At 70.1% G+C, this 57,671-nt stretch carries 46 protein-coding genes and 1 tRNA gene (1 of these 47 running past the window's edge); 19 read left to right on the plus strand and 28 right to left on the minus strand.

What is annotated here, in order from left to right; all coding sequences use genetic code 11:
* Positions 1–173: 173 nt before the first annotated feature.
* From ACZ5U5_RS06045 to ACZ5U5_RS06060, 4 genes are read left to right on the plus strand one after another with little or no spacing between them, the layout of a single operon-like run.
* Entirely contained in the window at positions 174–1,103 is a 930-nt protein-coding gene (locus ACZ5U5_RS06045) for a branched-chain amino acid ABC transporter permease (RefSeq protein WP_469017027.1), read from the plus strand.
* 5 nt (positions 1,104–1,108) lie between these two features.
* Positions 1,109–2,953 (plus strand): branched-chain amino acid ABC transporter permease, encoded by a 1,845-nt coding sequence (locus tag ACZ5U5_RS06050; RefSeq protein WP_469017029.1) that lies wholly within the window; start codon positions 1,109–1,111, stop codon positions 2,951–2,953.
* 3 nt (positions 2,954–2,956) lie between these two features.
* Positions 2,957–3,823 (plus strand): ABC transporter ATP-binding protein, encoded by an 867-nt coding sequence (locus tag ACZ5U5_RS06055; RefSeq protein ID WP_469017031.1) that lies wholly within the window; start codon positions 2,957–2,959, stop codon positions 3,821–3,823.
* Positions 3,823–4,539, plus strand: coding sequence for an ABC transporter ATP-binding protein (locus ACZ5U5_RS06060; RefSeq protein ID WP_469017033.1), 717 nt, complete (start codon positions 3,823–3,825; stop codon positions 4,537–4,539). Before ACZ5U5_RS06055 ends, ACZ5U5_RS06060 begins: the two co-directional genes overlap by 1 nt.
* A gap of 80 nt (positions 4,540–4,619) precedes the next feature.
* Here the strand turns inward: ACZ5U5_RS06060 and ACZ5U5_RS06065 are convergent, their stop codons facing one another.
* Entirely contained in the window at positions 4,620–5,276 is a 657-nt protein-coding gene (locus tag ACZ5U5_RS06065; protein WP_361826660.1) for an ANTAR domain-containing response regulator, read from the minus strand.
* Positions 5,277–5,373: 97 nt separating this feature from the next.
* Between ACZ5U5_RS06065 and ACZ5U5_RS06070 the strand changes: the two genes are divergently transcribed.
* A tRNA-Leu gene (locus ACZ5U5_RS06070) sits at positions 5,374–5,456 on the plus strand.
* A 235-nt stretch (positions 5,457–5,691) separates the two neighbouring features.
* On the plus strand, positions 5,692–7,599 hold the full coding sequence (locus ACZ5U5_RS06075; protein WP_469017036.1) for an alkyl/aryl-sulfatase: 1,908 nt from the start codon (positions 5,692–5,694) through the stop codon (positions 7,597–7,599).
* A 65-nt stretch (positions 7,600–7,664) separates the two neighbouring features.
* Here ACZ5U5_RS06075 and pyk read toward each other — a convergent pair whose 3' ends face one another.
* Together pyk and ACZ5U5_RS06085 are read right to left on the minus strand one after the other, a co-directional pair.
* On the minus strand, positions 7,665–9,101 hold the full coding sequence (pyk, locus tag ACZ5U5_RS06080; protein ID WP_469017038.1) for a pyruvate kinase: 1,437 nt from the start codon (positions 9,099–9,101) through the stop codon (positions 7,665–7,667).
* 177 nt (positions 9,102–9,278) lie between these two features.
* A complete protein-coding gene (locus ACZ5U5_RS06085; RefSeq protein WP_469017040.1) occupies positions 9,279–10,004 on the minus strand; it encodes an SIMPL domain-containing protein in 726 nt (241 codons plus the stop codon).
* Between the two features lie 172 nt (positions 10,005–10,176).
* Between ACZ5U5_RS06085 and ACZ5U5_RS06090 the strand changes: the two genes are divergently transcribed.
* Positions 10,177–11,982 (plus strand): bifunctional metallophosphatase/5'-nucleotidase, encoded by a 1,806-nt coding sequence (locus ACZ5U5_RS06090; protein ID WP_469017042.1) that lies wholly within the window; start codon positions 10,177–10,179, stop codon positions 11,980–11,982.
* A 6-nt stretch (positions 11,983–11,988) separates the two neighbouring features.
* Here ACZ5U5_RS06090 and ACZ5U5_RS06095 read toward each other — a convergent pair whose 3' ends face one another.
* The 5 genes from ACZ5U5_RS06095 to ACZ5U5_RS06115 form a co-directional block, all read right to left on the minus strand.
* Positions 11,989–13,431: a lysine N(6)-hydroxylase/L-ornithine N(5)-oxygenase family protein gene (locus tag ACZ5U5_RS06095; protein ID WP_469017045.1), complete on the minus strand. Its 1,443-nt coding sequence runs from the start codon at positions 13,429–13,431 to the stop codon at positions 11,989–11,991.
* On the minus strand, positions 13,428–14,819 hold the full coding sequence (locus ACZ5U5_RS06100; RefSeq protein WP_469017048.1) for a pyridoxal phosphate-dependent decarboxylase family protein: 1,392 nt from the start codon (positions 14,817–14,819) through the stop codon (positions 13,428–13,430). Before ACZ5U5_RS06100 ends, ACZ5U5_RS06095 begins: the two co-directional genes overlap by 4 nt.
* Before the next feature lie 350 nt (positions 14,820–15,169).
* Entirely contained in the window at positions 15,170–17,677 is a 2,508-nt protein-coding gene (gene pepN, locus ACZ5U5_RS06105) for an aminopeptidase N (protein WP_469017051.1), read from the minus strand.
* Between the two features lie 48 nt (positions 17,678–17,725).
* Complete coding sequence (locus ACZ5U5_RS06110; RefSeq protein ID WP_469017054.1) at positions 17,726–18,070, minus strand: chorismate mutase; 345 nt, start codon at positions 18,068–18,070, stop codon at positions 17,726–17,728.
* Positions 18,071–18,081: 11 nt separating this feature from the next.
* Positions 18,082–18,990, minus strand: coding sequence for a helix-turn-helix domain-containing protein (locus ACZ5U5_RS06115; protein WP_469017056.1), 909 nt, complete (start codon positions 18,988–18,990; stop codon positions 18,082–18,084).
* 167 nt (positions 18,991–19,157) lie between these two features.
* On the opposite strand from ACZ5U5_RS06115, the gene ACZ5U5_RS06120 reads away from it, so the two are divergent.
* Entirely contained in the window at positions 19,158–20,948 is a 1,791-nt protein-coding gene (locus tag ACZ5U5_RS06120) for a glycoside hydrolase family 35 protein (protein ID WP_469017059.1), read from the plus strand.
* A gap of 57 nt (positions 20,949–21,005) precedes the next feature.
* Here ACZ5U5_RS06120 and ACZ5U5_RS06125 read toward each other — a convergent pair whose 3' ends face one another.
* Positions 21,006–24,086 (minus strand): endo-alpha-N-acetylgalactosaminidase family protein, encoded by a 3,081-nt coding sequence (locus ACZ5U5_RS06125; RefSeq protein WP_469017061.1) that lies wholly within the window; start codon positions 24,084–24,086, stop codon positions 21,006–21,008.
* Between the two features lie 404 nt (positions 24,087–24,490).
* Entirely contained in the window at positions 24,491–25,288 is a 798-nt protein-coding gene (locus ACZ5U5_RS06130; protein ID WP_469017063.1) for a S1 family peptidase, read from the minus strand.
* Between the two features lie 210 nt (positions 25,289–25,498).
* On the opposite strand from ACZ5U5_RS06130, the gene ACZ5U5_RS06135 reads away from it, so the two are divergent.
* Positions 25,499–26,407, plus strand: coding sequence for a hypothetical protein (locus ACZ5U5_RS06135; protein WP_469017066.1), 909 nt, complete (start codon positions 25,499–25,501; stop codon positions 26,405–26,407).
* Between the two features lie 27 nt (positions 26,408–26,434).
* Here ACZ5U5_RS06135 and ACZ5U5_RS06140 read toward each other — a convergent pair whose 3' ends face one another.
* The 3 genes from ACZ5U5_RS06140 to ACZ5U5_RS06150 form a co-directional block, all read right to left on the minus strand.
* Positions 26,435–27,283, minus strand: coding sequence for a pentapeptide repeat-containing protein (locus ACZ5U5_RS06140; RefSeq protein WP_469017068.1), 849 nt, complete (start codon positions 27,281–27,283; stop codon positions 26,435–26,437).
* Positions 27,284–27,396: 113 nt separating this feature from the next.
* On the minus strand, positions 27,397–28,995 hold the full coding sequence (locus ACZ5U5_RS06145) for a DEAD/DEAH box helicase (protein ID WP_469017070.1): 1,599 nt from the start codon (positions 28,993–28,995) through the stop codon (positions 27,397–27,399).
* A gap of 94 nt (positions 28,996–29,089) precedes the next feature.
* Positions 29,090–29,293: a cold-shock protein gene (locus tag ACZ5U5_RS06150; RefSeq protein WP_037661310.1), complete on the minus strand. Its 204-nt coding sequence runs from the start codon at positions 29,291–29,293 to the stop codon at positions 29,090–29,092.
* A 281-nt stretch (positions 29,294–29,574) separates the two neighbouring features.
* On the opposite strand from ACZ5U5_RS06150, the gene ACZ5U5_RS06155 reads away from it, so the two are divergent.
* On the plus strand, positions 29,575–30,573 hold the full coding sequence (locus ACZ5U5_RS06155) for a tyrosine-protein phosphatase (protein ID WP_469017073.1): 999 nt from the start codon (positions 29,575–29,577) through the stop codon (positions 30,571–30,573).
* Positions 30,574–30,601: 28 nt separating this feature from the next.
* On the opposite strand, the gene ACZ5U5_RS06160 is transcribed toward ACZ5U5_RS06155, so the two are convergent.
* Positions 30,602–31,327 carry a vWA domain-containing protein gene (locus tag ACZ5U5_RS06160; RefSeq protein ID WP_469017075.1) on the minus strand — a complete coding sequence of 242 codons (726 nt, stop codon included), beginning with the start codon at positions 31,325–31,327 and terminating at the stop codon, positions 30,602–30,604.
* Positions 31,328–31,374: 47 nt separating this feature from the next.
* On the opposite strand from ACZ5U5_RS06160, the gene ACZ5U5_RS06165 reads away from it, so the two are divergent.
* Together ACZ5U5_RS06165 and ACZ5U5_RS06170 are read left to right on the plus strand one after the other, a co-directional pair.
* Positions 31,375–32,106 (plus strand): SDR family NAD(P)-dependent oxidoreductase, encoded by a 732-nt coding sequence (locus ACZ5U5_RS06165; protein ID WP_469019289.1) that lies wholly within the window; start codon positions 31,375–31,377, stop codon positions 32,104–32,106.
* A 54-nt stretch (positions 32,107–32,160) separates the two neighbouring features.
* Complete coding sequence (locus ACZ5U5_RS06170) at positions 32,161–33,057, plus strand: chitosanase (RefSeq protein ID WP_469017078.1); 897 nt, start codon at positions 32,161–32,163, stop codon at positions 33,055–33,057.
* Between the two features lie 30 nt (positions 33,058–33,087).
* Here ACZ5U5_RS06170 and ACZ5U5_RS06175 read toward each other — a convergent pair whose 3' ends face one another.
* The 6 genes from ACZ5U5_RS06175 to ACZ5U5_RS06200 form a co-directional block, all read right to left on the minus strand.
* The gene (locus ACZ5U5_RS06175; protein ID WP_469017081.1) at positions 33,088–33,921 is read right to left on the minus strand and encodes a carbohydrate ABC transporter permease; all 834 of its coding nucleotides are present in this window, start codon (positions 33,919–33,921) and stop codon (positions 33,088–33,090) included.
* Positions 33,918–34,874 (minus strand): carbohydrate ABC transporter permease, encoded by a 957-nt coding sequence (locus tag ACZ5U5_RS06180; RefSeq protein WP_469019292.1) that lies wholly within the window; start codon positions 34,872–34,874, stop codon positions 33,918–33,920. The genes ACZ5U5_RS06175 and ACZ5U5_RS06180 overlap by 4 nt, the downstream gene beginning before the upstream one ends.
* A 58-nt stretch (positions 34,875–34,932) precedes the next feature.
* Positions 34,933–36,234, minus strand: a complete 1,302-nt coding sequence (locus ACZ5U5_RS06185) for a sugar ABC transporter substrate-binding protein (RefSeq protein WP_469017084.1) — start codon at positions 36,232–36,234, stop codon at positions 34,933–34,935.
* A 284-nt stretch (positions 36,235–36,518) separates the two neighbouring features.
* Positions 36,519–37,979 (minus strand): glutamate synthase subunit beta, encoded by a 1,461-nt coding sequence (locus ACZ5U5_RS06190; RefSeq protein ID WP_469017086.1) that lies wholly within the window; start codon positions 37,977–37,979, stop codon positions 36,519–36,521.
* Positions 37,972–42,567, minus strand: coding sequence for a glutamate synthase large subunit (gene gltB, locus ACZ5U5_RS06195; protein ID WP_469017089.1), 4,596 nt, complete (start codon positions 42,565–42,567; stop codon positions 37,972–37,974). The genes ACZ5U5_RS06190 and gltB overlap by 8 nt, the downstream gene beginning before the upstream one ends.
* 305 nt (positions 42,568–42,872) lie before the next feature.
* Positions 42,873–43,604, minus strand: a complete 732-nt coding sequence (locus tag ACZ5U5_RS06200) for a VIT1/CCC1 transporter family protein (RefSeq protein ID WP_469017092.1) — start codon at positions 43,602–43,604, stop codon at positions 42,873–42,875.
* 235 nt (positions 43,605–43,839) lie between these two features.
* Here ACZ5U5_RS06200 and ACZ5U5_RS06205 point away from each other — a divergent pair, with 235 nt between their 5' ends.
* The 7 genes from ACZ5U5_RS06205 to ACZ5U5_RS06235 all read left to right on the plus strand — a co-directional run bounded on the left by ACZ5U5_RS06205 (position 43,840) and on the right by ACZ5U5_RS06235 (position 51,623).
* Entirely contained in the window at positions 43,840–44,829 is a 990-nt protein-coding gene (locus tag ACZ5U5_RS06205; protein WP_469017094.1) for an ADP-ribosylglycohydrolase family protein, read from the plus strand.
* A 77-nt stretch (positions 44,830–44,906) separates the two neighbouring features.
* Positions 44,907–46,118, plus strand: coding sequence for an ADP-ribosylglycohydrolase family protein (locus tag ACZ5U5_RS06210; RefSeq protein ID WP_469019294.1), 1,212 nt, complete (start codon positions 44,907–44,909; stop codon positions 46,116–46,118).
* Positions 46,078–47,241, plus strand: a complete 1,164-nt coding sequence (locus tag ACZ5U5_RS06215; RefSeq protein WP_469017097.1) for an ADP-ribosylglycohydrolase family protein — start codon at positions 46,078–46,080, stop codon at positions 47,239–47,241. Before ACZ5U5_RS06210 ends, ACZ5U5_RS06215 begins: the two co-directional genes overlap by 41 nt.
* A complete protein-coding gene (locus tag ACZ5U5_RS06220) occupies positions 47,238–48,677 on the plus strand; it encodes an ADP-ribosylglycohydrolase family protein (protein ID WP_469017099.1) in 1,440 nt (479 codons plus the stop codon). The genes ACZ5U5_RS06215 and ACZ5U5_RS06220 overlap by 4 nt, the downstream gene beginning before the upstream one ends.
* Entirely contained in the window at positions 48,674–49,597 is a 924-nt protein-coding gene (gene rbsK / locus ACZ5U5_RS06225; protein WP_469017101.1) for a ribokinase, read from the plus strand. The genes ACZ5U5_RS06220 and rbsK overlap by 4 nt, the downstream gene beginning before the upstream one ends.
* On the plus strand, positions 49,594–50,781 hold the full coding sequence (locus ACZ5U5_RS06230; protein WP_469017103.1) for a CaiB/BaiF CoA transferase family protein: 1,188 nt from the start codon (positions 49,594–49,596) through the stop codon (positions 50,779–50,781). Before rbsK ends, ACZ5U5_RS06230 begins: the two co-directional genes overlap by 4 nt.
* Complete coding sequence (locus tag ACZ5U5_RS06235) at positions 50,778–51,623, plus strand: HpcH/HpaI aldolase/citrate lyase family protein (RefSeq protein ID WP_469017106.1); 846 nt, start codon at positions 50,778–50,780, stop codon at positions 51,621–51,623. The genes ACZ5U5_RS06230 and ACZ5U5_RS06235 overlap by 4 nt, the downstream gene beginning before the upstream one ends.
* 66 nt (positions 51,624–51,689) lie before the next feature.
* On the opposite strand, the gene lgt is transcribed toward ACZ5U5_RS06235, so the two are convergent.
* The 8 genes from lgt to ACZ5U5_RS06275 form a co-directional block, all read right to left on the minus strand.
* Positions 51,690–52,652 (minus strand): prolipoprotein diacylglyceryl transferase, encoded by a 963-nt coding sequence (gene lgt, locus ACZ5U5_RS06240; protein WP_469017108.1) that lies wholly within the window; start codon positions 52,650–52,652, stop codon positions 51,690–51,692.
* Positions 52,653–52,763: 111 nt separating this feature from the next.
* The gene (locus tag ACZ5U5_RS06245; RefSeq protein ID WP_469017111.1) at positions 52,764–53,540 is read right to left on the minus strand and encodes a DsbA family protein; all 777 of its coding nucleotides are present in this window, start codon (positions 53,538–53,540) and stop codon (positions 52,764–52,766) included.
* Between the two features lie 62 nt (positions 53,541–53,602).
* On the minus strand, positions 53,603–54,418 hold the full coding sequence (gene trpA / locus ACZ5U5_RS06250; protein WP_469017113.1) for a tryptophan synthase subunit alpha: 816 nt from the start codon (positions 54,416–54,418) through the stop codon (positions 53,603–53,605).
* Positions 54,415–55,701, minus strand: coding sequence for a tryptophan synthase subunit beta (gene trpB, locus ACZ5U5_RS06255; protein WP_469017116.1), 1,287 nt, complete (start codon positions 55,699–55,701; stop codon positions 54,415–54,417). Before trpB ends, trpA begins: the two co-directional genes overlap by 4 nt.
* Before the next feature lie 100 nt (positions 55,702–55,801).
* Entirely contained in the window at positions 55,802–56,023 is a 222-nt protein-coding gene (gene trpM / locus ACZ5U5_RS06260) for a tryptophan biosynthesis modulator TrpM (protein ID WP_469017118.1), read from the minus strand.
* 9 nt (positions 56,024–56,032) lie between these two features.
* Positions 56,033–56,842 (minus strand): indole-3-glycerol phosphate synthase TrpC, encoded by an 810-nt coding sequence (gene trpC / locus ACZ5U5_RS06265; protein ID WP_367040889.1) that lies wholly within the window; start codon positions 56,840–56,842, stop codon positions 56,033–56,035.
* A 184-nt stretch (positions 56,843–57,026) separates the two neighbouring features.
* On the minus strand, positions 57,027–57,470 hold the full coding sequence (locus ACZ5U5_RS06270) for a DUF2752 domain-containing protein (RefSeq protein ID WP_469017121.1): 444 nt from the start codon (positions 57,468–57,470) through the stop codon (positions 57,027–57,029).
* A 95-nt stretch (positions 57,471–57,565) separates the two neighbouring features.
* Positions 57,566–57,671 carry the final stretch of an HGxxPAAW family protein gene (locus tag ACZ5U5_RS06275; RefSeq protein WP_469017124.1) on the minus strand. Its footprint extends 131 nt past the window's final position, so only the last 106 of its 237 coding nucleotides appear in the window; its start codon lies off the right edge, out of view; its stop codon occupies positions 57,566–57,568.

Here is a 57,671-nt window from a genome sequence, read left to right on the forward strand (position 1 = left end):
GGTCCAGTCCCTTCCCCAGACGCCCCCCCCCTACGACGAACCCCCCTACGGGGGGCTCCCCCCCCCCCCCCCCCCCCCCCGGCGTCGCATCCGTCACCTAAGCCGTCCGGCCGGCGAGGCCCACCGCCACCGCCCGCCAGCCGAACGACACCGAAAGACTCGGAGGACCTGCGGTGCACGAACTGCCGCAACAGCTGGTCAACGGCCTGCTACTTGGATCCATGTACGGCCTGATCGCCATCGGCTACACAATGGTCTACGGCATCGTCCAGCTCATCAACTTCGCCCACGGCGAGATCTTCATGGTCGGCGGGTTCGGCGCCCTCACCGTCTGGCTGTGGCTGCCCGGCGGCACCAGCATGTGGCTCGCTTTGCCGCTCATGCTCATAGGCGCCGTCATCGTCTCCACCCTCATAGCGGTCGGAGCCGAACGCTTCGCCTACCGCCCGTTGCGCGGCGCACCCCGCCTCGCACCACTCATCACCGCCATCGGCCTCTCGCTCGCGCTGCAGCAGGCCGTCTGGGCCTGGTACCCGAACGCGAAGTCGTCCCGCACCTTCCCCGAGATGCCCGGTGACTCCATCCACCTGGGCTCCGTCACCATCCAGCCAGGCGACGTCTTCCTGCTGATCACCGCCCCGATCTGCATGTTCGCCCTCGGCTACTTCGTGATGAAGACCCGCGTCGGCCGCGGCATGCAGGCCACCGCGCAGGACCCCGACACCGCCAAGCTCATGGGTGTCAACACCGACCGCGTCATCGTCGTGGCCTTCGCGATCGGCGCCGCCTTCGCCGGCATCGCCGCCGTCGCCTACGGCTTCCGCTACGGAGAAGTCCAGTTCCGCATGGGCTTCCTCTGGGGCCTCAAGGCCTTCACCGCCGCCGTGCTCGGCGGCATCGGCAACATCTACGGCGCGATGATCGGCGGCCTCGTCCTCGGCATCGCCGAAGCCATGGCCACCGCCTACATGAACGACATCCCCGGCATGAGCCAACTCGGCGGGCAGTCCTGGGCCGACGTCTGGGCCTTCGTACTCCTCATCGTCGTACTCCTCGTCAGGCCACAAGGTCTCCTTGGCGAGCGCGTCGCGGACAGGGCGTGAGAACCATGACCACACAGACCACTGCGGCCGACGCGCCAAGCCCCAAGCAGGACCACACCACCACCGGCCTCATCGCCATCCCCGAGGGCCCCGCCCGCGCACTGGCCACCGGCGGCGGCATCCTCACCGTCATCTCCACGTTCATGGCATGGACCTGGACCGCGGCGTTCCCCGGCGACCTCACCGTCTACGGCTACCCCGGCGGCCTCCAGGTGCTCGTCCTGATCGCCGGAATCCTGACCACGCTCTTCGGCCTCGCCTCCTACGGCGTCAAGGGCGTACGCGCCCTGGCCCCCGGCGGCGCCGACGCCGCGCTGAAGTACGCGGCTCTCGCGGCCTTCGCCACCACCTGGTACACGATCATCTCGATCAGCTACCAGCTCGGCGGCCTCGCCAACCTGGACCCCGGCGGCTGGGTCGCCGCCATCGCCACCCTGGCCGCCTTCACCGGCGCCCTCGCCCTGCCCTTCGTACGGCCGCACACCTACGCGATCGACCCGGAGGACAGCGCCGGCGAGCAGTTCAAGCACCGCCTGCGCAACGGGATGACCATCTTCAAGGGCGCCTTCGCCGCCCAGGCCCCACCCACGCCGCGCAAGCTCCCCAGCTACGTCGAGATCCTGATCATCGTCGCCGCGCTCTCCGTGGGCCTCCTGGTCTTCACCTACGGCATCGGCACCGAGTACGACGAGCTCTTCATCGGCTTCCTGATCACCGTGGCGTTCAGCTTCGCCGCGCTGTCCAAGGCGGGGCTCGTCGCCCACGTCTCCACCTACACCGCCCGGCACCGCAACATCACGCTGATCGGTGCCTTCATCGCCGCGGCGGCCTTCCCCTTCACCCAGAGCGACGACCAGTACGCCACCATCGGCGTCTACATCCTCATCTTCGCCACCGTCGCGCTCGGCCTGAACATCGTCGTCGGCCTCGCGGGCCTCCTCGACCTCGGATACGTCGCCTTCCTCGGCGTCGGCGCCTACGCGGCATCCATGGTCTCCGGCTCGCCCTCGTCACCCTTCGACGTCCATCTGCCGTTCTGGGGCGCGATCCTGGTCGGCGCGGGCGCATCACTCGTCTTCGGCGTGATCATCGGCGCCCCGACCCTGCGGCTGCGCGGCGACTACCTCGCCATCGTCACCCTCGGCTTCGGTGAGATCTTCCGGCTCGTCGCGATGAACTCCGACGGCACCTCGGGCCCGGACATCACCAACGGCTCGAACGGCATCTCCTCCATCCCGAACCTGAAGATCCTCGGCTTCGACCTGGGCATCGAGCACTCCATCCTCGGTGTCACCATCGGCCGCTTCGCGAACTACTTCTTCCTGATGCTGCTCATCACCCTCGTCGTCGTGCTGGTCTTCCGGCGCAGCGGCGACTCCCGCATCGGGCGCGCCTGGGTCGCCATCCGCGAGGACGAGACCGCGGCGCTCGCCATGGGCATCAACGGCTTCCGCGTGAAGCTCATCGCCTTCGCGCTCGGCGCCACGCTCGCCGGACTCGCGGGCACGGTGCAGGCACACGTCACCTACACCGTGACGCCCGAGCAGTACCAGTTCGCCAACACGGTCCCGCCCAACTCGGCGTTCCTGCTCGCCGCGGTCGTCCTCGGCGGCATGGGCACCATCAGCGGACCCCTCGTCGGCGCGGCGCTGCTCTACCTCATCCCGAGCAAGCTCTCGTTCCTGGGCGACTACCAGCTCTTCGCCTTCGGCCTCGCGCTCGTGCTGCTCATGCGCTTCCGCCCCGAGGGCCTCATCCCCAACCGCCGCCGCCAGCTCGAGTTCCACGAGGCCGAACTGGCTCCCGGCGACACGCCGCCACCCACAGTCCTCAGCAAGACAGGGGCCTGAGCCATGACCACCGACACCACCACCAGCAAGGACAGCCCCGCCGCGACGCCGGCCGGGCAGACCGTCCTGGACGCCCGAGGCGTCACGATGCGGTTCGGCGGCCTCACAGCCGTGCGCTCCGTCGACCTCACCGTCAACAGCGGCGAGATCGTCGGCCTCATCGGACCCAACGGCGCCGGCAAGACCACCTTCTTCAACTGCCTCACCGGCCTCTACATCCCCACCGAGGGCGAAGTCCGGTACAAGGACAAGGTCCTGCCCAGCAAATCCTTCAAGGTCACCGCGGCCGGCGTGGCCCGCACCTTCCAGAACATCCGTCTGTTCGCAAACATGACCGTCCTGGAGAACGTCCTCGTCGGCCGCCACACACGGACCAAGGAAGGCCTCTGGTCGGCCCTCCTGCGCGGCCCCGGCTTCCACAAGGCGGAAGCCAAGTCCAGGGAGCGCGCCCTGGAACTCCTGGAGTTCGTCGGCCTCGCCGACAAGGCGGAACACCTGTCCCGCAACCTGCCCTACGGCGAGCAGCGCAAGCTGGAGATCGCCCGCGCGCTGGCGAGCGAACCGGGCCTGCTCCTCCTGGACGAGCCGACCGCGGGCATGAACCCGCAGGAGACCCGCGCCACCGAGGAACTCGTCCTCGCCATCCGCGACATGGGCATCGCCGTCCTCGTCATCGAGCACGACATGCGCTTCATCTTCAACCTGTGCGACCGCGTGGCCGTACTCGTCCAGGGCGAGAAACTCGTCGAGGGCGACAGTGAGACCGTCCAGCAGGACGACCGCGTCATCGCCGCCTACCTGGGCGAGCCCTTCGAAGGAGCCCCCGGCAGCACGGAAGCCGACGCCACGGGCAACGAGGAGACCAGCTGATGACCGCACTGCTCGAAGTCGAGGACCTCAAGGTCGCCTACGGCAAGATCGAGGCCGTCAAGGGCATCTCCTTCAAGGTCGAGGCCGGCGAGGTCGTCACGCTGATCGGCACGAACGGCGCAGGCAAGACCACCACGCTGCGCACGCTGTCCGGACTGCTCAAGCCGGTCGGCGGCTCCATCAAATTCAACGGGAAAGCACTCCGGAAATACCGCGCCGACCAGATCGTCTCGCTCGGCCTCGCCCACTCTCCCGAGGGCCGGCACATCTTCCCGCGCATGACGATCGAGAACAATCTGCGGCTCGGTGCATATCTGCGCAGCGACAAGAGCGCCATCGAAAAGGACATCGCGCGCGCCTACGACCTCTTCCCCATTCTCGGGGAACGCAGAAAGCAGGCGGCGGGCACGCTCTCCGGCGGCGAACAGCAAATGCTCGCCATGGGACGCGCCCTGATGTCCCAGCCGAAACTGCTCATGCTCGACGAACCCTCCATGGGACTTTCGCCGATCATGATGCAGAAGATCATGGCGACCATCTCCGAGCTCAAGTCCCAGGGCACGACCATTCTCCTCGTCGAGCAGAATGCCCAGGCGGCGCTCTCGCTCGCCGACCACGGTCACGTCATGGAGGTCGGCAAGATCGTCCTCTCCGGATCGGGGAACGACCTGCTGCACGACGAGTCCGTGCGGAAGGCGTACCTGGGCGAGGACTGAGCGTCTTCGGCTACGTACGAGAAGGCCCGCACCCCGAATCCGGGGTGCGGGCCTTCTCGTACGCGTCGTACGGGCCGGGGCTACTGCCCCTTGGCGGCCTTCTTCTCGTCGGCGTCCTCGATGACGGCCTCCGCGACCTGCTGCATCGAAAGACGGCGATCCATCGACGTCTTCTGGATCCACCGGAAGGCGGCGGGCTCGGTCAAGCCATACTCGGTCTGCAGAATCGACTTCGCCCGGTCCACCAGCTTCCGCGTCTCAAGACGCAGGGTGAGGTCGGCGACCTCGCTCTCCAGCGTCTTCAGCTCCGCGAAGCGCGAGACGGCCATCTCGATGGCCGGCACCACGTCGGTCTTGCTGAAGGGCTTCACGAGGTACGCCATCGCGCCGGCGTCCCTGGCCCGCTCGACCAGGTCACGCTGCGAGAACGCGGTCAGCATGAGCACCGGGGCAATGCTTTCCTCGGCGATCTTCTCGGCCGCCGAGATGCCGTCCATGACGGGCATCTTCACGTCAAGGATCACCAGGTCCGGCTTGTGCTCGCGGGCCAGCTCGACGGCTTTCTCCCCGTCACCGGCCTCGCCGACGACGGTGTAGCCCTCCTCCTCGAGCATCTCCTTGAGGTCGAGCCGGATGAGAGCCTCGTCCTCGGCGATGACGACACGGGTCGTCAGCGGAGGCACGTGCGACTTGTCGTCGTCATCGGCTACGGGCTGGGGCGACTCGGGGGAAGTCACGGGGGCTCCTTGTTGCGGGCCGGGCAGGTACTGCTGCCTCGCCAGCCTACCTAGCTGCAGCGTCCGGCGGTGACCCGGTATAGTTCCGGCAGTGCCTGCCGGGTTGGTGGAACGGTATACACGGAGGTCTCAAACACCTCTGCCTGAAAGGGCTTGCGGGTTCGAATCCCGCACCCGGCACATCGCAGGAAAAAGCGGGTGCCCACGATTGCGTGGGCACCCGCTTTTTTGCCGCGCGCCCCCGGGGCTTCATCACGGACAGTAGCCGTACGGGCGCGCGACCGACCCTCGCACCCACCCCGCGCCGCCCGCGCAATAGGACGCGTCACTCCCCTCCGCCGCCCTCCCTGGGAGCTGACCCAAATCCCCCGGAAACCCTTGCCCCGTCCCGGGAACCGCTGCGATCTTCGGCCGCATGACTCCTCCCCTGAACCGGCGTACCTTCGTCGTCGCCGCCGCGGGTGCCGCTGCGGCGGCCGTGGCCATGAATCCGCAGACCGCCTCCGCCGTCGATCGCGAGGGCAGCAGCAAGGGCGGGGACGACTTCGCCGATGCCGACAAGGGGTTCATCGCCGCCCTCACCCCGGGGGTCGTGAAGAATGCCAAGGGGCAGGTCGTCTGGGATGGCGACGCGTATGGCTTCCTTGAGAAGGACGCGCCCAAGACCGCGCACAAGAGTCTGTGGCGGCAGTCGCAGCTCGTGTCGAAGCAGGGGCTCTACAAGGTCACGGACCGTGTCTATCAGGTGCGTGGGCTTGATCTGTCGAACATGACGATCATCGAGGGTGACGCCGGAATCGTCGTCATCGATCCGCTGATCTCGGCGGAGACCGCCGCCGCCGCGCTCAAGCTGTATCGCGCGCACCGCGGTGAGAAGAAGGTCACCGGGCTGATTTACACCCATCCGCACGTCGATCATTTCGGCGGTTGTCGTGGTGTGCTGCCGGACGGGGGCGGTGATGTGCCGATCCTCGCTCCCGACGGTTTCATGGAGCATGCCGTCTCGGAGAACGTCTACGCCGGGACCGCCATGCAGCGGCGCTCCGGGTACATGTACGGCGCGCTGCTTCCCAAGTCGCCTGCGGGGCAGATCGGTTGTGGGCTCGGGCAGACCGTGTCCCTGGGGTCGATCGGGTTGATTCCGCCTACCAAGGACATCACCGAGACCGGTCAGGTGGAGACCGTGGACGGGGTGCGGTTCGAGTTTCAGATGACGCCCGGGACCGAGGCCCCTGCCGAGATGAACTTCGTGCTGCCCGACCTGCGTGCCGTCTGCATGGCGGAGAACGCGACGCACACGATGCACAACATCATCACGTTGCGCGGCGCGCAGGTGCGGGACGCCCGGCAGTGGGCGCACTATCTGAATGAGTCTGTCGTGCTCTTCGAGGGGCGGGTGGATGTCGCCTTCGCCTCGCATCACTGGCCCACGTGGGGTGGCGACACGATCGTGGAGCTGCTTGAGCAGCAGCGGGATCTGTACGCGTACATGCATGATCAGACGCTGCGGATGATCAATGCGGGGATGACGGGGCGGGAGATCGCCGAGGAGATCGAGCTGCCGCCCGCGCTCGCCGGCGTGTGGGCGAACCGGGGGTACTACGGGTCGCTCAGCCATAACGTGAAGGGCATCTATCAGCGCTACATGGGGTGGTTCGACGGCAACCCGGCGCACCTGTGGGAGCATCCGCCCGTCGAGGAGGCCAAGCGGTACGTGAAGGCCATGGGGGGCCGTACGGCGACCGTCGCGAAGGCCAGGTCGTTCGCGAAGAGCGGTGATCTGCGGTTCGCTGTGACGCTGCTCAATCATGTCGTGTTCGCGGACCCCCACCACAAGACCGCCAAGTCCGAACTCGCCAAGCTTTACGTCAAGTTGGGGCAGGCCTCGGAGAACGCCGTGTGGCGGAACTTCTATCTGACGGGTGCGCAGGAGCTGCGTGAGGGCGTACGGGACTCCCCCACGACTGTGGCCAGCGCGGACATGCTGATGGCGCTCTCCGTGGATCAGTTGATTGATTCGGTGGCGATCCGGGTGAACGGCCCGAAGGCGTGGGATCTGAAGCTGCGGATGGACTGGAGTCTTCCGGCGCTGGGCAAGGTGTGGCATCTGACCTTGCGGCACGGGGTGTTGACCTATCGAAGCGACACGAAGAAGGACCCGGAGGCGGGCGTCACGCTGACGATGACCAAGCCTCAGTTGCTCGCGATGCTGGGCGGCAAGGGGCTCGGTGACATCAAGGTCGAGGGCGACGCGTCGCTTCTCACCGACCTGCTCGGCGTGGTGGAGAAGCCGGACCCGAAGTTCGCCGTCGTGACCCCATAGGCGCGCGGCACGAGCGAGGGGCCGATCCCCCCGGATCGGCCCCTCGTCCCACGTACGCGGTCCGCCTACTTGGGGCTGTCGTCCTCGCCGATGTGGTGGATGCGTACGAGGTTGGTGGAGCCGGCGACTCCGGGCGGGGAGCCCGCGGTGATGACGACGACGTCGCCCTTCTCGCAGCGCCCGTACTTCAGGAGCAGTTCGTCGACCTGGTTGACCATGGCGTCGGTGGACTCGACGTGCGGGCCGAGGAAGGTCTCGACGCCCCAGGTGAGGTTCAGTTGCGAGCGCGTGGCCCGGTCCGGGGTGAAGGCGAGCAGCGGGATGGGCGAGCGGTAGCGCGAGAGGCGGCGGACCGTGTCCCCGGACTGCGTGAAGGCGACGAGGAACTTGGCGCCGAGGAAGTCGCCCATCTCGGCGGCGGCGCGGGCCACGGCGCCGCCCTGGGTGCGGGGCTTGTTCCGCTCGGTCAGCGGCGGGAGGCCCTTGGCGAGGATGTCCTCCTCGGCGGCCTCGACGATGCGGCTCATCGTGCGGACCGTCTCGATGGGGTACTTGCCGACGCTGGTCTCGCCGGAGAGCATCACCGCGTCCGTGCCGTCGATGACGGCGTTGGCGACGTCCGAGGCTTCCGCGCGCGTGGGGCGGGAGTTGTCGATCATCGAGTCGAGCATCTGGGTGGCGACGATGACCGGCTTGGCGTTCCGCTTGGCGAGCTTGATGGCGCGCTTCTGGACGATCGGGACCTGTTCGAGGGGCATCTCGACGCCGAGGTCTCCGCGGGCGACCATGATCGCGTCGAAGGCGGCGACGATGTCGTCGATGTTCTCGACGGCCTGCGGCTTCTCCACCTTGGCGATGACGGGGAGGCGGCGGCCTTCCTCGTCCATGATGCGGTGCACGTCCTCGATGTCGCGGCCGCTGCGGACGAAGGACAGGGCGATGACGTCGAACCCGGAACGCAGGGCCCAGCGCAGGTCGGCCTCGTCCTTGTCGGAGAGGGCGGGGACGGAGACGGCGACGCCGGGGAGGTTGAGGCCCTTGTGGTCGGAGACCATGCCGCCCTCGACGACGGTGGTGGTGACGCGGGGCCCGTCGACCGCGGTGACCTCCAGGGTCACTTTGCCGTCGTCGACGAGGATGCGCTCACCGGGGGTGACGTCCTCGGCGAGGCCGTCGTAGGTCGTGCCGCAGGTCTGGCGGTCGCCCTCGACGCCCTCCTCGACGGTGATGGTGAACTCGTCGCCCCGTTCAAGGAGTACAGGTCCTTCGCTGAAGCGGCCGAGGCGGATCTTCGGGCCTTGAAGGTCGGCGAGGACGCCGACGCTGCGGCCCGTCTCGTCGGATGCCTTCCGTACGCGCTGATAGCGCTCCTCGTGCTCGGCGTACGTGCCGTGGCTGAGGTTGAAGCGGGCCACGTCCATTCCGGCTTCGACCAGTGCCTTGATCTGGTCGTACGAGTCGGTGGCGGGGCCCAGGGTGCAGACGATTTTCGCTCGGCGCATGCTTCGAGCCTAGGGCTTACCGGCCGGTAGAGAATTGGCTGGGCATGACTACTCAACAACCTTTGCGTGAAAGGTTATTGACAAGTGTTGAATTGTGCGGGGCGCTGCTCTGATGAGCGATTTACCAGGCGCCCCGCGACGTAAAGCCACTCCGTGGCTACACGTGGCTATACGTGACTACAGCCGCGGAGGTGTCATCGTGAAGCGCGCGTTGACCTGTGCGTAGACGTGTTGCCGCTGGGGTTCGAGGTCGAGAGGGGCCGCTTCCTGGACCATGTCGGCGGCGCCTCCGTAGGCGACGGTGCGCATGGCGGGCGTCGGGCCGCCGTAGCCGAACGGCTGGGCGTTCTCGGCGCCGATGTCGGCGAGCTCGACGAGGGCGGCGAGCGAGGTGCCCAGCGCGTCCGCGTACTCCCTGCCGCGCTGCACCGCTTCCCTGACCGCGTGCTGGCGGGCGTCGCGATGGGTGGGCGAGTCCGGGCGCAGGGCCCAGTACGGACCGTCGACGTGGGTCAGTTCGAGGTCGGCGAGGCGGGTGGTGAGCTCGCCGAGCGCGGTGAAGTCGCTGAGTTCCGCGGTGATGTGCACCCGGCCGTGGTAGGCGCGGACGCGCTCGCCGCGGCCGTGCTTGGTCAGTTCGGGGCTGATGGAGAAGGCGCCGGTCTCCAGGGTCTCGACGGAGTCGCCGTAGGTCTTCACGAGGTCGATGACGCCTGCGTTGCGGCGCGTCAGGTCGTTCAGGGCCTCGCGCCGGTCGGTGCCGCGCGCGCTGACGGTGATGCCGATGCGGGCGATCTCGGGGTCGACTTCGAGGTGTGCCTCGCCCTTCACGGCCAGGCGCGGGGCGCCGGGGGTGCCGTAGGGGGCCGGAGTGGGGGTGGTCCCGGGGGTGGTCTCGTCCATGCGGCCACTCTCGCACTGGGGGGCGGCAGCGGACAGGGAAAGGACACGGCACCGGACAGTCATCGGATCGAAACCTGCGGGGTCTGTTGCCGGTGGTGTGGTCGGGGTCAGAATCTACGCGCGTTATCTACGCGCGTTACACCGATGGCCATGGGTCCAAGGAGAGTACGAAATGCCGCTGAACCGCCGGAAGTTCCTGGGCAGGTCCGCCGCCGCCACTGGGGTGGCGCTCGCGGGCGGGATGGCCGCCGCCCCCTCCGCGTCGGCGCAGGCGCCCGGGAAGCCCGTCAAGCGGAAGAAGCGCTATTCGTTCACCGTGATGGGCACGACGGACCTGCACGGCAATGTCTTCAACTGGGACTACTTCACGGACAAGGAATTCGACGACAAGGACCACAATGACGTGGGCCTGGCGAAGATCTCCACCCTCGTGAACGAGATCCGGGAGGAGAGAGGGCGCCGCAACACGCTCCTCATCGACGCGGGCGACACCATTCAGGGCACGCAGCTCTCGTACTACTACGCCAAGATCGACCCGATCACGGCCAAGCACGGCCCTGTCCACCCGATGGCGCAGGCGATGAACAGCATCGGCTACGACGCCGCGGCGCTCGGAAACCACGAGTTCAATTACGGCATTCCCGTGCTGCGGAAGTTCGAGGAGCAGTGCGACTTCCCGCTGCTCGGCGCCAACGCCCTCGACGCGAAGACGCAGAAGCCCGCTTTCCCGCCGTACTTCATGAGGAGCCTGCGCACCCCGCACGGTCGTGACGTGAAGGTGGCGGTCCTCGGCCTGACCAACCCCGGCATCGCGATCTGGGACAAGGCGAACGTGCAGGGCAAGATGACGTTCCCGGGTCTGGAGGAGCAGGCGGCGAAGTGGGTGCCGAAGCTGCGTTCCATGGGCGCCGATGTCGTGATCGTCTCGGCGCACTCCGGCTCCAGCGGCACCTCCTCCTACGGGGACCAGCTCCCGCACATCGAGAACGCGGCCGGTCTGGTGGCCGAGCAGGTGCCCGGCATCGACGCGATCCTGGTCGGGCACGCGCACACGGAGATCGCCGAGTACTTCGTCGAGAACAAGGAGACCGGCAAGAAGGTCGTCCTGTCCGAGCCGTTGAAGTGGGGCCAGCGCCTCACCCTCTTCGACTTCGACCTGGTGTGGGCCAAGGGCCGCTGGACGGTGGAGAAGGTCGGCGCGCAGGTCCTCAACTCCAATACGGCGGCGGAGGACAGGAAGATTACCCGGTTGCTCGCCGACGAGCACAAGAAGGTCGTCGCGTACGTCAACCAGGTCATCGGTACGTCGACGCAGGCGATGAGCACGGCCGAAGGCCCGTACAAGGATGTCGCGATCATCGACCTGATCAGCCATGTCCAGGCGGAGACGGTCAAGGAGGCCCTCAAGGGCGGTCAGTACGCGGCGCTTCCCGTGCTCTCGCAGGCCTCGTGCTTCTCGCGTACGGCGGGCATCCCGGCGGGCGAGGTGACGATCAAGGACGCGGCGGGGCTCTACCCGTTCGAGAACACCCTGGAGGCGCGGCTCATCACGGGTGCCCAGCTCAAGGAGTACCTGGAGTACTCGGCGCGCTACTACGTCCAGACCGCGGCCGGCGCCCCGGTGGACCCGGCGAAGCTGACGAACGCGGACAACACCCCGGACTACAACTACGACGCGCTGTACGGCGTGACGTACGAGATCGACATCGCCAAGCCGGTGGGTTCCCGCATTGCGAAGCTGAGCTTCGAGGGCAAGGAGCTCGACCCGAAGGCCGAGTTCGTGCTCGCGGTCAACAACTACCGGGCCAGCGGCGGCGGCAACTTCCCGCACGTGGCCGGCGCCAAGCAGCTGTGGGCGAACTCCGACGAGATCCGCAACACGATCATCCAGTGGGTGCAGGCCAAGGGAACGGTCGACCCGGCCCAGTTCGCGTCGGTGGACTGGAAGCTGACCCGGGACGGCACTCCGGTGTTCTGACCCGCGTCAGTTCTTGAGGGGTACGAGGTTGCCGCGCTGCTCGCCGATCAGGCCGGTGGCGCGGCGGGCCTGGGTGTCCTGGAGGCCGAAGCTGGTGAACGCGGTGCGCTGCGGGAGCGGGTAAGGGGGCTCCCCCAGCAGGTTGTTGAGGATGGTGGCGCTGCGCCAGGCGGCGAGGCCCAGGTCGGGGGCTCCGACGCCGTGGGTGTGGCGTTCGGCGTTCTGTACGTAGACGTTGCTGCCGGTGCCGGTGACGGAGGGGTCGAGGACGAGGCGGTACTGCTCGTCGATGCGGGGGCGCTCGGCGGAGTCCCGGCGCATGTACGGGTCGAGGCCCGCGAGGAGCTGGTCCAAGGGGCGCTCGCGGTAGCCGGTGGCGAGCACGACCGCGTCCGTGGTGAGGCGGGAGCGGGTGCCCTGCTGGAGGTGTTCCAGGTGGAGTTCCACGCGGGTGGTGGCGACGCGGCCCGCGGTGCGCACGGAGACGCCCGGGGTGAGCACGGCGTCGGGCCAGCCGCCGTGCAGGGTGCGGCGGTAGAGCTCGTCGTGGATGGCGGCGATGGTGTCGGCGTCGATGCCCTTGTGGAGCTGCCACTGCTGGGGGACGAGTCCGTCGCGGACGGCTTCGGGCAGGGAGTGGAAGTAGCGGGTGTAGTCGGGGGTGAAGTGTTCCAGGCCGAGCTTGGAGTACTCCATGGGTGCGAAGGCCTCGGTGCGGGCGAGCCAGTGGATCTTCTCGGCGCCCGGCGTGCGGTGCTTGAGCAGGTCGAGGAAGACCTCCGCGCCGGACTGGCCCGAGCCGATGACGGTGATGTGGTCGGCGGCGAGCAGCCGGTCGCGGTGCAGGAGGTAGTCCGCGGAGTGGATCACGGGGACGGCGGGGGCGTCGGCCAGCGGCTTCAGGGGCTCGGGGATGTAGGGCGCGGTGCCGACGCCGACGGCGATGTTCTTCGTGTACGTCCGGCCGAGCGCCTCGGCCTCGCCGTCGGCGTCGAGTTGCGTGAAGTCGACCTCGAAGAGGTCCCGTTCGGCGTTCCAGCGCACCGCGTCGACCTGGTGCCCGAAGTGCAGTGCGGGGAGGTTCTCGCTGACCCAGCGGCAGTACGCGTCGTACTCGGCGCGCTGGATGTGGAACCGCTCGGCGAAGTAGAAGGGGAAGAGCCGCTCGCGGGTCTTCAGGTAGCTGAGGAAGGACCAGGGGCTGGCCGGGTCGGCGAGGGTCACCAGGTCAGCGAGGAACGGCACTTGGAGGCTGGCGCCGTCGATGAGGAGCCCCGGGTGCCAGTGGAATCCGGGCCGCTGTTCGTAGAAGGCGGCGTCGAGTCCTGCCAGGGGCTGGGCGAGGGCGGCGAGGGAGAGGTTGAAGGGGCCGATCCCGATGCCGACCAGGTCCCGGGGGTCCTCGGGGGTGGTGAGCGGCGGGGCGGGCTTGTCGTTCTGGCCGGTCATCGGGGGGTGGTTCCTTCCACGAGCTTCAGGAGCTCGGCGAGGTCGCCGGGCCGGGTGTGCGGGTTGAGCAGGGTGGCCTTGAGCCAGCGGCGTCCGTCGATGCGGGCCCGCCCGAGCACGGCCCGGCCCTGGCCGAGCAGTTCGCGCCGGACGTAGGCGATGTGGTCGTCGTCGGCGCCGACGGGCCGGAACAGGACCGTGCTGATGACGGGCCGGTCGTACAGCTCGAAGCCGGGGTGCGCGGCGACGAGTCCGGCGAACTCCTGCGCCTGAAGGCAGACTTGGTCGACGAGCGCGCCGATCCCCTCCCGCCCTAGGGCCTTGAGGGTGACGGCGAGTTTGAGGACGTCGGGCCGGCGCGTGGTGCGCAGGGAGCGGCCGAGGAGGTCGGGGTAGCCGGCTTCGGTGTCGTCGTCCGCGTTGAGGTAGTCGGCGTGGTGGCCGAGCGCCGCGAGATCCCGCGGGTCGCGGACCAGGAGCAGCCCGGCTGCGACGGGCTGCCAGCCGAGTTTGTGCAGGTCGAAGGTGATGCTGTCGGCGCGCTCCATGCCGTTCAGGAGTCCTCTTCGTACGTCGCTGAAGAGGAGCGGACCGCCGTACGCGGCGTCGATGTGCAGGCGGGCGCCGTGGGCGGCGCAGAGGCCGGCGATCTGGTCGAGGGGGTCGATGAGCCCCGCGTCGGTGGTGCCGGCGGTGGCAGCGACGAGGAACGAGTCCGGCGACCCGGTGAGCCCGGACAGCGCCTCGTCGAGGGCGGCCGGGTCGAGGACTCCGGCGGGCGCGGGGACGGTGACCGGTTCGGGCATGCCGAGGAGCCAGGCGGCGCGGGCGAGCGAGTGGTGGGCGTTCTCGCCGACGACCAGTTGGACGGGGCCGTGCGTGGCGGTGCGTTCGCGGGCCAGGAGCAGGGCGAGCTGGTTGGCTTCGGTGCCGCCGGTGGTGACGAGGGCGTCTCCCTCGCCGGTGCCGTACACCTCCGCGGTGAGGGCGCGGGTGACCAGGGCTTCGATTTCCGATGCGGCGGGGGCCTGGTCCCAGGAGTCCATCGAGGGGTTGAGCGCGGACGCGGCCAGGTCGGCGGCGACGGCCACCGCGAGCGGGGGGCAGTGCAGGTGTGCGGCGCAGAGGGCGTCCGCGGGGTCGGCGGCGCCTTCCGCCAGTGCGTGGACGAGGGTGCGCAGGGCTGCTTCCTCGCCCTCGCCCCGGGCGGGCAGGACCTCGCCCGCGGCCTCGCGCACCCTGGCCGCCACGGCGGTGGGGCCGCCCGCAGGGATAGGGCCCCCGCGGGCGGTCGCCCCGGTGCGCAGGGCGTCCAGGGCGGCGCTGAGCAACGGCCGCAGCGCGTCCGGACCTCGGGCTCCTCCGGCGAGGGGCGGCGGAGTGCTCATGGGCGACGTCCTTCGGGTGCGCGCGGGCGGGGCATCCAGCCTGTCCGCCGAGCGGACGGCACGCCCGAAGAGCTCAACGATCCGAACCCGAAAGTGGTACTGCCGCGGGGAGACAGCGTGTCGGCGCGGGCGGGGGTGCTAGGCGCTCCGAGCGGCGTGTGCGCTTTCGACTGCGGGTACGTCGTGGCTTGGCGCGCCGTTCCTCGCGCCCCCTTCCGGGCGCCAGCGCCGTCTCAGCCCCGCGGGTGCGTCGTGGCTTGTCGCGCCGTTCCCCGCGCCCCTGTCGGGGCACGGATGCTGCCTTAGCCCTGCAGGCGCGTAGTGGCTTGGCGCGCCGTTCCTCGCGCCCCCTATCCCTGCGCCCGTACCCGCAACGCCCTTGCCAGGTCGTCCAGTTGGTCGGTCAGCTTGCGGCGTAGGGCGGGGATGGGGGCGGCGTCTCGCAGGCATTCCTTGCCCAGGCGGAGTGTTTCGGCGTCCACCGAGGTGGCGGGGAAGGCCCAGCGGCCCGCTACGTCGGCGATGGCGGGGCCTCGGCGGGCCGCTACGGCGACCGCGTCCGTGAAGTAGCGGGGGATGTACTCCCGTACGAGATCCGCCTGTTCGGGCTGCCAGAAGCCCTGGGCAGTGGCGGTGAGGAGGTAGTTGGAGAGGTCGTCGGAGGCGAACATCGCCTCCCACGCGCGGCGCTTGGCCTCCGCGTCGGGCAGCGCGGCACGGCAGCGGGCCGCGCCCTCCTGCCCGGTGGCACTGGGGTCACGCTCCAGCTCGGCGGCGATCGCGGACTCGTCGGCGGCTCCGAGGACGGCGAGGCGGGTCAGGACGCGCCAGCGCAGCTCCGGGTCGAGTTCGGGGCCACCGGGGACGGTGCCCTCGGTGAGCCACTCCTGGAGCGGGTCGGGCCGCGAAGCCACGTCGATGAGGCCGCGCACGGCGGTGAGCCGCAGGCCCGCGTGCGAGCCGTCCTCGGTGCGCCGGATCAGGTCGCGGCACAGCTCGGTGAGGGTCGTGAGGGCGGCCGGTCGCAGCTCCGGGGGCAGGAAGCGGCCCGCGACGTGGGTGGTGGCGAAGGCGAGGACACCCTGGACGAGGGCGAGGTCGGTCTCGTCGGGCAGATGCGCGCGGGCCGTGTCCACGTAGGCCATGCCCTCGAGTTCGCCGTCGCGGACCATGTCGCGCAGGCTGTTCCACAGGACGGCCCGGGTGAGCGCGTCCGGGACGCGGGAGAGGCTGCGCAGGGCCGTCTCCATGGAGTTCTCGTCGAGGCGGATCTTGGCGTACGTGAGGTCCTGGTCGTTCGGGACGATCAGGGCGGGGCGCCCGCCGTCACGCGGCGCGGTGGCCCCGGTGTGCGGGACGTCCCGCTCGTACCGCTCGCGCAGCACCAGGCCCTGGGGGTCGGTGAGGTCGCGGTCGTACACGCCGACGGCGACGCGGTGGGGGCGGCTGCCGTCGCGGTCGACGGAGAGGGTCCACTCGCGGGCGTCGTGCGTGACCGTGGAGGTGAGCGTGTCGACGCCGGTGGTGCGCAGCCAGGCGTCGGCCCAGCCGTGCACGTCGCGGTCGGTGTTGTGCGCGAGGGACTCGATGAAGTCGGCGAGGGTGGCGTTGGAGAACTTGTGCCGGGCGATGTGGGTGTTGATGCCGGCGAGGAAGTCCTTCTCGCCGAGCCAGGCGACGAGCTGGCGCAGGGCGGAGGCACCCTTGGCGTACGAGATGCCGTCGAAGTTGAGCATCGCGGACGCGGTGTCGGGCACGGCGTCCGGGTCGGGGGCGACGGGGTGCGTGGAGGGACGCTGGTCGGCGTCGTACCCCCAGGACTTGCGGGCGACGCCGAAGTCCGTCCAGGTGTTCGTGAAGCGGGTGGCCTCGGCGGTGGTCTGGAAGCCCATGTACTCGGCGAAGGACTCGTTCAGCCAGATGTCGTCCCACCACCGCAGGGTGACGAGGTCGCCGAACCACATGTGGGCCATCTCGTGGGCGATGACCATGGCGCGGGTCTGCCGCTCGGTCTCGGTGACGGCGGAGCGGTAGATGAACTCGTCGCGGAAGGTGACGAGTCCGGGGTTCTCCATCGCGCCCGCGTTGAACTCCGGGACGAACGCCTGGTCGTACGAGTCGAAGGGGTAGGGCTCCTCGAACTTCTCGTGGTAGCGGTCGTAGCACGCGCGCGTGACGTCGAGGATCTCGTCGGCGTCGGCGTCCAGGAAGGGCGCGAGCGAGCGGCGGCAGTGGATGCCGAAGGGCAGCCCGCGGTGCTCGGTGCGGACCGAGTGCCAGGGGCCCGCGGCGACCGCGACGAGGTACGTGGAGATCGGCGGGGTGGCCGCCGCGCGCCACGTCCCGTCGCCGAGGTGCTCGGTGACGCCGTTCGCGAGGACCGTCCAGCCTTCCGGTGCGGTGACCGTCAGCTCGAAGACGGACTTCAGGTCGGGCTGGTCGAAGGCGGCGAAGACCCGCTGCACGTCCTCCATGAACAGCTGCGTGTACGTGTACGTCTCGCCGTCCGTGGGGTCGGTGAAGCGGTGCATGCCCTCGCCCGTGTGCGAGTACCGCATGGCCGCGTCGACCCGCAGCTCGTGCTCGCCCGGGGTGAGGCCGGTGAGCGCAAGCCGGTTCTCGACGAGACCCTGCGGGTCGAGCGGCTGCCCGTCCAGGGTCACGGAGCGCAGCTCGGCGGGCTTCAGCTCGACGAAGGTGTCCACCGTGGCCTCGGGACCCCCGAGCGCCGTGAACCGGATGACCGTGCGGGAGTCGAAGGTGTCGGCTCCCCGGGTCAGGTCGAGCTCGACCGTGTACCGCTGGACGTCGATGAGCCGGGCTCGGGTCTGCGCTTCGTCGCGCGTCAGTACGGGCATGGGTCCATGCTGCCTGATGTCACCGACAAGCAGTCCCGGTGGTCCGCTTCACGACGACTTGGCGATGGTCTCGTGGTGGCGGATGACCTCGGCGATGATGAAGTTGAGCAGCTTCTCGGCGAACGCCGGGTCCAGCTTCGCGCTCTCCGCGAGCTCGCGGAGCCGGGCGATCTGCCGGGCCTCGCGGTCCGGGTCGGCGGGCGGAAGGTGGTGGTTGGCCTTCAGATGGCCGACCTGCTGGGTGCACTTGAAGCGCTCGGCGAGCATGTGGACGACGGCGGCGTCGATGTTGTCGATGCTGTCGCGCAGGCGGGACAGCTCGACGCGCACGGCTGCGTCCGTGGCGGACGCGGCGTCGGCGCTGTTCGCGTCACTTGTGTGGCTGGTGGTCATGGTCCACGAGCCTACGTTGCCGGTCCTTCGCCGCCGACGGCGGAAGAGCGCAGGATCGGCGGGTGGTCCGGGTCGGGGATCTGCTGCGACCAGCCCCCGGGGACCGCACGTCCCTGCTGCTCGCGGAAGCGCACGGGTGCCGTGCCCACGCGGCGCGTGAAGAGCCGCGAGAAATAGGCGGGGTCGTCGTAGCCGACGCGGCGCGCGACGGCCGCGACCGGCAGTTCCGTGGCCGCGAGGAGTTCCTTGGCACGCCCCAGACGGATGCCGAGGAGGTAGTCCTTGGGGCTGCAGCCCGCGCCCCTGCGCACCGCCGTGCGCAGTTCCGCGGGTGTCATGCCGTGCCGCGCCGCGTGCCCCGCGACGGAGAGTGGCTGGAAGGCGTCGCGGGCCAGCGCCTGGAGGACCGGGTCGCCGTCGGGGGCGATGTCGGCGCGGGCCCTGCGCAGCGCGACGAGCAGTTCGTGGACGGCGGCGCCCGTCTCGACCTCCAGGAGCGGATTGCCGCGCCGTGCCGCGCGCGCGATGCGCCCGACGGCGGCGCGCGCCCCGGTGGCGTCGGAGAGCGGCACCACGGGCCGGTCGGGTTCGATGTATCCGAGTTCGGTGTACGTCGTCGTGGCGGGCCCGGTGAAGTCGACGAAGCACTCGTCCCAGCCGGTCTCCGGGTCGGGCCCGTAGTGGTGGCGCACCCCGGGGGTGAGCCAGATCAGCGCGGGCGCCGTCACCGTCGTACGCCTGCCGTCGGGGTTGTGGAACCAGCCGCCGCCCGCGCTGATGACGACGGCGACGTGGTGGTCGAGGGTGCGCGGGCCCACGGTCGGCAGGAGGCCGTGCTGCAGGCCGACGCCGAGGCAGGCGAGGCCGAGGCGGTGGTGGGCCGGGCTCGGCGTGAAATACCGCATCCACGTGTGGTACATCCGCTGATGCCCCCTTCATCCGGTTCGGTCCGGCTTCGTACGGCTTCATTCGGGCCGTGGCCCGCTCGCTGCGTCCAACCCGCCTAGATCTTTGTCCATGGACCCTGCCGCCCGCCAGAGGTGATCGTGGCGGAGGGGCATGTCAGTGAGAGGGACACAGGGAGAAGATGAACGGCTTCAGGGTGGGCGAGGACGACTTCGAACTGGACGGGCGTCCCGTACGGCTGCTCTCCGGGGCGCTGCACTACTTCCGGGTGCACGAGGCGCAGTGGGGCCACCGCCTCGCGATGCTGCGCGCCATGGGGCTCAACTGCGTGGAGACGTACGTCCCGTGGAACCTGCACGAGCCGCACCCCGGGGAGTTCAGTGACGTCGGGGCGCTCGGCCGCTTCCTGGACGCCGCCCGGGACGCGGGCCTGTGGGCGATCGTCCGGCCCGGTCCGTACATCTGCGCCGAGTGGGAGAACGGCGGCCTTCCGCACTGGCTGACGGGCGCCGTGGGTTCCCGCGCGCGGACCCGCGACGCGGAGTATCTGGGGCACGTGGACCGGTGGTTCGGGCGCCTCATGACGCAGGTCGTCCCGCGGCAGCACGACCGGGGCGGTCCCGTGATCATGGTGCAGGTGGAGAACGAGTACGGCAGTTACGGCTCGGATCAGGTCTACCTCCGCCATCTCGCCGACCTGCTGCGGGCCGAGGGCGTGACCGTACCCCTGTTCACCTCGGACGGCCCCGAGGACCACATGCTGACCGGCGGGTCCGTCCCCGGTGTCCTGGCGACGGCCAACTTCGGCTCGCAGGCCCGCGCGGGCTTCGAGACGCTGCGCGGGCACCGCCCGAAGGGGCCGTTGATGTGCATGGAGTTCTGGTGCGGCTGGTTCGACCACTGGGGCGCGGAGCATGTCGTGCGGGACGCTGCCGACGCCGCGGACGCGCTGCGGGAGATCCTGGAGTGCGGGGCCTCGGTCAACCTCTACATGGCGCACGGCGGCACGAACTTCGCCGGGTGGGCGGGGGCGAACCGGGGCGGCGGCGCTCTGCACGACGGCGTCCTGGAGCCGGACGTCACCTCGTACGACTATGACGCGCCCATCGACGAGTTCGGGCGCCCCACGGAGAAGTTCTGGCTCTTCCGCGAGGTGCTTGCCCCGTATGTGGAGGGGCCGCTGCCGGAGCCGCCCGCGCCGCTTCCCTCGCTCGGGGAGCGCGCTTCGGTCGGCCTGCCGGAGTGGGCGCCGCTGTCGGCCGTCATGGACGCGCTCGGCGGACCGTCCGCGGAATACGCCGTACCGCCCACCTTCGAAGAGCTGGACGTGGACCGCGGCCTGGTCCAGTACACGCTGACCGTGCCGGGCCCGCGGCAGCCGTACCCGTTGAGCGTGCGGGGGCTGCGGGACCTGGCCGTGGTGTACGTGGACGGGGCGCGGGCCGGGGTCCTGACCGAGGAGGAACCGGCGCTGCCCGAGCCTGTCGCGGGGCACGCGCGCGTGGAGCTGTGGGTGGAGTCCCTGGGGAGGGTCAACTACGGGCCGCGGACCGGCGAGGCGAAGGGCGTCACCGGCGGGGTGCTGCATGAGCGGCAGTATCTGCACGGGGTGCGGGCCAGGGGGCTGCGGCTCGACGCGTTCTCCTCGGCGGAGGCCGTCAGGGGGGTGCCCGCCACCGGGGCCGAGGGTGGGCGCCCGGGGCTCTACCGGGGCTCGGCGGTCGTCCGTGGCGCCGGAGACGCGGTGCTGGAACTGCCGGGCTGGGCACGGGGGTTCGTATGGGTGAACGGCTTCAATCTGGGCCGGTACTGGGCAGTGGGGCCGCAGCTCTCGCTGTACGTCCCCGGAGCGGTGCTCCGGGAGGGGGAGAACGAGGTGTGGGTGCTTGAGCTGGAGGGAGCGCCGGACGCCGGGGACCTCTCCGCCTCCCTCTCCCTCTCCCCCGTGCCGCTCGCGCCCGAGCGTTCCTGAACCCGTGACCGCCGGAGAGGCTGCGAGCAGCCTCTCCGGCTTCTCCGGGCCCCCGCCTCAGATCTCGCGCACCTCCAAGGCGTCCAGCGCGAACTCGGCGGTCCCGTCGTCCCCGCTCTTGCGCAGCCCGACCCACGCCTCGCCCTTGGCGGGAGCCGTGAACTCGTAGCTCAGGACGGTGGGTCCGGTCGCGACGGGCAGCTCCTTGCGGTCGAGCTCACGGGCCGCGGGTTCGTCGACGGCGGTGATCCACGCGTACTGCCCCGCCTTCTCGTTCTCGTACCGGAACGAGACGCGGTAGCGCTTGCCCGCCTCGAAGCGGACGGTGTGCGGGACTGTGCGGTAGACGAGCCCGGCGTTCTCGCCGCGTGACTTGAGGGACTGCGAGCCGTCGATGACGTCATCGATGACCTTGCCGTTCCAGCCGCGCTGCGTGTAGGGGGCGTGCCGTTGCGCGATGTGCGTGCGCGGGTCGGTGACCTTCCCGGCGTCGCCCTTCACGAACGGCCCCCAGCCCTGCGGCACGTGCTCGAAGTCCTCGGAGACGAGCCTGCCCTCTCCGGGGGTGCCGCCTCGCGTGGCGGAGACGATCCGTACGTTGTCGAAGCGCACGCGCGCGTGGCCCGCGTCTGCCCGCAGCGTCAGCTCGGCGGGGCCGCCGCCCTCGGGGACGGTGAAGGGCACGGACATCCGCTGGAAGCGGGTGCCGTGCTTGCGGTCGGCCGCCACGTAGTTGCCCGCCGTGGAGGTCCGCGTCCAGTTGGCGGCGGTGACACCGTCGGCGGTGCGCACCTCCAGGACGGCCTTGCGCTCGTCGCCCGCCGCCTCCCCGACCTCGACCTGCACGGAGGCGACGTACGCGCCCGCCTTCAGGCGGCGCAGCCGCTGGCCGACGGCTGCCTTGCCGCCCGCGCCGATGACGAGTTCGTGGTCACCGAGCTTGCTGAGCTCCACGGAGGCGGGCCCGGAGACCTTCCACCCCCGCAGGGAACCGGAGTTGAAGCCGGGGTCGTGCAGAGGGGTGGCCTGCCCCCAGCCGGGGTCGGGCAGCGCGGCGGCGCGCCGGCGGTAGAGGACGTAGGGCTGCTTGGCCTTGGCGTCGAGGGTGACCTTGCCGCCGCGCACCGGAACATCGGCGACGAAGACCCGCCCCTGGTCGGTGAGCCGGTAGAGCGCGACCTTCGAGAGCCCGGACCATCCACGGGGCAGCCGCCAACTCCCCTTACCACCCGCGGGGTTGTAGTGGTAGAGCTTGCCGGGGTCGGTGGCCTTGCGGGGCTCCCAGGGCAGCAGATAGCTGCCCCCGTCGTAGACGACACGGCCGTCGGTCACGATCCGACGGGTGCCGTCCGTGTCGGAGACCGTCGTCTTGCTCTCCCCGAAGAAACTGATCTCGTGCTCGCCCCAGGACTTGATGGGATACGCCTGGAGATACTTGGCGGGCAGCGAATCCGTCCAGATCAGATCGTAGAAGTAGGACCAGTCGGTCTTCCCGACCCACCCCTCGAAATTGCCCATGCGGGCAATGCCCAGAAGGGTCGGCCATTTGTCGGCGAACACGTCCTTCTGGTGGTTACGGATAAAGCGGATGAGCCGCGAATTGATGCCTCGGGAGGTGTCGGGTCCGTAATCCGGTTCCGTCGCCCAGTGCGACCAGACGGACGAGCGCTCGAAGCCGTGTCCCCATTCGCTGGTGACGATCCAGCTCTGCTCGCGCAGGGCCCGCTGCAGCCGGTCGGACGTCCAACCGGATTCGCGGAACACGTCGATGTAGAGGGCGTTGAGCCCGCCGTCGGCCTCGTCCCGCAGGTCGGCGAACCGCTTGACGATGTCGCCGGAGACCAGGTCCCTGCGCTGGTCGATGCGGTAGCTCTGATCCAGCCAGTCCCACTGCTCGTTCGCCTTGTCGACGAGCTTCTCGGAGAAGGCGTTAGCGACGGGATAGGACTCCGTGGCATTCACGTGCACACTGAAGTCGCTGTTCCACTTCTTGCCTTCCCTGACCAGGGTGTTGAGGTCGTCGAGGCCGCCCGCACGCATGTTGTAGTTGCCCGCGTAATCGGGATGCGCGGAGTCGTGCCCCTCGGACTGGTAGCCCTTGAGGAGCGTGTACTGGCGCAGCCCGTCCGTCGCCAGATGGATCCGCTTGACGTTGTCGAGCGTCGTCAGGAACGGATTCGTCGCCTGCGAGGCGAAGTTGAACGGAATGTGCGGGACGACGCGCAGATGCTGCTCGTCCGCGCCGAGCGGCTTCACCATGATGTCGCGGAACGCGATGGCGGCGTCCTGCCAGTCGACCTTGCCGTCGCCGTTGCGGTCGCCGGTGATGACGACGGTGGCGTACGGCAGGGGCTCGGTGTCGCCGACGGCGGCGGTGGCCGCGCGGTGTGTCCACTGGCCGGGGGTCAGCCGGGCCTCCACGTACCCGCTCTTCCTGACGGTCTCCCGCCAGAGGCGGCCGTTGTCCCAGGTCGTCCCGGCCTCGGAGGTGGGCTTGTCGTAGACGGTGTTGGTCTCGACGGCGCCGCCCAGCGTGTCGTGCGCGACGACGGCGTACGCGCATCCGGTGGCCGCTTCGGCGGCGGTGCCCGAGGAAAGTTTGACCTCGGTGTCCCCGCTCTTGGCCTTGTCGAGCTGGACCTTGGCGGCCATGAGGGTGGCGCCCGGCTGATCGCTGCGTACGGAGAGGAGGGCGAGCCCGGGGATGCGCAGCGTGCCCACGCGCAGCGCGTCGGTGTCGTCGATCTCCGTCACCCGCCACCGCACCTGGCGCCCCTCGACGACGATCTCGACGGACAGGGTGGTCCCGCCGCCGAGCGTGAGGACGTACTCGGCCCGGTTGCCACCGTCGTCGGTGAAGGTCACCTTCGGGGTGTGCGTCACGTCGTCCACCAGGAGCGTGGTGACGGCTTCCGGCTGCGCGTGCAGGACCGCCTTGGAGGCGCGGTCCGTGTACGAGACGACGCGGGGGAAGTCGGTGGCGACGCGTACCTCCAGGTCGGCGGAGCGAAGGACGGCTTCGCCCGGCGCGGCGGTCGCGGTGCCCCCGAGGCCGATGGCGGCGCTCACCCCGGCCAGCGCGCCCGTGGCGACTACGGCTCTGCGGCTCGGGCCGAACGTGTCTGACGGCTGCTGCATGGCACCCCTCCGTGGGACGGATCTCGGTGCGGTCACCCTGCGCCGGAAGGGGCGTGCGGGCCCATGGACAAAGGGGAGCCAGGACTTGGACTAACGGGACCCCGCATCCGCCCCCGGACGAACAAGCCTTCCCGCCCACCCACCCGATTGCCCCGCAGCACCATCGACCAGCCATCGATCGGCCGCAGTCGGCGACGCTCGCGAGGGGACGTGCCGGTATGTCTGCCCGGAGCACGGCTCGCGGCACTCCGGAGCCGCAGCAGCCCACGGCCACCGGACGATAGCGAGGACGGACATACCGGCGCGGCCCCGCACCCAAACACGCACCAGCACCGAGCTCCGCCCAAGCGAACGCGGGGCCGAACCAGTAACCCGGTCAGGCCCCGCGCAGCGTCCAGCAACCCTCAGAGCTCCGACGCCGCCTTCTCTATGTCACCGGCGAACGTCGACACCTCGGTGTAGACGCCGGGGAACTTGGGCTGCGCACACCCGTTGCCCCAGCTGACGATGCCGACCTGGATGTACTCACCGGCCTCGTCCTTGCGGAACATGGGGCCGCCGGAGTCACCCTGGCAGGTGTCCACGCCGCCCTCCGCCAGCTTGCCGGCGCAGAGCTCCTCACCGGGCGTGAGGTCGGCCCCGTACGCGGCCTCGCAGTCCGCGTCGCTCACGAAGGGGACCTTCGCCTTGAGGAGGTGACGCTGCTGCTCGCCACCCTCCTTGTCGGCACCCCAGCCGGCTATGTCGAACTCGCCCTCGTTGTACTTGGTGTCCTTGGCGATCTTCAGCGTGGGCTGGTCGATCGGCTTCTCCAGCTTGATGAGCGCCCAGTCCTTGCCCTTGCCGTCATAACCCGGCGCCTGCAGGACCTTCGTGGACTTCACCTTGATCGCGTCCGGGCTCTCCAGGTCCACGACACCGCCGGTGGCGGTGATGCTCGTGTTGTCACCGGAGCCGTCCACGCAGTGGGCGGCGGTCAGCACGACGTCCTGGGCGTACAGCGCGCCGCCGCAGCCCATCGACAGACGGACCATGAACGGGAATTCACCCTGCTCGGCGGGGGTACCGCCGACCACGCGCTCACCCGGGGTGGGGCCGGGGTGCGGGGCCGCGGAGGCGGCGAAGGGCTGGAGACTGACGGCGGCGAGGGCGATGGCACCGAGGGTGGCGGCTCTCTTGACTCCACGCAGCTTGGTGTTCAACAGGTGCTCCTTCGTGGGGGGTTCGTGGGGGGTTGCACGCGACGGCGAATGGCATGAGCCCGCCAAAGCGTTGGGTCGGATTATGGAGATCGGTGTCCGCATAGAGCAAGGGGCGGTTTTCGGCCAACGCCTTCCGCGTCACCTGGTTCCGCCGACGGGGACCCGCCTTACAGTGGAGGCGAGTTGAGGACGTCTTCAGGGGGTGCCGGCATGGCGGACGGCGGGCCGGTGGTGCACGGATACCCCCACCTGGACACGGTGCGCTCCGCGATCACCGCGCTCTACAAGCGTCTGTCGTACGACACCGTCCACACCTTCGGCACCAGCATCGCCCCCGCCGACGTCGCCTTCTCCGACCAGGACGACCTGCATCTGGGCGTGCAGCGCGTGGCCCGCGAGATGGTGCGTCACCTGCGGCTCCCGGACGCCCGGGTGATCGTCAGCTTCCGCGGGATGGAACACGCGGCGAACGTCGAACTCACCGCGGGGCCCGAGTACTTCATCGAACTCAACGACCGGTTCCGCACGCACCGCAGGGACATCGGCGCGGCGCTCGCCCACGAGATCATGCACGTGTATCTGCACCGGCTTGATCTGGTGTTCCCCGGCACACGGGACAACGAGATCCTCACGGACACCGCCACCACGTATCTGGGGGCGGGCTGGCTCCTGCTCGACGCCTATCGCGAGGACGGCGCCTCGTCCCAGAAGCTCGGGTATCTCACGCCGGAGGAGTTCGGGTACGTCCTGGCCAAGCGGGCCATCGCCTTCGGCGAGGCACCGGAGACATGGTTCACCAGCGCGCAGGCGTACACCGCCTACACGAAGGGCCTTGAGCAGGCCCGGCGCGACGAACAGCAGCCCCCGCTGACGGCCGCGGGGTGGGCGGGCCGGCGGCGGTACGCGAAGGACCGGCGGTACGCGCTCGCCTCCGGTGGATCGGGGTCTCCCGCCGGGGGCGGAACGTACTCCTTCTCCCGCGGGTCAGGCGGGGCCACCGAGCCGCTGCGGGTGTCGTTCCCCTGCCCCACCTGTCAGCAGCGCATCCGGTTGCCTGCCCGGGGGCGGATGCGGGCGCGGTGCACCTTGTGCCGGACGGTCCTTGAGTGCGACACGTGAAGCCCTGAGCGCAGGCCGGGGTTTGGCCTAACCCCAGTGCGCGGGGCGGGCCAGGGCCGGCGGCAGCTTCGTCTCCGCGTCGCCCTTCGCCGCGTTCACCTGCGACTGTGTCAGGAAGATGCTGCCGGTGAGGTCCGCGCCCCGCAGGTCCGCGTCCCGGAAGTCGGCGCCGATCAGGTCGCTCTGCCGCAGGTCGGCGCCGCCGAGGTCGGCGGCGATGAGGCAGGCGCCGCGGAGGGTGATACCGCGGAGGTCGGCGCCTCGGAGACGGGCGCCGAAGAGGTCGGCTCCCCTGCGGTCCTTCTTCTTCCGGCGGATGTCCGCGCGCACGAGGTCGCTGGTGCGCAGGAGCAGGACGTTGACGTCCGCACGGTGCGCGGCCACGTCCGTCCCGGCCACGTCGGCCGGGGCGCCCTGGGTGAGGTGCTCGGTCTTCTCCAGCGCGCTCCGGAGCTCCGCCCGGATGGGGTGGGTCTGGGGCAGGGCGATCGCCTCGGTCAAGTACCAGAGCAGTTCGTGCAGTTGGCGCATCACCGGGAAGACGTCGAACATCTGGCGGGCGGTGTCGGGGGCCTGCCGCCAGTCGACGCCGCCGTACGTGGTCCGGGAAACCTTCTGCCCGGCGCCGAAGCAGTCGTAGACCGTGCAGCCCGAGTAGCCCTTCGGGCGCAGCTTCTGGTGGATGCCGCAGCGGAAGTCCTGCTGGAGGTTGGTGCAGGGGGTCCCGGCCGCCTTGTCGACGGGAAAGTCCGACGACTTGGAGAGGGTGAGGGCCACGCAGCAGAGCCCGAAGCAACTCCCGCAGTCGGCCCGCAGATCCTGCCGGTCGTCGCCCTCTGCGAGGGGCAGCAGTTGACGCTCACGCTTCTCAGCCATCGGGGCCTCCTCGGGCGCTCACCGGTGCTGCGGGGCAAACGGGCGGGTGGGTGGGAAAGGCCTGTTCGGCGCCCCCGGCAGCGGGGCACAAACCCCGCCGCCGGGCACGAGTACTACGCCGCCTTACGCCCCGCACCCCCGGAGGGGCGCCCACCGCGTCGAGCGCGACCCCCGCCGGCTCCGCCACCGGCGGAGGGCCTGCCGCCCTGCGACTGGGACCGGGGCTGACCCTGGCCGCCGCCCTGGGACTGCGACTGACCCTGGGGGCGCGAACGCCGCTGGCCGCTCCCCTGCCCGGCAGGGCGTCGCCGCGCCCGCTGCGGCGAGGCCTGCTGCTGCTGCGGAACCTCGATCACCACCGGCACCCCGGAAGGCTCACGCGCCCCGGTGATACGGGAGAGCTCCTCGTCCGTGGACTTCACCCGCGCCGTGTTCGGGTTGATCTCCGCGTCGGACATCAGACGCGTCATCTCCCGCTTCTCGTCCGGCAGGACGAGCGTGACGACACTGCCGGACTCACCGGCACGCGCCGTACGCCCACCGCGGTGGAGGTAGTCCTTGTGGTCGGTGGGCGGGTCGACGTTCACGACGAGGTCGAGGTCGTCGACGTGGATGCCACGGGCCGCCACGTTCGTGGCGACGAGCGCGGTGACCTGCCCGGTCTTGAACTGGTCCAGGGTCCGGTTGCGCTGCGGCTGCGAACGGCCGCCGTGCAGCCCGGAGGCCCGTACACCGTTGGCGAGCAGCCGCTTGGTGAAGCGGTCCACCGCACGCTTGGTGTCCAGGAACATGATCACCCGGCCCTCGCGGGCGGCGATCCGCAGGGCGACGGCCTTCTTGTCGGTCTCGTCCTGCACGTACAGGACGTGGTGCTCCATCGTCGTGACCGCGCCAGCGGACGGGTCGACCGAGTGCACCACCGGGTCGGTGAGGAACATCCGGACCAGACGGTCGATGTTCTTGTCGAGCGTGGCGGAGAAGAGCATGGTCTGGCCGCCCTGCTCCACCTGCTTCAGGAGCGCGGTGACCTGCGGCATGAAGCCCATGTCGGCCATCTGGTCGGCCTCGTCGAGGACCGTCGTGCGCACCTGCGAGAGATCGGCGTCGCCGCGCTCGATGAGGTCCTTGAGACGGCCGGGCGTCGCCACCATGATCTCGGCACCGCGACGGAGCGTCCCCGCCTGCTTGGTGATGGACAGGCCACCGACGACCGTCGACATGCGCAGGTTCACGGACGTCGCGTACGGGGTCAGGGCGTCGGTCACCTGCTGCGCGAGCTCACGCGTGGGGACCAGGACCAGGGCGAGGGGCGAGCGCGGCTCGGCGCGACGGCCCGCGGTGCGGGCGAGGAGCGCGAGGCCGAAGGCGAGGGTCTTGCCGGAGCCGGTGCGGCCACGGCCCAGGATGTCGCGGCCCGCGAGGGAATTGGGGAGCGTGGCTGCCTGGATCGGGAAGGGCTCGGTCACGCCCTGCGCGGCCAGCGTCTTCAGGAGGGCCTCGGGCATGTCCAGGTCGGCGAACGCCTCGACCGCGGGCAGCGCGGGCTCAATGCTCTCGGGCAGCGCGAATTCACCGCCGACGGGCCTCGGCTTGGCGCGGCCCGGCTTCTTCGCGGCGCCCTTCGCCTGGCCGCCGCCGGCCACCGGGGCCTTTCCGCGTGCGTTCGTGGAGCGCCTGCGGGCAGGACGCGCAGGGCGTTCGGAGCGATTCATACGGAAATGCCTTCCTGGACCTGGTGACAGCACAAGCCGGGACCCGCACCTTTCTGGTGCGGGCCCCGGCTATGAGGTTCGCGTGCTACGACGTTCAGGCGGGAACGATGTTCTCGGCCTGCAGGCCCTTCTGGCCCTGCGTGACGTCGAAGGAGACCTTCTGGCCCTCGAGGAGCTCACGGAAGCCCGAGGACGCGATGTTCGAGTAGTGGGCGAAGACGTCGGGGCCGCCGCCGTCCTGCTCGATGAAGCCGAAGCCCTTTTCCGAGTTGAACCACTTTACGGTGCCGGTTGCCATGTCAATCTCCTCAACAGGGGCAGAGTAAGGAAAACCACGGAATTGTGGATTCCAAGCGCTGCAATGACCCCCATCCCGGAGAGAACCGGAAAAAAACAATTGTGCGCCTTCGGAGCATTCCCGTCAGGCGCACATAAAGTTCATGGGTACCAAAACTGCGACGCATAAGCCTAACACGGACGAGGGACTCCCCCGTCGCGCCGCCCCCCAGGCCGCGAGATACCTGCCGCGCACACCTTCCTCCTTACGGGGCACCCCGCTACCTTCTACCAAACAATCGCTTGGTTGAGCGACGCGTGGCCATGGCGACCGCTACCGAGGAAGGCGGCCCGATGCGCATCTCCCGGACCCGTACGGCAGTCGGAGTCGCGGTCTCCGCGCTCGCCCTGAGCGCCTTGCCCGCCTGGACGGCCCACGCCGGACCGACCGCACCCGAGCGCGGCACGGCCCGGCACGCCCCGCACCACCCCGGGCCCGCGTACGACGGCATGCGCCACATCCCCCTCCAGGGCGCCGTCAACGCACGAGACCTGGGTGGCTACCGCACCTACGACGGTGAGCGGGTCCGTTACGGCCAGGTCTTCCGTGCCGATGCCCTCGCGAAGCTCACCGACGCCGACGTCGCCACCCTCGCCGGACTCCGCCTGAAGAAGGTCGTCGACTTCCGGGTGCCCGCCGAGGTCCAGTACGACGGACCCGACCGGCTGCCCGCCGGACTCACCCCCACGGCCCGCCCCATCAGTGACAACGGCCTCTTCACGACCCTGATGACCGTGATCGGCTCCCGGGACCCGGTCAAGCAGGAGGAGATGCTGGGCAACGGCAAGGCGGACGCCTTCATGCGCGACGTCTACCGCACGTTCGTCACCGACGGGCCCAACCGCGCGCAGTTCGCGGCGACCCTGCGCGACATCGCGCACGGCGGCAAGGCATCACCGCTGCTCTACCACTGCACGGCCGGCAAGGACCGCACCGGCTGGACCAGCTATCTGCTGCTGCGCGCCGTCGGCGTCCCCGAGCACACCGCCGTACGCGACTTCCTGGCGTCCAACACCTACCGCGCCGCGTACGACGCGAAGGTGCGCGAGGGCCTGAAGCAGGGCGGTCTGATGCAGAACCCCGATCTGCTGATCCCGCTCCAGGAGGTCCGCACCGGCTATCTGGAGGCGGCGCTGGCCGAGGTGAAGAAGGAGTACGGCAGCCTCACCGGCTATCTGAGGAAGGGACTGGGGCTTGATACGCGGACGATGCTCGCGCTGCGGCAGCGCATGGTCGGCTAGAGACATCGGCGGGCGGACGCCGCGGGGATCAGGCGGTCACGATCCCCTGCGCCCGCGCCGCCGCGAGCCAGGCCGGGAACTCCCCCACCAACTGGTCGTACAGACGGTCGTCCGGGACGGTGCGCGGGTCCTGCCCCGCGTGGAAGAAGCCCGCGTTGTCGACGGCACGCTTGGCGGGGACGGCGAGTTCGTCGAGCTTGCGGAGGTAGTCGAACTGCTTGCTCTTCGCGTCTCCGAAGCCGATGAACTGCCAGAACAGCGGCAGCTTCGACGCCTTGCACAGATACCGCTCGGCGGCGAGCTTGTTGATGGGGCCGCCGTCGGTCTGGAAGACGACCAGAGCGGGAGCGGTGGAACCGCTGTCGACGTAGTGGTCGATCACGGCGTCCATCGCCAGGTGGTAGCTCGTCTTGCCCATGTGACCGAGTCCGGCGACGATCTCGTCGATGCGCCCGTGGTGGCGGTCCAGAGCGATCTCCGTGACGGCGTCGACGTCCGTGGAGAAGAAGACCGTGGGCACGGTGCCGTCGTCGTCGAAGTGCGCGGACAGGCCGAGGACGCGGTCGGCGAGCGCCTGGACGGTGCCGTCCTTGTAGTACGGCTTCATGGAGCCGGAGTAGTCGACGACGAGGTAGACCGCGGCGCGTTCGCCGCCCAGGCCGTGCTTGTCGAGGCTGGCCCCGGCGCTCTTGTAGAGGTTCACGAGGGCGGGCGCCGCCTCTTCCACCTTGCTCAGGCTGATCGCCGGCCCCATGTGCGGCCCCATTCTCTCGGCTCCGGTCCGCTCTTGGCGGTGACGTGATCTCTTTCGGGCTTGAGGGCAAGACGGTACTCATCACCGGTGCGGGCCGTGGGCAGGGGGCCGCCGAGGCGCGGCTCTTCGCGGAGGCGGGGGCGCGGGTCGTGGTCACGGACGTACGAGAGGAGGAGGGCCGGGACGTCGCCGGGTCCCTTGGCGAGCAGGGCTTTTTCGTACGCCATGACGTCACGGACGCGGAGAGCTGGGCGTCGGCCGTGGCGGCCGGTCTTGAGGCCTTCGGCCGTCTGGACGCGCTGGTGAACAACGCGGCGCTGTGGCGGACGGCTTCCGTGGAGAAGGAGACGTACGAGAACTTCGACGCGCTGATCCGGGTCAATCTCCTCGGGCCGTTCCTGGGCATCCAGGCGGTACTGCCCGCGCTGCGCGAGGCGGGAGGCGGGTCGATCGTGAACGTGTCGTCGACGGCGGGGCTGGTGGGAATCCCCGGCCACGCGGCCTACGGCTCCACGAAGTTCGGACTTCGGGGTCTGACCCGTTCCTCGGCGCTGGACCTTGCGCGGTACGGGGTGCGGGTCAACTCCGTTCACCCGGGGGCGATCGACACTCCGATGATCTCCTCCGCCTCTGCCGGGCGGGACTGGTCCCACCTGCCGCTGGGGCGGATGGGTCACCCTGAGGAGGTCGGGGAGCTGGTCCTCTTTCTCGCATCGGAGGCGTCGTCGTACATCACGGGGGCGGAGTTCGCGGTGGACGGGGGGTCGACGGCGGGGTAGGGCTCCGAGATCCGGAAGGCGCGCTACCGCGAAACCGCACGTACTCTTGTGCGAATGAAACGTGCAGGCCTCCTCCTTCTCGCCGTCGCCCCGGTCGCCACGGTCGCCGTCTATCTCCTGGGCGGGGACTCGGACAGCGATGCCGCCGCAGGTCCGCACGGGCCCGGCACCCAGCGGCCGTACGACAAGGACAAGTCGGCGTCCGAGATCAAGGCCGACGACAAGCTGATCGCGAGCCTGCCCCCTGGCCTCGCGACGGCCGCCAAGAAGGAGCTGGCCCAGAAGCTCGTGACGAGCGCGGAGAACTCCACGCTGAACTGGCGCGGCCAGTACGGCTACATCGAGGACATCGGCGACGGGAACGGCTACACCGCGGGCATCATCGGCTTCTGCACCGGCACCAACGACCTGCTGACCCTCGTCGAGCAGTACACCGAGGACCACCCGGACAACGGCCTCGCCCGCTATCTGCCCGCTCTGCGCAAGGTCGACGGCAGCGACTCGCACGAGGGCCTTGACCCCGGTTTCACCGAGGCCTGGAAGGCGGAGGCCGCGAAGCCCGCGTTCCGGAAGGCGCAGGACACGACGCGTGACCGTGTCTACTTCGATCCGGCGGTGCGCCTGGCCAAGCTCGACGGGCTCGGCACGCTCGGCCAGTTCATCTACTACGACGCGATGGTCCTGCACGGCCCCGGCACCGGCCCGAGCGGCTTCTACGGTCTGCGCGAGAAGGCGCTGAACGAGGCGGACACGCCTGCCCAGGGCGGCAAGGAGAAGGCGTACCTGGACATCTTCCTCGACATCCGCACCAAGGCGATGAAGGAGAAGAAGGCCCACCGCGACACGACCCGCGTCGAGACGGCCCAGCGCCAGTTCCTCTACGACGGCAATCTGGCCCTGAAGACGCCGCTGACCTGGAAGGTGTACGGGGAGACGTTCAAGGTCCCGTAACCCTGAACGTCCCCCCAGTGGCTCAGTCGCTCAGCCCTTCACCGCTCCGGCCGCCAGGCCCGAGCCGAGCTTCCGGTGCACGATCACGAAGAAGATCATCACCGGCACGGTGACCAGCGTGGAGCTGGCCATGACCGGACCCCAGGCCGTGGAGTTCTCACCGAAGAACTGGTAGATGCCCACGGCGGCCGTGTACTTGTCGCTGCCCTTCATGAACGTGTACGCGAAGACGAACTCGTTCCACGCCGTGATGAAGGCGAAGATCGAGGTCGCGACGAGTCCGGGCGCCACCAGCGGAAGCAGCACCGACCGGAACATCCGGAACCAGGACGCCCCGTCGATGTACGCCGCCTCCTCGACCTCCTTCGGGACGGTCTGCACGAAGCCGCGCAGGGTCCAGATCGCGAAGGGCAGCGAGAGCGCGACGTAGACGATCGTCAGGCCGAGCAGCGAGTTGAGCATGTCGTAGTCCCGCATCTGGATGAAGAGCGGGATGACGAGCGCCTCCAGCGGCACCATCTGCACTATCAGGACCATGATCAGTACTGAGGTGCGGAACCGGAACTTGAAGCGGGCCACCGCGATGGCCGCGAAGAGCGAGAGCACCCCGGCGGCGAGGATCGTGCCGAAGCCGACGAGCGCCGAGTTCAGCAGGTACGTGCCGAAGTTGCCCTTCTCGAACACGTAGGTGAAGTGCTCGAAGCTGAGGCCGCTCGGCAGCACGTCCGAACCGCGGGTGATCGCCTTCGGGTCGAGTGCCGTGGAGATCATCCAGTACACGGGGAAGAGCGTGAAGAGCAGCAGCGCGGCGACCGCGACGGGCAGGCCGACGCGTGCGGCGAGTGACGCGCGACGGACGCTCACAGGTCCTCCTCTCCCTGCCGGAACAGCGTGCGGATATAGACGATCGTGATGGCCAGCAGCAGGAGTGTGAGCAGGACCGCGGCCGCCGCTCCCGCGCCGTAGTCGTTCTTGGCGAACGCCTGGATGTAGGAGAAGACGCCCAGGTTGTAGACCTCTTCGTTGGCGCCGTCACCGCCCGGCATCAGATAGATCTGGGTGAAGACCTTGAAGTCCCAGATGGTGGAGAGGATGGTCACCACGAGGAAGACGGGCTTGATCGTCGGCAGCGTGATCTTCCAGAACCGCTGCCAGGCGTTGGCGCCGTCCAGCTCCCCCGCTTCGTAGAGCTCCTTGGGGATCGTCATCAGGCCCGCGAGGACGGTGATGGCGACGAACGGGAAGCCGTGGTGGACGACGTTCAGGGTCGCGATCGCGTAGAACGGCCCGCGCTCGGTGAACCAGTTGGTGGTCTCGGGGTCGATGAGCCCGATCGAGCCCGCGATCTGGCTGACCATGCCGTCCTGCGGCTGGAAGAGCCAGATCCAGACGTACGTCCCGGTGACGGCGGGCATCGCCCAGGCCGCGAGGATGGCGATGGAGCAGATCAGCCGCCAGGTCGGGCCGAGGCGGTTGAGGAGCAGCGCGACGAGCGTGCCGAGCACGACGGTGAGGCCGACGCAGGCGATCGCGAAGAACGCCGTGTTGGGCAGGACCGTCTTCCACAGGAGCTCGCTGCCGAGCAGGTCGGTGTAGTGGTCGAATCCGGTGTACGTGCCCACTCCGCCGCCGAACTTGACGGCGTAGTCCTGCATCGAGAGCTTGCCGACCTGGATCAACGGCCAGAGCAGCAGGCCCGCGAGGACCAGGAGGGAGGGCGCGAGGAGCAGCCACGGCCGGGTGAGACCGACCAGTTTCTTCTTGCGGAGGGCCGCTTCGTGTTCCGGGCGGGGGGCGGGGGGACGGACCTCGGTCACCTTCGGCCCGTCCCCGACCAGCGTGTCTTTCACTTTCACGGTGCCGGCTCGCCCTTGCCTACTTGTCCTTGGCGAAGATCGCGTCCATGTCCTTGGCGGCCTTGTCCGCCGCTTCCTGGACGGAGGACTTGCCGGTCAGGATCGACTGCACCATGCCGGGGATGACCTTCGACGCCTGGATCTCGCCGTACGCCTTGGTCTTGGGGACGGTCGCGCCGGCCTCCAGCATCTGCTTGGCGAACGGCTCGACGAGCGGGTCCTTCTTGGCCTCGATCTTCTTCAGCTCGGAGTTCTGACCGGGGAAGTAGTTGGTCTCGGCGGCCCACTTGGCCGCGAAGTCACCCGTGGTCAGCATCTTCACGAACTCCCAGGCGAGGTCCTTCTTGTCCGTGTTGAACGTGGACAGGTAGGAGCCGCCGAGGAAGGACTTGCTCATGCCGCCGGTCTGGCCGGGGATCGGCACGGCGGCCAGCTTGCCCTTGAGGTCCGGGTTGGCCTCGACGATGGCCTTCGGGGTCCAGTTGCCGTTGACGGACATCGCGACCTGGCCCTTGCCCCAGGCGTCGCCGACCTCCTTCTCCGTCCAGGTGTTCACCTTGGCCGGGGAGACCTTGTCCTTGGTGGCGAGGCCCGTGTAGAACTCGATGCCCTTGACGGCCTCGGGCGAGTTGATGCCGGACTTCCACGTGCCGCCCTGCTCGGTGGCGAGTTCGCCTCCGGCGCCCCAGATGAAGGGGGTGGCGAACATTTCGGCGCCGCCCGCGACCGGGAAGGGGATCATCCCGGGCTCCTTGTCCTTCAGCGTCTTCGCCGCGGCCTGGAGCTCCTTCCAGGTGGTCGGCGCCTTCAGCTTGTGCTTCTCGAAGACGTCCTTGCGGTAGACGATGCTGCGTACGCCCGCGTACCACGGCATGCCGTACTGCTTGCCGTCGAGGGTGCCCGCGTCCGCGAGGCCCTCGACGAGGTCGTCGTTCAGGCCCGACTTCTTGACGTCGTCGGTCACGTCGACGAGGGCGCCGGTCTCGGCGAACTGCGGCACCCAGGTCGTGCCGACCTCGGCCACGTCCGGGACCTGGTCCTCGCCGCCCTCGATGGCGGTGGTGAACTTCTTCTGGGCGGTGGCCCACTGCTGGTACTCGACGTGGATCTTGGCGCCGGTCTTCTTCTGGAACGCCTTCTCGGCCTCCTTGAAGAACGGCCTGGCGTCGGGGTTGGTCCCCTCCATGATCCAGACGGTGAGCGTCTTGCCCTTGCCGTCCGTCGCCTTGCCGCCGCTGTCGCTCCCGTCATCGCTGCCGCATGCCGTCGCGGTCAGTCCGAGCGTCATGGCGATACCTGCCGCGATGACCCGTCGCTTCATACCGGCCCCCTCATGGGTACGTGCTGTCACTGCGCCGATCCGTTTGTGGGAGCGATTGTGGTCACAGGCTCGGGGCGCGGTCTAGACCCATTCGGCTAAGGGGGCCGAAACGTGATTTGCGTTGCAAGCAATGCACGTTGCACTGGCTGCAACGGATTCCCCCCGGGGGGCGGAGGCGAAGCGGCGGTCTGGAAACGCCACGACGCCCGCCCAAGTCCGGTCGGGGACAAGGCGGGCGCCGCTCAGTTCCGTACGCCGTTGTACGGGACGTATAGGGGGGCGTACTAGACCATCAGTGAACGGTCCGTCGGGCGGATCGGCGACGGCAAGTCGCTCGCCCCGGTCAGGAATCGGTCCACGCCCCGCGCAGCGGACCGGCCTTCGGCGATCGCCCAGACGATGAGCGACTGACCGCGGCCCGCGTCACCGGCGACGAAGACGCCGGGCACGTTGGTCTGGAACTCGGCGTCACGGGCGACGTTCCCACGCTCGTCGAGGTCCAGGGAGAACTGGTCCACCAGACCGTTCTCGCGGTCCGTGCCCGTGAAGCCCATGGCGAGGGTGACCAGCTGGGCGGGGATCTTGCGCTCCGTGCCCGGCTTCGGCGTCAGCTTGCCGTCGATGAACTCCACCTCGGTGAGGTGCAGGAACTGGACGTTGCCGTCCTCGTCGCCCTCGAAGTGGGTGGTCGAGACGGCGTAGACCCGCTCGCCGCCCTCCTCGTGCGCGGAGGTCACCTTGTAGAGCATGGGGAAGGTCGGCCACGGCTGGTGCGGGGCACGGTCCTCGCCCGGCCGCGGCATGATCTCCAGCTGCGTGACCGAGGCCGCGCCCTGGCGGTGCGCCGTGCCCACGCAGTCCGCGCCGGTGTCGCCGCCGCCGATGACGACGACGTGCTTGCCCTCGGCCGAGACCGGGGTCGTGACGTAGTCGCCCTCCTGGACCTTGTTGGCCAGGGGCAGGTACTCCATCGCCTGGTAGACACCCTTGAGCTCACGGCCGGGGACCGGGAGGTCGCGTGCCATCGTGGCGCCCGCGGCGATGACCACCGCGTCGTACCGCTTGCGCAGCTTGACCGCGTCTATGTCGCGGCCGATCTCCACGCCCGTACGGAACTTGGTGCCCTCCGCGCGCATCTGCTCGATGCGGCGGTTGATGTGGCGCTTCTCCATCTTGAACTCGGGGATGCCGTAGCGCAGGAGGCCGCCGATGCGGTCGGCGCGCTCGTACACGGCGACCGTGTGACCGGCCCGCGTCAGCTGCTGGGCGGCGGCCAGACCCGCCGGGCCCGAGCCGATGACCGCGACGGTCTTGCCGGAGAGCCGGTCGGGCGCCTGGGGCAGCACGTCGCCGGTGTCCCACGCCTTGTCGATGATGGAGACTTCGACGTTCTTGATCGTGACGGCGGGCTGGTTGATGCCGAGCACGCACGCCGACTCACAGGGCGCCGGGCACAGGCGCCCGGTGAACTCCGGGAAGTTGTTCGTGGCGTGCAGCCGCTCGGAGGCAGCCGACCAGTCCTCGCGGTACGCGAAGTCGTTCCACTCCGGGATCAGGTTGCCCAGCGGACAGCCCTGGTGGCAGAACGGGATACCGCAGTCCATGCAGCGCGACGCCTGCTTGGAGATGATCGGGAGGAGGGAGCCGGGAACGTAGACCTCGTTCCAGTCCTGGACGCGCTCGCCGACCGGGCGGGTCTTCGCGACCTCGCGGCCATGGTTCAAAAAGCCCTTGGGATCAGCCATTGGTCGCCGCCTCCATCATCTTCTCGGTGATCTCGGTCTCGGAGAGACCGGCTCGCTCGGCGGCGTCCTTGGCGGCGAGCACTGCCTTGTACGTGCTGGGGATGATCCTGCTGAAGCGCTCCACGGCGGAGTCCCACTCGGCGAGCAGCTTCTCGGCGACGGTCGAGCCCGTCTCCTCCTGGTGGCGTCGCACGACGTCGTGCAGCCACTTCTTGTCGGAGTCGTCCAGGGCCTCGACGGCGCCCAGGTTGCCGGCGTTGACGTTGTCCCGGTCGAGGTCGATGACGTACGCGATGCCGCCCGACATACCGGCCGCGAAGTTGCGGCCCGTCTCGCCGAGGACCACCGCGTGGCCGCCGGTCATGTACTCGCAGCCGTGGTCGCCCACGCCCTCGGACACGACGGTCGCACCGGAGTTGCGGACACAGAACCGCTCGCCCGTGCGGCCACGGAGGAACAGCTCGCCGCCCGTCGCGCCGTACGCGATGGTGTTGCCCGCGATCGTCGAGTACTCGGCGAGGTGGTCGGCGCCGCGGTCCGGGCGGACGATGATGCGGCCACCGGAGAGGCCCTTGCCGACGTAGTCGTTGGCGTCGCCCTCCAGGCGCAGCGTCACGCCGCGCGGCACGAACGCGCCGAACGACTGGCCCGCCGAGCCGGTGAAGGTGATGTCGATGGTGTCGTCGGGCAGGCCCGCGCCACCGAACTTCTTCGTCACCTCGTGGCCGAGCATGGTGCCGACCGTGCGGTTGATGTTGCGGATCGCGACCTGCGCGCGGACCGGCTGGGCGTCGGTCGCGCCGGCCGCGGAGAGCGCGTCGGCGGCGAGCTTGATCAGCTCGTTGTCGAGCGCCTTCTCCAGGCCGTGGTCCTGGGCGGCGATCTGGTGGCGCACGGCGCCGCCGGGCAGCGACGGCACGTGGAAGAGGGGCTCCAGGTCCAGGCCCTGCGCCTTCCAGTGCTTCACGGCGCGCTCGGTGTCGAGGAGCTCGGCGTGGCCGACGGCCTCCTCGATGGTGCGGAAGCCCAGCTCGGCGAGGATCTCGCGGACCTCTTCGGCGATGAACTCGAAGAAGTTGACGATGTACTCGGCCTTGCCGGAGAACCGCTCGCGCAGCGCCGGGTTCTGCGTGGCGATGCCGACCGGGCAGGTGTCCAGGTGGCAGACGCGCATCATGACGCAGCCGGAGACGACGAGCGGCGCGGTCGCGAAACCGAACTCCTCGGCGCCGAGCAGCGCGGCGATGACGACGTCACGGCCGGTCTTGAGCTGACCGTCCGTCTGGACCACGATGCGGTCGCGCAGGCCGTTGAGGAGCAGCGTCTGCTGGGTCTCGGCGAGGCCGAGCTCCCAGGGACCGCCCGCGTGCTTGAGCGAGGTGAGCGGGGACGCGCCCGTGCCGCCGTCGTGGCCGGAGATCAGGACGACGTCCGCGTGCGCCTTGGAGACACCCGCAGCGACCGTGCCGACGCCGACCTCGGAGACCAGCTTCACGTGAATCCGCGCCTGCGGGTTCGCGTTCTTCAGGTCGTGGATCAGCTGGGCCAGGTCCTCGATGGAGTAGATGTCGTGGTGCGGCGGCGGGGAGATCAGGCCCACGCCCGGCGTCGAGTGACGCGTCTTGGCGACCCACGGATAGACCTTGTGACCGGGCAGCTGGCCGCCCTCGCCGGGCTTGGCGCCCTGCGCCATCTTGATCTGGATGTCGTCCGCGTTGACCAGGTACTCCGAGGTCACACCGAAGCGGCCGGAGGCGACCTGCTTGATGCTGGACCGGCGGGCCGGGTCGTAGAGGCGGTCCGCGTCCTCGCCGCCCTCACCGGTGTTGGACTTGCCGCCCAGCTGGTTCATGGCGATGGCGAGGGTCTCGTGCGCCTCGCGGGAGATCGAGCCGTACGACATGGCGCCGGTCGAGAACCGCTTGACGATGTCGGCGGCCGACTCGACCTCGTCGATGGAGATCGAGGGGCGGTCCGACTTCAGGTTGAACAGGCCGCGCAGCGTCATGAGGCGCTCGGACTGCTCGTTCACGCGGTCCGTGTACTTCTTGAAGATGTCGTAGCGGCGGTTGCGCGTGGAGTGCTGCAGGCGGAAGACCGTCTCCGGGTCGAAGAGGTGCGGCTCGCCCTCGCGGCGCCACTGGTACTCACCGCCTATGTCGAGCGCGCGGTGCGCGGAGGCGACGCCCGAACCCGGGTACGCCTTGGCGTGCCGGGCGGCGACCTCCTTCGCGACGACGTCGATGCCGACCCCGCCGATCTTGGACGTCGTACCGACGAAGTACTTCGCGACGAAGTTCTCCTGGAGGCCGACGGCCTCGAAGACCTGCGCGCCGCGGTAGGAGGCGACGGTCGAGATGCCCATCTTGGACATGACCTTCAGGACGCCCTTGCCGAGCGCGTAGATCAGGTTGCGGATGGCCGTCTCGGCCCCGTCGTTCTCGTCGGCCTCCAGGAACGTGCCTGCCCGGACGAGGTCCTCGACGGACTCCATCGCCAGGTACGGGTTGACCGCCGCGGCGCCGTAGCCGATGAGGAGGGCCACGTGGTGGACCTCGCGGACGTCGCCCGCCTCGACGAGCAGGCCCACCTGGGTGCGCTGCTTCGTGCGGATGAGGTGGTGGTGGACGGCCGCGGTGAGCAGCAGCGAGGGGATCGGCGCGTGCTCGGCGTCGGAGTGCCGGTCGGAGAGCACGATCAGGCGGGCGCCGGCCTCTATGGCGGCGTCGGCCTCGGTGCAGATCTCCTCGATGCGGGCGGCGAGGGCGTCGCCGCCGCCGCCGACGCGGTAGAGACCGGAGAGGGTCGCGGCCGTCATGCCGGGCATGTCGCCGTCGGCGTTGATGTGGATGAGCTTGGCGAGCTCGTCGTTGTCGATCACCGGGAAGGGCAGCGTGACGCTGCGACAGGTCGCGGCGTTCGGCTCCAGGATGTTGCCCTGCGGGCCGAGCGAGGAGTGCAGCGAGGTGACGAGCTCTTCACGGATGGCGTCCAGCGGCGGGTTCGTGACCTGCGCGAACAGCTGTGTGAAGTAGTCGAAGATCAGCCGCGGGCGCTCGGAGAGCGCCGCGATGGGGGTGTCCGTGCCCATGGAGCCGAGCGGCTCGCCGCCGGTCTTGGCCATCGGCGCGAGGATGATGCGCAGCTCTTCCTCGGTGTAGCCGAAGGTCTGCTGGCGGCGCGTGACGGAGGCGTGCGTGTGCACGATGTGCTCGCGCTCGGGCAGGTCGGAGAGCTCGATCTCGCCGGCTTCCAGCCACTCCTGGTACGGGTTCTCGGCGGCGAGGGCGGCCTTGATCTCGTCGTCCTCGACGATGCGGTGCTCGGCGGTGTCGACGAGGAACATCTTGCCGGGCTGCAGGCGGCCCTTGCGGACGACCTTCGCGGGGTCGATGTCCAGGACGCCGACCTCGGAGCCGAGGACGACGAGGCCGTCGTCGGTGACCCAGTAGCGGCCGGGGCGCAGACCGTTGCGGTCGAGGACGGCGCCGACCTGGGTGCCGTCGGTGAAGGTGACGCAGGCCGGACCGTCCCAGGGCTCCATCATCGTGGAGTGGTACTGGTAGAAGGCACGGCGGGCCGGGTCCATCGAGCGATGGTTCTCCCACGCCTCGGGGATCATCATCAGGACCGAGTGCGGAAGCGAACGGCCGCCGAGGTGCAGGAGTTCGAGCACCTCGTCGAAGGACGCGGAGTCGGAGGCGTCCGGCGTACAGATCGGGAAGACGCGGTCGAGCTTCTCGGTGCTGTGCTCGCCGGCGGAGCCGAACAGGCCGGAGGCGAGCTGCGACTCACGCGCCCGCATCCAGTTCCGGTTGCCCTTGACCGTGTTGATCTCGCCGTTGTGCGCGACGAAGCGGTACGGGTGTGCGAGCGGCCAGCTCGGGAACGTGTTCGTGGAGAAGCGCGAGTGGACGAGCGCGACGGCCGTGGCGAAACGGCGGTCGGACAGGTCGGGGAAGAACGGCTCCAGCTGGCCGGTGGTCAGCATGCCCTTGTAGACGATGGTCCGGGCGGAGAGCGAGGGGAAGTACGTCCCGGCCTCACGCTCGGCGCGCTTGCGAAGGACGAAGGCCTTGCGGTCGAGCGCGACGCCGGTGCTCTCGCCGTCGGCCACGAAGATCTGCCGGAAGACCGGCATCGTCGAGCGGGCGGTGGAGCCGAGCAGCTCGGGGGCGACGGGGACGTCGCGCCAGCCGAGAACCGTCAGGCCCTCCTCCGAGGCGATCGTCTCGATCTGTGAGACGGCACCTTCGGTCGTGCCCGCGGTGTCGACGGGCAGGAAGGCGATGCCGACGGCGTACGCGCCGGCCTCGGGGAGCGCGAAGCCGGAGACCTCGCGCAGGAACGCGTCCGGGACCTGGAGCAGGATTCCGGCGCCGTCACCGGAGTCCGGCTCGGAACCGGTGGCGCCACGGTGTTCGAGATTGCGCAGTACGGTCAGCGCCTGTTCGACAAGCTCATGGCTGGCTACACCGGTGAGGGTGGCCACGAACCCGACACCACAGGCGTCGTGCTCGTTACGGGGGTCGTACATGCCCTGAGGGGCGGGGCGACCGTCCATGGGCGACCAGGCGTGCGTACGCATTGGCTCTCCCGTCGTCGTCGTGGCATATGCAATAAGCGAGGGACGACGTTGGCCCAGGCAAAATTTCGTGCAGGTTACATGATGGAACGCTTCTCGAAAAGCGGATAGCTCATTCCACCATGTGGACACCGCCCAGAGGCGTGGGGAGCGGTGGGGGACCTCTGCGGACAGATCGATGACCGCAGGCCCGAGAGCGGCACAGGCCTCATTGCCCGCAGCGCTTACGGCTCATGCCCGGTGGTCATGGTTTCGAAACCGCCAAGTAACGGCTAGTTATGCAGCCACCCGCATAGGACTGCAAGGGTTCATCCTACGGCGGTACCGAACAAGCTGCCCAGGGCGTACGTCACACCCGCCGCCGCCCCGCCGAGCGCGAGCTGCCGCAGTCCGCTGAACCACCAGGAGCGCGCGGTCACCTTCGCCACGACGGCGCCGCAGGCGAAGAGACCGATCAGGGCGAGCAGCAACGCGGGCAGGAACGTGTTCGCGCCGAGCAGGTACGGCAGCACGGGAAGCAGGGCGCCGAGCGCGAAGGCGCCGAAGGAGGAGACGGCGGCGACGGTCGGCGACGGCAGATCGCCGGGATCGATGCCCAGCTCCTCGCGCGCGTGGATCTCCAGGGCCTGCTCCGGGTCCTCGGACAGCTGCCGGGCGACCTCGCGCGCGAGGCCCGGCTCGACGCCACGGGACTCGTACAGCTCGGCGAGCTCCCGCTCCTCGTCCGCCGGATGCTTGCGCAACTCCCGCCGCTCCACGTCGAGTTCGGCCTGGACGAGCTCACGCTGCGAGGCGACCGAGGTGTACTCACCGGCCGCCATGGAGAAGGCACCCGCGGCGAGCCCGACGAGCCCCGTCACGACGATGGTCTGCTGCGAGACGGCTCCGCCGGCGACACCGGTCATCAGGGCCAGGTTGGACACCAGGCCGTCCATCGCGCCGAAGACGGCGGGGCGCAGCCAGCCGCCGTTGACGTCGCGGTGGGTGTGGTTGTCGCGGTGTGCCTCGTGCAGTGCCGCTTCGGTCTCGATGATCGCCATGGTGGGCCCCCTCAGTGCTTGGACGATCTCGAAAGTACGCGCGAAAAATCGCTCTCGCCAGCAAGGAAGGCCGTACTTACCTGCGCTTGTGCGCATGTGAACGCGCCTGGAACGAGGGTTCCTCGAACCGGTGAGCGCATGCGTCGGAGGGGTGACGTCAGGGGTGCGGATGCTCGCCTCGGGGGCGCCGCGTGGCAGAGATATCCGCAACGTCTCGGCACCATGGAGGCACGGCATGACGAGCTCGACCGGTGTGACAGGAGCGATCGGCCTGGGAGAGCGGGCGCGCGGCGCCCTTCTCGGCCTCGCGGTCGGCGACGCGCTGGGCGCGCCCGCCGAGAACATGAAGCCGTCGGAGATCCGCCGCCGTTGGGGACGCATCACCGGATACGTCGCCGAGCACCCCTGCGGCACGGACGACACGGAGTACGCGATCTTCTCCGGGCTCCTCCTGGCCCGGCACGGCTCCGCGCTGACCGTCGCGGATGTCGAGGCGGCCTGGCACGAATGGATCGCGGACCTCGACGAGGGGCCCTTCAGGGGCGCGGGGTTCAGCGAACGCGGCACCCTGGAGAACCTGCGCCGGGGCCTCGCCGCGCCCATCTCGGCGCAGCACCGGCACGCCTGGAGCGACGGCCTCGCGATGCGGGCCGCCCCGTTCGGGGTCTTCGCCGCGGGGCACCCCGCCGAAGCGGCCCGGCTCGTGGCGATCGACGGCTCCGTCAGCCATGACGGCGAGGGCATCTACGGCGGGCAGGCGGTGGCCGCGGGGGTCGCGGCGGCGATGGGCGGGGCGCCGGTGGATTCCGTGGTGACCGCGGCCCTGTCCGTCATCCCGGAGGACTGCTGGACCTCCCGCTCGCTGCGGCGGGCGGTGGCGGCGGCTCCCCGGGGCGAACGCGCGGTCCGCTCCGCGGTGGTGATCGGCGGCTACCCCTGGACCGACCTCGCCCCCGAGGCGGTGGGGCTCGCCTTCGGGGCGTACGCGGCGGCCTCCGGGGAGTTCTCCGGTGCGGTGCTCACCGCCGTGAACATGGGGCGGGACGCGGATACGACTGCCGCTGTGGCTGGGGCGCTGGCCGGGGCGTCCTGCGGGGTCTCGGCCATCCCCCCGCCCTGGGCGGCGGCGATCGGTCCCGTGCGGGGCAGCTGTCTCCCTTCCATGCGGGGCCACCACGTGCTGGACGTGGCGGAGTTGCTTGTCTCTGACCTGGGGGTCTCATGACCGCCGACAAGCAGGCAGCCGATGCCCTCGCTGTGGGCAGGCGTTCCGCAGGGCGGAACGGGTGGGCACAGCCCTTGATGCCGAGTGCGGATCAACGAGGCGTCCAGCAAAGCGAGGCGTCCGCAAGCCACATCGAGGGCTTGCTCCTGGGCCTCGCGGCGGGCGACGCCGCGGGGTGGCCGGCCGCCCGCCACAGAGCCGCCCGCATGCCCGAGTGGACACGAAGACTCACCCGCGAACTGGACACCTTCGCCGAGCAGAACGCCACCACCACCCTCCCCGTCCCCATCGCGCTCAACCAGCCCCCGGAACCCCTCCGCCTCGGCCCCTCCGACGACGCCGAATGGGCGGCCTTCGCCGCCGAGTCACTGCTCCGCGCGGCGGACGGGACCCTCGACCCGCAGCTGTCCCGGGACCGCCGGGTCCGCGCGGCCCTCGACCTCGCCTGGAACACCCTCGCCAGCGAAATCGCCGCGGCGGCGGCCCGAGCCCCCGAGGTCGAATCAGCTGTACTCCCCCTGCGCGCCCGCATCTCCGTACGGGCGGGCCTCGGCAACCTCGCCACCGGCCTGCGCCCGCCCGCCACCGGCCACGACAACCCCCACTTCTTCGACGACGCCGCCTGCGTACGCGCCTGCGTCCTCGCCCTCGTCCACCCCGGCGAGCCCGAACAGGCCGCCGCCCTGGCCGAGTTCGACGCCCGTTACTCCCAGGACGGCGACGGCGTGCACGGTGCCCGCGCCATGGCCGCGGCCATCGCCGCGGCACTCGGCGGCGCGGACGTCGACGCCACCGTGGACGCCGCTCTCGCCCAGCTCCCGGAGCACACCGAGATCGGCCGCAACGCCTGGCACGCCGTCAAGCTCGCCCGCAGCCAGGCCGAGGACGGCGCCTTCGGTCTCGTCCCGCTCCTGGAGCACCAGATCGTCGACCACGTCTACAGCTACGGCATCGCCGCCGCCGAGACCGTCCCGGTCGCCCTCGCACTGACCACCGCGGCCCGCGGCCGCATCCGTGACGCGGTCCCCGCCGCCGCCTGCCTCTCCCGCGTCGCCGACTCCGCCCCCGCCCTGGCCGGCGCCCTGACCGGGGTGCTCGGCACGGCGACGGCCATCCCCGAGGCCTGGCGCGACGCCTGCCGCACCCTCTCCGGCTGCGCGCTCCCCCGCCTCGCGGGCACCGACCTGGTGGAACTCGCCGGGCACCTCGCAGCCACAGAACTGACCGCCCCGGGAGGACAATTCCGACATGACTCCATCAATGGAACCGACGGGCCCGGATCTCCCTGACCGCATCACCGCCTGTCTGGTGGGAGCGGCGGTCGGCGACGCCCTCGGCGGCCCCGTCGAGGGCTACTCCCCCGAGCAGATCGTCGAACGGCACGGCGGCCGCGTACACGGCATCGTCGGCCCCTGGAACGGCGACCAATGGCGCACCGCCCGCCCCATCGCGCCGTACCACAAGGGCGACGGACACGTCACCGATGACACCTTGATGACGCACGCGCTCATCCGCGTGTACGCCACCGTCCGCGACCACCTGGACGCCTACGCGGTCGCCGACCACCTGGTCCCCGACCTCATGACGACCCCGCGCTGGATCCCGGAGCTGGAGACGGAGGCCATCCCCCTCCACCGCGTCTTCCTCGCCGAGAAGTGGATCGTCGCCCGCATCCACTACGGGCACGTCGACCCGCGCGAGGCGGGCACGGGAAACATCGTCAACTGCGGCGCCGCGATGTACATGGCCCCGGTGGGCCTGGTCAACGCGGCGAACCCGGAGGCCGCGTACGCCGAGGCCCTCGATGTCGCGGGCGCCCACCAGTCGTCGTACGGACGTGAGGCGGCCGCGGTCTTCGCGGCGGCGGTGGCGGCGGCGTGCGCGCCGGGCGCGACACCGACCTCGGTGATCGACACCGCCCTCTCCCTCGCGAAGGACGGCACGCGGGCCGCGATCGAGTCGGCGGCCGAAGTGGCCGCCCACCACACGGACTTCGAGTCGGCGCTGGTCCCCCTCCGCACCGCCGTCACCCCCTTCGACACGGTCGGCCAGGACTACCGCGCCCCCTCCCTCGGGGCCCGCCGCCCCTCCCGCGTGCACTCCGTCGAGGAACTCCCGATCGCCCTCGGCATGCTCCTGGTGGGTGACGGCGACTACCGCCATACAGTGCTCGGCTCGGTCAACTACGGCCGCGACTGCGACTCCATCGCCACCATGAGCGGCGCGATCGCCGGCGCGCTCGGCTCGGAGGCGCCGGCCGAGTGGTCGAAGACGGTCGCGGAGGCGAGCCGCCTGGACCTGCACGCCCCCGCGGCGACGCTCGCGGAGGTCACCCAGGAGATCTTCACCCGCGACGTACGCCGCCGCCGGGCCCACGAGATGGCATACGCGGCCCTGACGGCCACCCCGTGATCCGCCTCACCTGGGTCCAGCCGGAGGACTTGATCGGCCACGAACTCCGCCAGTCGGAGGAGGAGGGCAAGGACGTAACGTCGGCACGCACCCGCTGGCTGACAGCAGGCGGCCACTTGGCCCCAGCCAGAGCGGGCGCGTCCCCGACACCACCTTCCCCACAGCTACGGGCTTTGGCGGAAGAGCTACTGACCGAGCTGTCCCAGCCGCCCGCGTTGTGGGCAGGCGTTCCGCAAGGCGATGGGGGTCCCCCCGCTCGAACGGAGTTGAGAGTGGGGGAGGGTGGGCACAACGCCACCCACCGACCCGCACCGGATGACAAGGCCCCGCTGCAGGCGGTTTCGGGAAGGGGCGGGCTAGGGGAAAAGAACGCCCTACGTCACCGCCTACACGCCGCCTGGCTAGGCAGAGCCGCAGGCTGCCTCCTGGGCAAACCAGTGGAGAAGCTCCCCCTCAACGCCATCCGCAGCCTCGCCAAAGCCACAGGCAACTGGCCCCTGACCACCTGGTTCACGGAAAGAGGACTCCCCCCGGAGCTTCGGGAAGCCCACCCCTGGAACAAACGCTCCGCGAACACCTCCCTCGCCGAGAACATCGACGGCATGCCCGAGGACGACGACCTCAACTACCCCCTCCTCAACCTCCGCCTGCTCCAACGCCACGGCAAGGACTTCACCACCACGGACGTGGCAAGGCTCTGGCTGGACGAGCTCCCCGCGGCCCGCACCTTCACCGCCGAACGCATCGCCTACCGCAACCTCCTCAACGGCATCGAGCCCCCGCACACCGCCACCCACCACAACCCGTTCCGCGAGTGGATCGGCGCCCTGATCCGCGCCGACGTCCACGGCTGGACGAACCCCGGCGCCCCCGGGGCCGCCGCCGACCAGGCTCGCCGCGACGCGAGCCTCAGCCACACCGCCAACGGCGTGTACGGCGCGATGTTCGCGGCGGCCACCATCGCCGAGGCGGCGGCAGGCACCGGGGACGTGCACCACTGCCTCCGCGCGGGGCTGACCGTCGTACCGCAGGACTCACGCCTGTCCCGCGCGATCAACCACGGCATCCAACTGGCAAGCAGGACACGGCACTTCGACCACGTCGTGGACGACCTGCACGCCACCCACGGCCACCTCCACTGGGTACACGTCATCCCCAACGCCGCCCTCCTGGCCGCCGCCCTCACCCACGCCGACGGCGACTTCACCGGCTCCATCACGCGCGCGGTGTCCGGCGGCTGGGACACCGACTCGAACGGCGCCACCGCGGGCTCGATCGCGGGCCTGCTCGCGGGCCACCCGGACGCGCTGCCCGACCGCTGGACGTCCCCGCTCAAGAACCGCCTGACCAGCTCCGTCCCCGGCTTCGACGGCACCGGCTTCGACACCCTCGCCGACCTCACCACCGAACTCGCCCAGGAGAGGCCCCATCCATGACCCACATCGCCGTGCTCGGCAGCACGAACATGGACCTCGTCGCGTACGTCACAAAGGCACCGCAGCGCGGAGAGACCGTCACCGGGCGCGAGTTCCGTACGCTCCCCGGCGGCAAGGGCGCCAACCAGGCCGTCGCAGCGGCCCGCGCGGGCGCCGACGCCGTGTCGATGATCGGCGCGGTCGGCGCCGACGCCTTCGGCACCCAGCTGCGCAGCGCGCTCGAACACTCCGGCGTCGACACCGACCTGCTGCGCACGGTGGACACCGCGGCCACCGGCACCGCGCACATCGTGGTCGACGACGAGGGCGGCAACGCCATCGTCGTCATCCCCGGCGCCAATGGAACCCTCACCGCGCTCGCCCCCGGCGACGAGGGCCTGATCACCTCCGCCGACACCCTCCTGCTCCAGCTGGAGATCCCCGTGGAGGGAGTGCTCGCCGCCGCGCAGGCCGCCCGCAGGCACGGCGTGCGCACCATCCTCACCCCGGCACCCGCCCAGCCCCTGCCTCCCGAACTCCTGGACTCCATCGATCTGTTGGTGCCGAACGAGTACGAGGCGGCCACGCTCACCGGCCTGACCGATCCGCACGACGCCGCCCGATCGCTCCTCTCCCAGGTCCCCGAAGTCGTCGTCACGCTCGGCTCGCGCGGCAGCCTGTACGCGGCCAGGGGCGCCGAGCCGGTCATGGTCGAGGCCCCGCACGTCACCGCCGTGGACACGACCGGCGCGGGCGACACCTTCGTCGGCACCCTCGCGGTGGCGCTCGCCGAGGGCGGCTCCGTGCGGGACGCGCTCACCTGGGCTTCGTCGGCCGCCGCGCTCTCCGTCCAGCGGCCGGGGGCGTCGGCGTCCATGCCGTTCCGCTCCGAGATCGACACCCAGGCGAACGGCTCCCGGACGAACGGCACCGCGTCATGACCGCGCCCCTCAGTGGTCTCCGCGTCCTCGACCTGGCGACGCTCTTCGCGGGCCCGCTCGCCGCCACGATGCTCGGCGACTTCGGCGCGGAGGTCATCAAGGTCGAGCACCCGAGCAAGCCCGACCCGTCCCGTGGGCACGGCCCGTCCAAGGACGGCGTCGGCCTCTGGTGGAAGATCCTGGGCCGCAACAAGCGCACGATGACCCTCGATCTCTCCACCCCCGGTGGCCGCGACACCCTGCTGCGCCTGGCCGCAACGGCGGACGTGGTCGTCGAGAACTTCCGTCCCGGAACCCTGGAGAAGTGGGACCTTGGCTGGGAGGAGCTGAGCGAGGTGAACCCCCGCCTCGTCCTGACCCGCGTCACGGGCTTCGGGCAGTTCGGGCCGTACTCCCGCCGCCCCGGCTTCGGCACCCTCGCCGAGGCGATGAGCGGGTTCGCCGCGATCACCGGCGAGCCCGACGGGCCGCCTACCCTGCCGCCCTTCGGCCTCGCCGACTCGATCGCGGGCCTCGCGACGGCGTACGCGGTGATGACGGCGCTCGCGGCCCGCGACCGGACGGGCAAGGGCCAGGTGGTGGACATGGCGATCATCGAACCGATCCTCACGGTCCTCGGCCCGCAGCCCACCTGGTACGACCAACTGGGCCACGTCCAGCCCCGCACCGGCAACCGCTCCACCAACAACGCACCCCGCAACACCTACCGTACGGCGGACGGCAGTTGGGTCGCCGTCTCCACCTCCGCCCAGTCGATCGCCGAGCGCGTGATGCGCCTGGTGGGCCGCCCCGAACTGATCGCCGAGCCCTGGTTCGCGACGGGCGCGGACCGCGCGGCCCACGCGGACGAGCTCGACGGGGCGGTCGGCGCCTGGATCGCCCTGCACACCCGCGACGAGGTGATCGAGGCCTTCGAGAAGGCGGAGGCCGCGGTCGCCCCCATCCAGGACGTACGCGACGTGATGACCGATCCCCAGTACGCGGCCCTGGACTCCGTCACCACGGTCGACGACCCGGAGCTCGGCCCGCTGCGCATGCAGAACGTCCTCTTCCGGCTCTCCGAGACCCCCGGCTCGATCGGCTGGGCGGGCCGCCCGCACGGAGCGGACACCGAGGGTGTCCTGGCCGAACTGGGCCTGACGGAAGGGGAGATCGCCGGCCTTCGCAAGGAGGGCGCCTTGTGAGGAACAGGGCGAGGGACACGCCTCTCACCTGGCTGTACGCACCCGGAGACCGTCCCTCCGTCGTGGCGAAGGCGCTGCTGGCGGGCGCCGACGCCGTCATCGTCGACCTGGAGGACGCGGTCGCGCCCGACCGCAAGGAATACGCGCGGGCGGCGACGGCCGAGCTGCTCTCCGAGACCCCCGCCGTCCCGGTCCACGTCCGCGTGAACGCCCTGGACGGCCCGCTCGCCGAGGCCGACCTCGGGGCGATCGCGCACCTGCCAGGGGTGTCCGGTCTGCGTCTGCCCAAGGTGACTTGCCCCGCCGATGTCGTGCGCGTCGCGGAACGGGCGGCTCCGGCGGACGGCGGCGCCCCCGCCCTGCACGCCTTGATCGAGTCAGCGCTCGGCCTGGAGCACGCCTTCGCCATCGCCACCGCGCACCCGGCCCTGCACGGCCTCTCCCTCGGCGAGGCCGACCTCCGCGCGGACCTGGGAGTACACGAGGAGGCGGGCCTCGACTGGCCTCGCTCCCGCGTGGTGGTGGCGGCCAGGGCCGCGGGCCTCGCACCGCCCGCGCAGTCGGTGTACGCCGACATCCGTGACATCGAGGGCCTGACGGCGTCCTGTGCGCACGGCCGTGCCCTGGGGTTCCTTGGACGCGCCGCGATCCACCCCCGCCAGCTCCCGGCCATCGAACGCGCCTACCTCCCCACCCCGGAGGAGATCGACCACGCCGAGCAGATCGTCAAGGCGTCCACGACGGAGGCGGGCGCCCTGGCGCTCCCGGACGGCACGTTCGTGGACAAGGCGGTGGTGGACGGCGCGCGGCGGGTCCTGGACCTGGCGCGGCGGCGTCCATAGCGAGGGGGCCGCCGGATCGGTGATCCGGCGGCCCCCTCGACGTACGAAGCGGAGAGCGTCAGCGCGTCAGCCCTTCTTGGCGGACTCGGCTCCGTCCTTGTCCGCGCCCTTGTCCTTGTCCACGTCCTTGGACAGGTCGGCCTTGGCCTCGTCCTTGTCCTTGTCCGCGGCCTTGTCCTTGGGCGACGCGTCGTCCGACGACGCCTCGTCCTCAGGCACGGGCTCGACGATCTCCTCGCGGCCGGGGTGCTTCTTCGCGGAGAGCACGAAGTACACGACGGCGAGCACGAACACCGCGATGGCGGTCCAGACGTTCAGACGCAGGCCGAGCACGTGGTGCGCGTCGTCGACCCGCATGTACTCGATCCAGCCGCGCCCGGCGCAGTACGACGCGACGTACAGGGCGAACGCCCGGCCGTGGCCCAGCTTGAAGCGGCGGTCGGCCCAGATGACCAGGAAGCCGACGCCGATGCACCAGAGGGACTCGTAGAGGAACGTCGGGTGGTATGTGCCGGGCACCCGGCCGTCCTCCGCCGACGTGATCTCCAGGGCCCACGGCAGATCCGTGGCCTTGCCGTACAGCTCCTGGTTGAACCAGTTGCCCCAGCGGCCGATCGCCTGGGCGAAGGCGATGCCGGGGGCGAGGGCGTCGGCCCAGGCGGGCAGCGGGATGCCGCGCCGGCGACAGCCGATCCAGGCACCGACCGCGCCGAACGCGATCGCGCCCCAGATCCCGAGGCCGCCTTCCCAGATCTTGAAGGCGTCCACCCAGTCACGGCCCTCGCTGAAGTACAGCTGGTAGTCCGTGATCACGTGGTAGAGACGCCCGCCGACGAGGCCGAACGGCACGGCCCAGACGGAGATGTCGGCCACGGTGCCTGGGCGGCCCCCGCGAGCGATCCACCGCTTGTTGCCGAGCCAGACGGCGACGAAGACGCCGATGATGATGCAGAACGCGTAGCCGCGCAGCGGAATGGGTCCGAGTTCGACCACACCGCGCGACGGGCTGGGAATGAAGGCAAGGTCCATGGCAGGTCCGACGCTACCGTGCCGGGTGGTGCCCAAGGCAACCAGCCCGGCTACGTCTCCATAACAGGACGGCCGGGCGGGGCTCCGGGAGAGCCCCGCCCCGAGGGGCGGTCAGCCCCTGTTGGCTTCCTCGACCTTCGCCTTCAGCTTCGCCGGGGTCAGCGGGTTCTTCTGGTCCGCGAAGATGTTCTTGCCGTCGAGCAGCACACTCGGCGTGCCCTGCAGGCCCGCCTCCTGGAATGCCTTGTTCGACTTCTGGGCCCAGCTGTCGTGCTTGCCGTCGTCCACGCACTTCTTGAAGGTGTCGTTCACGAGCCCGTCCACCTTGCCCGCGAGCTCGATCAGCTTGCTGTTCTTGCTGAACGCGTCGTCCGTCTCCGCGGGCTGGTTCATGAACAGCACGTCGTGGTACGGGGTGAACTTCCCGGCGTCCTGGGCGCAGGCGGCCGCGTTGGCCGCGCGCAGGGAGCCGCTGCCGCCCATGTTCCCGTCGATGATCGACGCCAGGTGATACTCGACCTTGAGCTGGCCCTTGTCGGTGAGTTCGTGGATCGTCTTGCGGTACACGTCCTCGAACTGCTTGCAGGCGGGGCAGCGGAAGTCCTCCCAGATGGTGAGGGTGGACTTGGCGCCGGCCTTGCCGACGGGGATCGCGAGCTGATCCTCGCCGGTCGCCCCCTTGGGGACGGACAAGGGGCCCGAAGTGTCCTTGTCGTCGCCCGAGTTGGCAGCGACCAGACCTGCCACGGCGGCGAGCGCGAGCACGCCCACGACGGCGGCACTCACGATCAACACCCTGCGCCGCTTGTCCCGCGACTTCTGCCGCTCTCGCTCTTCCGCCAGCCGGTCGCGGGCAGCGCGCTTTTCCTCACGGTTCTTCTCGCTCACACCCCGCCAACGAACCGGGGAGGCGCGAGCAGCCTCCCCGGTCCCAGGTCCACCCGTACGAGTTACGCGTTGCCGCGAACTCCTTGCGCGAGATCACTCGCGAGCGCGCGGACGGCGTCCAGTCCTGCCGCCTCGTCCTCGGCGTCCAGCATCCGCTGCACGAACGCCGACCCGACGATCACGCCGTCGGCGAAGCCGGCGACCTCGGCGGCCTGGCGGGCGTTGGAGACCCCGAGGCCGACGCAGACCGGCAGCTCGGTGGTGGCCTTGGTGCGCCGCACCAGTTCCTGCGCCTGCTCGCCCACGGACTCACGGGTGCCCGTGACGCCCATCAGGGACGCCGCGTAGACGAAGCCCGAGCCGGCCGCGGTGATGGTGGCGAGCCGCTCGTCCTTGCTGCTCGGCGCGACGACGAAGACCGTCGCGAGGCCGTGCTTCTCGGCGTGCTCCCTCCACAGGCCCGACTCCTGGACGGGCAGGTCGGGGAGGATGCAGCCCGCGCCGCCCGCCTCGGCGAGTTCGGCGGTGAAGCGCTCGACGCCGTAGCGGTCGATGGGGTTCCAGTACGTCATGACGAGCACCGGCTTGCCGGTCGCCTCGTACGCCTCGCGCACCGTGCGCATCACGTCGGCGATCTTCAGGCCCGCCTTGAGCGCGATGTCGTCGGCGGTCTGGATGACGGGGCCGTCGAGGACCGGGTCGCTGTGCGGGAGGCCGACCTCCACGACGTCGGCGCCGCCGTCGAAGACCGCCTTGATGGCCGCGATGCCGCCGTCCACGGTCGGGAACCCGGCCGGGAGGTAGGCGATGAGGGCGGAGCGCCCCTCGGCCTTGGCGGCCGCGAGGGTGTCGTCCAGCAGACTGATGTTGCCGCTCACTTGGCGTCCCCCTCGATCTCCGCGGCGCCGTTGCCCGCGTCCGCCTCGACGGCGGCGTCCGTGTCGTACAGGCCGAAGTAGCGGGCGGCCGTGTCCATGTCCTTGTCGCCGCGGCCGGACAGGTTGATGATGATCAGCCCGTCCTTGCCGAGCTCCTTGCCGACCTCGAGGGCCCCGGCGAGCGCGTGGGCGCTCTCGATGGCGGGGATGATGCCCTCGGTGCGCGACAGGAGGCGCAGGGCCTGCATGGCCGCGTCGTCGGTGACGGCGCGGTACTCGCCGCGGCCGCTGTCCTTGAGGTAGGCGTGCTCGGGGCCGATGCCCGGGTAGTCGAGTCCGGCGGAGATCGAGTAGGGCTCGGTGATCTGCCCTTCCTCGTCCTGGAGGACATACGACCGCGAGCCGTGCAGGATGCCCGGCTCTCCGGCTGTCAGCGTGGCCGCGTGCTCACCGGTCTCGACGCCGTGGCCCGCGGGCTCGCACCCGATGAGCCGCACGTCCGCGTCCGGGATGAAGGCGTGGAAGAGGCCGATGGCGTTCGAGCCGCCGCCCACGCAGGCGACGGCGGCGTCGGGGAGTCGGCCCGCGCGCTCCAGGATCTGGCGCCTGGCCTCCACCCCGATGACGCGGTGGAAGTCGCGCACCATGGCGGGGAAGGGGTGCGGTCCCGCCACGGTCCCGAAGAGGTAGTGCGTGCGGTCGACATTGGCGACCCAGTCGCGGAACGCCTCGTTGATGGCGTCCTTGAGGGTCCTGCTGCCGGACTTCACGGCGATGACCTCGGCGCCGAGCATGCGCATGCGGGCCACGTTCAGGGCCTGGCGCTCGGTGTCGATCTCGCCCATGTAGATGGTGCATTCGAGGCCGAAGAGCGCACAGGCGGTGGCGGTGGCGACGCCGTGCTGTCCGGCGCCGGTCTCCGCGATGACGCGGGTCTTGCCCATGCGCTTGGTGAGCAGGGCCTGGCCGAGCACGTTGTTGATCTTGTGCGAGCCGGTGTGGTTCAGGTCCTCGCGCTTGAGGAAGACCCTGGCTCCGCCGGCGTGCTCGGCGAAACGGGGGACCTCGGTGAGGCTGCTCGGGCGGCCGGTGTAGTTGACCAGGAGGTCGTCGAGCTCTCGGGCGAACTCGGGGTCGTTCTTGGCCTTGTCGTACTCGACGGCGACCTCGTCCACGGCGGCGACGAGGGCCTCCGGGATGAACTTGCCGCCGAACGCACCGAAGTAGCCTTCGGCGCTGGGGACTTGACCCTCGGGGTCTGGGTGGAAGTACTCGCTGGACATGCCTCTACCTCACATGGCGGGAATGGGTGATCTGCGATGCGATCGCCCCCGCCAGGGGCGCGGGGAACTGCGCGAGCAAGCCCCACCGGGGTGAGGACGGCTACGCGCCGTGAAGGGCGGACGATTCGTCCGGCCGACGCGACGCCGTGGCTGGTCGCGCAGTTCCCCGCGCCCCTGACGGGGCGCTCGGCCATCGCATCCCGTTCACCTGACCCGGTTCATCGCCGATGACGTACCGCACCCTGCGGCCATGCACACGCCGCGCCGGCGCCCGGCAGCCGCGAGGGCGGCAACCGGGTGCGAGGCGGACGGCGATGGACATGGGAGGTGGTCAGCTCCGCCCGTGACGGAGGGCGGGGTGCGCGCCCGCGGCGACGAGGTCGGAGACCGCGCCCTTCGGGTCGCGGCCGGTCACGAGGGACTCCCCGACCAGGACCGCGTCGGCGCCGGCGTTGGCGAACGCGATGAGGTCGTGCGGTCCGCGCACACCGGACTCGGCGATCTTGACGACGTCGTCCGGCAGCTCGGGCGCGACGCGCTCGAAGGTGGAGCGGTCGACCTTCAGGGTCTTGAGGTCGCGGTTGTTGACGCCGATGATGCGCGCGCCCGCGTCCACGGCCCGCTCGGCCTCGTCCTCGTCGTGCACCTCGACGATCGGCGTGAGGCCGATCGAATGGGCGCGCTCGATGAGCGACTCCAGGGCGGGCTGCTCCAGGGCGGCCACGATCAGCAGGACGAGGTCGGCGCCGTACGCCCGCGCCTCCCACAGCTGGTACGAGGTGACGATGAAGTCCTTGCGGAGCACCGGGATGTCGACCTTGGCCCGGACGGCCTCCAGGTCGGCGAGCGATCCGCCGAAGCGGCGCTCCTCGGTGAGCACGGAGATGACGGCCGCGCCGCCCGCCTCGTAGTCGGCGGCGAGCCCGGCCGGGTCGGCGATCGCGGCGAGCGCGCCCTTGGACGGGCTGGAGCGCTTGACCTCACAGATGACCTTGACGCCGTCGCCACGCAGCGCGGCGACCCCGTCCTTGGCCGCAGGAGCCTTCGCCGCGCGCTCCTTGAGCTCGTCGAGGCTGACGCGCGCCTGCCGTTCCGCGAGGTCGGCACGGACTCCGTCGATGATCTCGTCGAGCACACTCACGCGAGCGGCCCCCTTCCCTGACGGTGAAGCTGCTGGTTGAACCTCAGGCTGTTCGGCTGCCTCATCCGGCATTCCGATGGTCACTGCGATGGTATCCGCAGGAGGGCGAAGGCCTCGCATCCGGTTGACGCCAGTCCCACGTCCTGGACACCCGCCGACCCTGCTGCCTGGGCTTTCTCGGCATTCAGGGATGCAGCCATGCCCCGAACGGCAGATTGCGCACGAGGGTGAAAACCGCGATCAGCACCCCGAACCCGTACAGCTGTGCGGGCCCCAACGCGATCCGCAGGCGTCGTCCGCGCACCGCTCGGGCCGTCCAGAGGGTCCACAGGACCGCGAAGACGCCGTACCCGACGACGGCCAGCGCGTTGGCGCCGAGTGCCGTGGTGAGGTCGCCGTGGATGAAGGCGTGCGCGCTGCGCAGACCGCCGCAGCCGGGGCAGAAGACGCCGGTGAGCTGCAGCAGCGGGCAGGCGGGGTAGTGGCCGGGGTCGTTCGGGTCGACCGTCCCGACGTAGGCGAAGGCGGCGATCACCGAGCCGAGCACGCCGACGGGCACGGCGAGACGCCGCAGTGCGGGGACGGCGGAGGGTGCCGCGCTCTCGGGTTCAGCGTTCACCCGATGCATTGTGCCCTTCGGCGGCGGCCTGTGCCCGGCGGGGAAACGCGGGAGGAGGCGGACCCGGCGCCTGCCGGGTCCGCCTCCTCGTACGTCGGTGGGGCTCAGCCCTCGGAGTGCGCGAGCCGGCCCTGCGGCTGCGACTGCCGGGGCTTCGCGCCGAGGCCCGCGGCACGCATGGCCATGCCCACGACGCCGCCGACGGCGATG

This window comes from Streptomyces sp. NPDC033177 (genome assembly GCF_055577715.1).

Coding starts and splice junctions, on each gene's coding strand:
- ACZ5U5_RS06140 (WP_469017068.1), bottom strand. CDS start 27,283: ATGGCTGAGAAGCGTGAGCGTCAACTGCTGCCCCTCGCAGAGGGCGAC.
- ACZ5U5_RS06160 (WP_469017075.1), bottom strand. CDS start 31,327: ATGGGGCCGGCGATCAGCCTGAGCAAGGTGGAAGAGGCGGCGCCCGCC.
- ACZ5U5_RS06190 (WP_469017086.1), bottom strand. CDS start 37,979: ATGGCTGATCCCAAGGGCTTTTTGAACCATGGCCGCGAGGTCGCGAAG.
- gltB (WP_469017089.1), bottom strand. CDS start 42,567: ATGCGTACGCACGCCTGGTCGCCCATGGACGGTCGCCCCGCCCCTCAG.
- ACZ5U5_RS06060 (WP_469017033.1), top strand. CDS start 3,823: ATGACCGCACTGCTCGAAGTCGAGGACCTCAAGGTCGCCTACGGCAAG.
- ACZ5U5_RS06125 (WP_469017061.1), bottom strand. CDS start 24,086: ATGCAGCAGCCGTCAGACACGTTCGGCCCGAGCCGCAGAGCCGTAGTC.
- pyk (WP_469017038.1), bottom strand. CDS start 9,101: ATGCGCCGAGCGAAAATCGTCTGCACCCTGGGCCCCGCCACCGACTCG.
- ACZ5U5_RS06115 (WP_469017056.1), bottom strand. CDS start 18,990: ATGTACCACACGTGGATGCGGTATTTCACGCCGAGCCCGGCCCACCAC.
- ACZ5U5_RS06100 (WP_469017048.1), bottom strand. CDS start 14,819: ATGAGCACTCCGCCGCCCCTCGCCGGAGGAGCCCGAGGTCCGGACGCG.
- ACZ5U5_RS06150 (WP_037661310.1), bottom strand. CDS start 29,293: ATGGCAACCGGCACCGTAAAGTGGTTCAACTCGGAAAAGGGCTTCGGC.
- ACZ5U5_RS06090 (WP_469017042.1), top strand. CDS start 10,177: ATGCCGCTGAACCGCCGGAAGTTCCTGGGCAGGTCCGCCGCCGCCACT.
- ACZ5U5_RS06145 (WP_469017070.1), bottom strand. CDS start 28,995: ATGAATCGCTCCGAACGCCCTGCGCGTCCTGCCCGCAGGCGCTCCACG.
- rbsK (WP_469017101.1), top strand. CDS start 48,674: ATGACCCACATCGCCGTGCTCGGCAGCACGAACATGGACCTCGTCGCG.
- ACZ5U5_RS06135 (WP_469017066.1), top strand. CDS start 25,499: ATGGCGGACGGCGGGCCGGTGGTGCACGGATACCCCCACCTGGACACG.
- ACZ5U5_RS06120 (WP_469017059.1), top strand. CDS start 19,158: ATGAACGGCTTCAGGGTGGGCGAGGACGACTTCGAACTGGACGGGCGT.
- ACZ5U5_RS06050 (WP_469017029.1), top strand. CDS start 1,109: ATGACCACACAGACCACTGCGGCCGACGCGCCAAGCCCCAAGCAGGAC.
- ACZ5U5_RS06200 (WP_469017092.1), bottom strand. CDS start 43,604: ATGGCGATCATCGAGACCGAAGCGGCACTGCACGAGGCACACCGCGAC.
- pepN (WP_469017051.1), bottom strand. CDS start 17,677: ATGCCCGTACTGACGCGCGACGAAGCGCAGACCCGAGCCCGGCTCATC.
- ACZ5U5_RS06205 (WP_469017094.1), top strand. CDS start 43,840: ATGACGAGCTCGACCGGTGTGACAGGAGCGATCGGCCTGGGAGAGCGG.
- ACZ5U5_RS06230 (WP_469017103.1), top strand. CDS start 49,594: ATGACCGCGCCCCTCAGTGGTCTCCGCGTCCTCGACCTGGCGACGCTC.
- trpM (WP_469017118.1), bottom strand. CDS start 56,023: ATGTCCATCGCCGTCCGCCTCGCACCCGGTTGCCGCCCTCGCGGCTGC.
- ACZ5U5_RS06170 (WP_469017078.1), top strand. CDS start 32,161: ATGAAACGTGCAGGCCTCCTCCTTCTCGCCGTCGCCCCGGTCGCCACG.
- ACZ5U5_RS06085 (WP_469017040.1), bottom strand. CDS start 10,004: ATGGACGAGACCACCCCCGGGACCACCCCCACTCCGGCCCCCTACGGC.
- ACZ5U5_RS06095 (WP_469017045.1), bottom strand. CDS start 13,431: ATGACCGGCCAGAACGACAAGCCCGCCCCGCCGCTCACCACCCCCGAG.
- ACZ5U5_RS06270 (WP_469017121.1), bottom strand. CDS start 57,470: ATGCATCGGGTGAACGCTGAACCCGAGAGCGCGGCACCCTCCGCCGTC.
- ACZ5U5_RS06215 (WP_469017097.1), top strand. CDS start 46,078: ATGACTCCATCAATGGAACCGACGGGCCCGGATCTCCCTGACCGCATC.
- ACZ5U5_RS06110 (WP_469017054.1), bottom strand. CDS start 18,070: ATGACCACCAGCCACACAAGTGACGCGAACAGCGCCGACGCCGCGTCC.
- trpB (WP_469017116.1), bottom strand. CDS start 55,701: ATGTCCAGCGAGTACTTCCACCCAGACCCCGAGGGTCAAGTCCCCAGC.
- ACZ5U5_RS06185 (WP_469017084.1), bottom strand. CDS start 36,234: ATGAAGCGACGGGTCATCGCGGCAGGTATCGCCATGACGCTCGGACTG.
- ACZ5U5_RS06055 (WP_469017031.1), top strand. CDS start 2,957: ATGACCACCGACACCACCACCAGCAAGGACAGCCCCGCCGCGACGCCG.
- ACZ5U5_RS06210 (WP_469019294.1), top strand. CDS start 44,907: ATGCCGAGTGCGGATCAACGAGGCGTCCAGCAAAGCGAGGCGTCCGCA.
- lgt (WP_469017108.1), bottom strand. CDS start 52,652: ATGGACCTTGCCTTCATTCCCAGCCCGTCGCGCGGTGTGGTCGAACTC.
- ACZ5U5_RS06075 (WP_469017036.1), top strand. CDS start 5,692: ATGACTCCTCCCCTGAACCGGCGTACCTTCGTCGTCGCCGCCGCGGGT.